Source organism: Alteromonas sp. NFXS44 (genome assembly GCF_040148705.1).
In the GTDB taxonomy this organism is placed as follows: domain Bacteria; phylum Pseudomonadota; class Gammaproteobacteria; order Enterobacterales; family Alteromonadaceae; genus Alteromonas.
Genome location: NZ_JAGDEA010000005.1, coordinates 1 through 57671 on the forward strand (window position 1 = coordinate 1; position 57671 = coordinate 57671).

The 57671-nt window shown below is 49.9% G+C and carries 35 protein-coding genes (1 of these 35 running past the window's edge); 23 read left to right on the forward strand and 12 right to left on the reverse strand.

Annotation, left to right across the window (positions count from 1 at the left end; all coding sequences use genetic code 11):
- The coding region (locus J3369_RS05275; protein WP_349584618.1) for an Ig-like domain-containing protein at nt 1–4738 on the reverse strand (4738 nt) is incomplete at its 3' end.
- A gap of 241 nt (nt 4739–4979) precedes the next feature.
- Here J3369_RS05275 and J3369_RS05280 point away from each other — a divergent pair.
- The 11 genes from J3369_RS05280 to J3369_RS05330 all read left to right on the forward strand — a co-directional run bounded on the left by J3369_RS05280 (nt 4980) and on the right by J3369_RS05330 (nt 23236).
- The gene (locus J3369_RS05280; protein WP_349584621.1) at nt 4980–6884 is read left to right on the forward strand and encodes a TolC family outer membrane protein; all 1905 of its coding nucleotides are present in this window, start codon (nt 4980–4982) and stop codon (nt 6882–6884) included.
- Nucleotides 6884–9049, forward strand: a complete 2166-nt coding sequence (locus tag J3369_RS05285) for a type I secretion system permease/ATPase (RefSeq protein ID WP_349584623.1) — start codon at nt 6884–6886, stop codon at nt 9047–9049. Before J3369_RS05280 ends, J3369_RS05285 begins: the two co-directional genes overlap by 1 nt.
- Before the next feature lie 9 nt (nt 9050–9058).
- A complete protein-coding gene (locus J3369_RS05290) occupies nt 9059–10390 on the forward strand; it encodes an HlyD family type I secretion periplasmic adaptor subunit (RefSeq protein WP_349584626.1) in 1332 nt (443 codons plus the stop codon).
- 2 nt (nt 10391–10392) lie between these two features.
- On the forward strand, nt 10393–10983 hold the full coding sequence (locus tag J3369_RS05295) for a helix-turn-helix transcriptional regulator (RefSeq protein WP_349584629.1): 591 nt from the start codon (nt 10393–10395) through the stop codon (nt 10981–10983).
- A gap of 27 nt (nt 10984–11010) precedes the next feature.
- Nucleotides 11011–12672, forward strand: a complete 1662-nt coding sequence (locus J3369_RS05300) for a sensor histidine kinase (RefSeq protein WP_349584632.1) — start codon at nt 11011–11013, stop codon at nt 12670–12672.
- A gap of 3 nt (nt 12673–12675) precedes the next feature.
- Nucleotides 12676–14223, forward strand: a complete 1548-nt coding sequence (locus J3369_RS05305; protein WP_349584634.1) for a DUF3369 domain-containing protein — start codon at nt 12676–12678, stop codon at nt 14221–14223.
- A 12-nt stretch (nt 14224–14235) separates the two neighbouring features.
- The gene (locus J3369_RS05310; protein WP_349584637.1) at nt 14236–15480 is read left to right on the forward strand and encodes a sensor histidine kinase; all 1245 of its coding nucleotides are present in this window, start codon (nt 14236–14238) and stop codon (nt 15478–15480) included.
- Nucleotides 15481–15491: 11 nt separating this feature from the next.
- A complete protein-coding gene (locus J3369_RS05315) occupies nt 15492–17426 on the forward strand; it encodes a bifunctional diguanylate cyclase/phosphodiesterase (protein ID WP_349584639.1) in 1935 nt (644 codons plus the stop codon).
- Between the two features lie 55 nt (nt 17427–17481).
- Nucleotides 17482–18210, forward strand: coding sequence for a transglutaminase-like cysteine peptidase (locus J3369_RS05320; protein ID WP_349584641.1), 729 nt, complete (start codon nt 17482–17484; stop codon nt 18208–18210).
- 113 nt (nt 18211–18323) lie between these two features.
- The gene (sbcD, locus tag J3369_RS05325) at nt 18324–19547 is read left to right on the forward strand and encodes an exonuclease subunit SbcD (protein ID WP_349584644.1); all 1224 of its coding nucleotides are present in this window, start codon (nt 18324–18326) and stop codon (nt 19545–19547) included.
- Nucleotides 19544–23236: an AAA family ATPase gene (locus tag J3369_RS05330; protein ID WP_349584647.1), complete on the forward strand. Its 3693-nt coding sequence runs from the start codon at nt 19544–19546 to the stop codon at nt 23234–23236. Before sbcD ends, J3369_RS05330 begins: the two co-directional genes overlap by 4 nt.
- Nucleotides 23237–23258: 22 nt before the next feature.
- Here J3369_RS05330 and J3369_RS05335 read toward each other — a convergent pair whose 3' ends face one another.
- Complete coding sequence (locus J3369_RS05335) at nt 23259–24320, reverse strand: ROK family protein (protein ID WP_303575126.1); 1062 nt, start codon at nt 24318–24320, stop codon at nt 23259–23261.
- A 972-nt stretch (nt 24321–25292) separates the two neighbouring features.
- Between J3369_RS05335 and J3369_RS05340 the strand changes: the two genes are divergently transcribed.
- The 5 genes from J3369_RS05340 to J3369_RS05360 all read left to right on the forward strand — a co-directional run bounded on the left by J3369_RS05340 (nt 25293) and on the right by J3369_RS05360 (nt 33397).
- A complete protein-coding gene (locus tag J3369_RS05340) occupies nt 25293–28307 on the forward strand; it encodes a TonB-dependent receptor (RefSeq protein WP_349584650.1) in 3015 nt (1004 codons plus the stop codon).
- A gap of 173 nt (nt 28308–28480) precedes the next feature.
- Nucleotides 28481–29200 (forward strand): SapC family protein, encoded by a 720-nt coding sequence (locus tag J3369_RS05345; RefSeq protein ID WP_303575124.1) that lies wholly within the window; start codon nt 28481–28483, stop codon nt 29198–29200.
- A gap of 75 nt (nt 29201–29275) precedes the next feature.
- Nucleotides 29276–30310 (forward strand): cupin-like domain-containing protein, encoded by a 1035-nt coding sequence (locus J3369_RS05350; protein WP_349584653.1) that lies wholly within the window; start codon nt 29276–29278, stop codon nt 30308–30310.
- Between the two features lie 9 nt (nt 30311–30319).
- Nucleotides 30320–31816 carry a tryptophan halogenase family protein gene (locus tag J3369_RS05355; RefSeq protein WP_349584656.1) on the forward strand — a complete coding sequence of 499 codons (1497 nt, stop codon included), beginning with the start codon at nt 30320–30322 and terminating at the stop codon, nt 31814–31816.
- An 18-nt stretch (nt 31817–31834) separates the two neighbouring features.
- On the forward strand, nt 31835–33397 hold the full coding sequence (locus J3369_RS05360; protein ID WP_349584659.1) for a tryptophan halogenase family protein: 1563 nt from the start codon (nt 31835–31837) through the stop codon (nt 33395–33397).
- Here the strand turns inward: J3369_RS05360 and J3369_RS05365 are convergent.
- The 6 genes from J3369_RS05365 to J3369_RS05390 all read right to left on the reverse strand — a co-directional run bounded on the left by J3369_RS05365 (nt 33387) and on the right by J3369_RS05390 (nt 39814).
- The gene (locus J3369_RS05365) at nt 33387–34886 is read right to left on the reverse strand and encodes a glycoside hydrolase family 30 protein (RefSeq protein ID WP_349584662.1); all 1500 of its coding nucleotides are present in this window, start codon (nt 34884–34886) and stop codon (nt 33387–33389) included. The genes J3369_RS05360 and J3369_RS05365 overlap by 11 nt on opposite strands.
- A 109-nt stretch (nt 34887–34995) precedes the next feature.
- On the reverse strand, nt 34996–35361 hold the full coding sequence (locus J3369_RS05370) for a DUF3703 domain-containing protein (protein WP_349584665.1): 366 nt from the start codon (nt 35359–35361) through the stop codon (nt 34996–34998).
- A gap of 23 nt (nt 35362–35384) precedes the next feature.
- On the reverse strand, nt 35385–36680 hold the full coding sequence (locus J3369_RS05375; protein ID WP_349584668.1) for an SO_0444 family Cu/Zn efflux transporter: 1296 nt from the start codon (nt 36678–36680) through the stop codon (nt 35385–35387).
- Nucleotides 36677–37102 (reverse strand): Zn(2+)-responsive transcriptional regulator, encoded by a 426-nt coding sequence (gene zntR, locus J3369_RS05380; protein ID WP_349584671.1) that lies wholly within the window; start codon nt 37100–37102, stop codon nt 36677–36679. Before zntR ends, J3369_RS05375 begins: the two co-directional genes overlap by 4 nt.
- 160 nt (nt 37103–37262) lie before the next feature.
- On the reverse strand, nt 37263–38120 hold the full coding sequence (locus J3369_RS05385) for a patatin-like phospholipase family protein (RefSeq protein ID WP_349584674.1): 858 nt from the start codon (nt 38118–38120) through the stop codon (nt 37263–37265).
- A gap of 101 nt (nt 38121–38221) precedes the next feature.
- A complete protein-coding gene (locus J3369_RS05390) occupies nt 38222–39814 on the reverse strand; it encodes an ABC-F family ATPase (protein ID WP_349584677.1) in 1593 nt (530 codons plus the stop codon).
- A 385-nt stretch (nt 39815–40199) separates the two neighbouring features.
- Between J3369_RS05390 and J3369_RS05395 the strand changes: the two genes are divergently transcribed.
- Both J3369_RS05395 and J3369_RS05400 read left to right on the forward strand, forming a co-directional pair.
- Nucleotides 40200–42866 carry a family 16 glycosylhydrolase gene (locus J3369_RS05395; protein WP_349584680.1) on the forward strand — a complete coding sequence of 889 codons (2667 nt, stop codon included), beginning with the start codon at nt 40200–40202 and terminating at the stop codon, nt 42864–42866.
- Between the two features lie 63 nt (nt 42867–42929).
- Entirely contained in the window at nt 42930–45872 is a 2943-nt protein-coding gene (locus tag J3369_RS05400; protein WP_349584683.1) for a TonB-dependent receptor, read from the forward strand.
- Nucleotides 45873–45947: 75 nt separating this feature from the next.
- Here J3369_RS05400 and J3369_RS05405 read toward each other — a convergent pair whose 3' ends face one another.
- Entirely contained in the window at nt 45948–46454 is a 507-nt protein-coding gene (locus J3369_RS05405; RefSeq protein ID WP_349584686.1) for a M48 metallopeptidase family protein, read from the reverse strand.
- A gap of 186 nt (nt 46455–46640) precedes the next feature.
- Between J3369_RS05405 and J3369_RS05410 the strand changes: the two genes are divergently transcribed.
- Nucleotides 46641–49010, forward strand: coding sequence for a fatty acid cis/trans isomerase (locus J3369_RS05410; protein WP_349584689.1), 2370 nt, complete (start codon nt 46641–46643; stop codon nt 49008–49010).
- Between the two features lie 16 nt (nt 49011–49026).
- Here the strand turns inward: J3369_RS05410 and J3369_RS05415 are convergent, their stop codons facing one another.
- On the reverse strand, nt 49027–49434 hold the full coding sequence (locus J3369_RS05415; protein WP_349584692.1) for a diacylglycerol kinase: 408 nt from the start codon (nt 49432–49434) through the stop codon (nt 49027–49029).
- A complete protein-coding gene (locus J3369_RS05420; protein WP_349584695.1) occupies nt 49425–51029 on the reverse strand; it encodes a phosphoethanolamine transferase in 1605 nt (534 codons plus the stop codon). The genes J3369_RS05415 and J3369_RS05420 overlap by 10 nt, the downstream gene beginning before the upstream one ends.
- Before the next feature lie 194 nt (nt 51030–51223).
- Between J3369_RS05420 and J3369_RS05425 the strand changes: the two genes are divergently transcribed.
- On the forward strand, nt 51224–51901 hold the full coding sequence (locus tag J3369_RS05425; protein WP_349584698.1) for a response regulator transcription factor: 678 nt from the start codon (nt 51224–51226) through the stop codon (nt 51899–51901).
- Nucleotides 51898–53313 carry a sensor histidine kinase gene (locus J3369_RS05430; protein ID WP_349584701.1) on the forward strand — a complete coding sequence of 472 codons (1416 nt, stop codon included), beginning with the start codon at nt 51898–51900 and terminating at the stop codon, nt 53311–53313. Before J3369_RS05425 ends, J3369_RS05430 begins: the two co-directional genes overlap by 4 nt.
- Before the next feature lie 87 nt (nt 53314–53400).
- Here the strand turns inward: J3369_RS05430 and J3369_RS05435 are convergent, their stop codons facing one another.
- Nucleotides 53401–55905 carry a glycoside hydrolase family 3 protein gene (locus J3369_RS05435; RefSeq protein ID WP_349584704.1) on the reverse strand — a complete coding sequence of 835 codons (2505 nt, stop codon included), beginning with the start codon at nt 55903–55905 and terminating at the stop codon, nt 53401–53403.
- A gap of 150 nt (nt 55906–56055) precedes the next feature.
- On the opposite strand from J3369_RS05435, the gene J3369_RS05440 reads away from it, so the two are divergent.
- Both J3369_RS05440 and J3369_RS05445 read left to right on the forward strand, forming a co-directional pair.
- Nucleotides 56056–57387 (forward strand): GH1 family beta-glucosidase, encoded by a 1332-nt coding sequence (locus tag J3369_RS05440; RefSeq protein ID WP_349584707.1) that lies wholly within the window; start codon nt 56056–56058, stop codon nt 57385–57387.
- Nucleotides 57388–57428: 41 nt separating this feature from the next.
- On the forward strand, nt 57429–57671 hold the 5' end (the start) of the coding sequence (locus J3369_RS05445) for a LacI family DNA-binding transcriptional regulator (RefSeq protein WP_349584709.1). 768 nt of this gene lie beyond the right edge of the window; only the first 243 of its 1011 coding nucleotides appear in the window; its start codon is at nt 57429–57431; its stop codon lies beyond the right edge, outside the window.

Genomic DNA, 57671 nt, shown 5'->3' on the forward strand with positions numbered 1-57671 from the left:
GTGCATCCAGCGTGACCGTTGGGGCAGTGGTATCCACTGTACCGGACGTAGAAGCAGTACCGGTGTTACCGGCTGCATCGGTAGCGGCAGCATCAACAGTGAAGTTACCTTCTGCCATTTCTGCAGGCATATCGGCGCTGAAGGTACCGTCGGGTTGTACGGTAGCCGTTACTGTTTGTGCATCACCGTTGGCATCTGTCACGGTTAACGTCACAGACTCACCTGCCGGCAGATCCGTGGTGCCTGAAATAGTCGGTGTGGTGTCGTTGCCTGTACCTTGTGCATCCAGTGTGACTGTCGGCGCAGTGGTGTCGATATTGCCACTAGTTGAAGCTGTGCCGGTGTTACCGGCGGCATCGGTAGCGGCAGCATCGACAGTGAAGTTACCTTCTGCCATTTCTGCAGGGACATCGGCACTGAACGTACCGTCGGGTTGTACGGTAGCCGTTACTGTTTGTGCATCGCCGTTGGCATCAGTGACCGTTAACGTCACTGATTCACCGGCTGGCAGATCGGTGGTGCCTGAAATGGTCGGTGTGGTGTCGTTACCGGTGCCTTGTGCATCCAGCGTGACCGTTGGGGCAGTGGTATCCACTGTACCGGACGTAGAAGCAGTACCGGTGTTACCGGCTGCATCGGTAGCGGCAGCATCAACAGTGAAGTTACCTTCTGCCATTTCTGCAGGGACATCGGCACTGAACGTACCGTCGGGTTGTACGGTAGCCGTTACTGTTTGTGCATCGCCGTTAGCATCAGTGACCGTCAATGTCACAGATTCGCCTGCCGGCAGATCCGTGGTACCTGAGATGGTTGGCGTGGTGTCGTTACCGGTACCTTGTGCATCCAGCGTGACTGTTGGAGCAGTGGTGTCCACGGTACCAGACGTGGAAGCAGTACCAGTGTTACCAGCCGCATCGACAGTGAAGTTACCTTCTGCCATTTCCGCTGGCACATCGGCGCTGAAGGTACCGTCAGGTTGCACGGTAGCCGTTACAGTCTGTGCATCACCGTTAGCATCTGTCACGGTTAATGTCACAGATTCACCGGCTGGCATATCCGTGGTACCGGAAATGGTAGGTGTGGTGTCGTTGCCTGTACCTTGTGCATCCAGAGTCACGGTCGGCGCAGTGGTATCCAGGTTGCCTGAAGTGGTTGCAGATGCTGTGTTTCCTGCTGTATCTGTTGCAGTGGCCTGGACTGTATAGCTGCCTTCAGCAAGCTCTGCGGGTACGTCCGCACTAAAAGTACCATCTGGTTGAACGGTGGCTGTGAAAGTTTGTACATCTCCGTTGCTGTCAGTGACGTTAATGTTCACTGTCTCGCCAGCTGGTAGATCAGTCGAGCCAGAAACCGTTGGCGTAGTATCGTTACCATCACCTTGAGGATTGATGCTCAGGCTTGGCACTGCAGTGTTGATTTCTCCACCGTTTTCCGTTGCTGTCGTGGAATTACCGGCTTCATCGGTGGCCGTCGCTTCAACGGTATAGCTACCTTCTGCCATTTCCGCAGGCACATCGGCACTAAACGTACCGTCTGGCTGCACGGTTGCGGTAACAGTTTGTGCATCGCCGTTAGCATCAGTGACCGTTAAGGTCACAGATTCACCGGCTGGCAGATCCGTGGTGCCGGAAATAGTCGGCGTGGTGTCGTTGCCTGTACCTTGTGCATCCAGTGTGACTGTTGGAGCTGTGGTATCCACCGTACCTGACGTAGAAGCAGTACCGGTGTTTCCGGCTGCATCAGCCGCCGCAGCATCAACCGTGAAGTTACCTTCTGCCATTTCTGCAGGGACATCGGCACTGAAGGTGCCATCTGGCTGAACGGTTGCGGTAACGGTTTGCGCATCGCCGTTAGCATCCGTCACGGTTAGGGTGACAGATTCACCGGCTGGCAGATCAGTGGTGCCTGAAATAGTCGGGGTAGTGTCGTTGCCTGTACCTTGTGCATCCAGTGTGACTGTTGGTGCAGTCGTATCAACTTCACCGCCAGTCGCTGTTGCTGTCGTGGAATTACCAGATGCATCGGTGGCTGTCGCTTCAACGGTAAAGCTACCTTCTGCCATTTCAGCAGGCACATCGGCGCTGAAGGTACCGTCGGGTTGTACGGTAGCCGTTACAGTCTGCGCATCACCATTCGCATCGGTCACTGTCAGGGTGACAGATTCACCGGCTGGCAGATCCGTGGTGCCTGAAATAGTTGGGGTGGTGTCGTTGCCTGTACCTTGTGCATCCAGTGTGACTGTTGGTGCAGTCGTATCAACTTCACCGCCAGTCGCTGTTACTGTCGTGGAATTACCAGCTGCATCGGTGGCCGTCGCTTCAACGGTAAAGCTACCTTCTGCCATTTCCGCAGGCACATCGGCACTAAACGTACCGTCTGGCTGTACGGTAGCCGTTACAGTTTGCGCATCACCATTCGCATCTGTCACGGTTAACGTCACAGATTCTCCCGCTGGCAAATCGGTGGTACCGGAAATAGTAGGTGTGGTGTCGTTGCCTGAACCTTGCGCATCCAACGTGACCGTTGGCGCAGTCGTATCAACTTCACCGCCTGTGGCGGTAGCCGTTGTTGTGTTACCTGCTTCGTCAGTGGCGGTGGCCTCAACAGTAAATCCGCCTTCTGCCAGCTCAGCAGGGACTTCCGCACTGAACGTGCCGTCAGGTTCAACGGTGGCTGTAATTGTTTGTTCATTACCGTCTGAACCAGTGACTGTCAGCGTAACGGTCTCTCCGGCTGGTAAGTCTGTTGTACCGGAAATGACAGGTGTAGTATCAGAATCTACATCAGGTGGATTAATAGTCAGTTCAGGCGCTGTAGTATCTGGTTCAACAGGATCTACTGGGTCTGATGGTTCTACGGGCTCAGAGGGATCGACATCTGTCGAGCCTTCTGAGGGAGGCGGGGTAGTGGTGCCACCTTCAGGCGACGTGGTGGTGTCGCCACCTTCAGGGGAAGTTGTTGTGTCGCCACCTTCAGGCGAAGTGGTAGTGTCGCCACCCTCAGGGGAAGTTGTTGTGTCGCCACCTTCAGGCGAAGTGGTAGTGTCGCCACCCTCAGGAGTAGTGGTTGTTTCGCCGGTTTCACCCGGTGTCGTTGTCTCGCCGGTTTCACCCGGTGTGGTTGTCTCGCCGGTTTCGCCCGGTGTGGTTGTCTCGCCGGTTTCGCCCGGTGTGGTTGTCTCGCCGGTTTCGCCCGGTGTGGTTGTCTCGCCGGTTTCGCCCGGAGTAGTTGTCTCGCCGGTTTCACCAGGTGTAGTTGTTTCGCCGGTTTCACCTGGTGTGGTTGTCTCGCCGGTTTCACCCGGAGTAGTTGTTTCGCCGGTTTCATCCGGTGCGTCAGGTGCTGTCTCTTCTGCCGGTGCTGGTTCTGACTCAGCCGCTGTTACAGAGAAGGTGTCGTTAGCCTGAGTCTGGTTGCCGGCTGCATCCGTTGCGGTTACACCTACTGTATAATCACCTTCAGCGAAGTTGTCCGGTAAAGTCAGATTAAAACTGCCGTCTGCAAGGACATCGGCAGTAAATGTTTGAGTGCTGCCATCTGCGCCGGTCACGGTAATTTCAACGACACTGCCCTGAGCCAAATCAGTCGTACCGCTTAGTACAGGCGCTTCTCCTTCACTAGCATTTACCTCAAAAGTAAGCTCTGGTGGAGTGAAATCTGTTTCACCGGTGGCATTTACTGACGTCGTATTACCCGCTTCATCGGTGGCGGTAACCGCTACATCAAAATCGCCTTCCGCAAGAGGGGCTACCGGTGTTGCAGAGAAGCTGCCATCTTCAAGAACGATAGCAGTGATCGTTTGCTCGTTCCCGTCTGCATCAGTAATTGTGATGGATATTTCGCTGCCTGCAGGCAAATCTGAAGTGCCGCTGATCTCAGGAAACTCATCATTGGTAACCTCGATGGGATTTACATCGATAGTAGGAGGCGTAGTATCAACCACAAATGTTTCTGATACCGTAACTGTGCCATTCTGAGGATCCGGTGCTTCAACTACAACATTGAAAGTACCGTCTTCCAGCGTATCCGGTAATGTAGCATTGAAACTGCCATCATCTGCAACGATAACGTCAATAACCGTTTCAGCGCCCGTCTCATCAATAACCGTAATTGTAATCGGGGTACCGGGCTCCAGGTTAGAATCACCGGCTACAACCGGCGGGAAATCACCGGAAATGGTGATGTTGTCTAGTGTAGTGGGTTCGTCCTGAGCTGCTGCTCCGTCAGGATCCTGCTCGATATTCTGTGGTTCAGTCGTCGCCGGCTCATAATCAAATGTCAGCGGATCCACATCTTCGGCGATACGGCTTAACTGCACAAATGACGCACCGCCGCCACCAGCACCACCGCCGCCACCGGCCGCAGTTTCTTCTAACGCATCAAGGATGTCTCCGTCGCCACTCAGTAAGGCGTCAATATCCGGAACACCCTGCGAACCGGTGGAGTCAAATCCCGTGTCACCACCGTCAACCATGGCAAGCATGTCATCAAGGGAATCGTCGTAAACCACGAATTCATCATTGATAGCAGATGCTTCGAATGATTCTACATCTGCCACCAGTTGCGGTGCACCCGGCGCAAGGTCAATGGCTCCCTGTTCCTGAGTGATGATCTGACCACCATTGTCTGAAACGATTTGCGCATCTGACGGAATCGTATCGCCGGCTGAGACCGGGAATTCATCCCCGTTGGGAAGGCGGATAAATACGTCACCGGATACATTAGTTACATTCAACATAATTCAATACCTTTTGCGTTTGATGCACTAAAAATTAGTCGCCGCAAAAAGTTTGACCCTGTACCAGAGAACAGTCTTAATCTAAACGCCTGTTTTTATAGCAATTAAAAATTAATTTTTTTTCCCTAATAAAAATTCATTCCTGCCGGTTTGCGGGCTTCAAAGTTCGTGACTACTTTTACAACTACAGGGAATTAATAGCGAAAATGGAAATTTGTCGGTAAACGGAAATGAGGTATTCATGCTGATTCGAATTTTGGCCGTGGGTTTGGCAGCAGGTTTTTCGCTGTGCGGTACACCTGTGAACGCTGCACCAGTGAGCCTGTCAGACGTCGTTAAAAAAGCCATTGACACAAATCCTGATGTGCAGGCTGCGTGGCGGGAATTTCTGGAAGCAGAACAAAATGTGAAGATTGCCAGATCCGGCTATCTCCCGAAAGTGGATGTCACTGCCAGCTCAAGTCTGGTGCGCCGGAACTACGGTCTTGACCAGAGTTATGTATCCAATGAAGCCCGTATTTCGGTTACCCAAATGCTTTACGACGGTTTCTTTACCTCATCGGAAGTAAAGCGTCTTGAGTCGGCGAAAAAAGTCAGGTTCCTGGAATTGTTAAATCAGGTAGAACAGATTTCATTAGAGGTTGCCACTGCTTACTCGGATGTATTGCTTTACCGCGAGTTGTTACTGGTGGCAGAAGACAACCTCAAAACCCACGTCGACGTTTACAAACAAATTGAAAAAAGTGCTGCTGCCGGTGTGGCCAGACGGGCAGATCTGGAACAGATCAGCGGGCGTCTGTATCTGGCTGAATCTAACGTAATGACCGAACAGTCGAATTTGCATGATGTCTCTTCCCGCTTCCTGCGATTAACCGGATTTCGCCCTCCGGCGGAACTTGATCCGGTAGACAATCTCATAAACGCTGAGATCCCGCTATCGATGGAAGAGAGCTTACTTGAAGCCTACAAGCGCAACCCCGGTTTTCTGGCGTCATGGTACAACGTAAATTCAACTAATTACGGTATTGATTCTGCCAGGAGCCGCTATCACCCCACATTAAATCTGGTGGGCAGTTATGGCTCCCAGTCCAGGGATGATGCGGGTCTGGATAACACTCAGACCGAAGGGCAAATCGGACTCCAGTTCTCATACAATCTTTACAACGGTGGTGCAGACCGTGCGTCAATCCGGGCTGCGCTGGCGGTAACTGATCAGGCTAAAGATCTGCGGGATAAATCCTGCCGTGATGTTCGTCAGACAGTACAGATAGCCTATAACGACATTCGCAACCTGGACAGACAGATCCCGGCACTGAATGAACACCGGCTATCCTCCAGCAGGGTGCGGACCGCTTACCTGGATCAATTCAAAATCGGTGACCGGACTTTATTGGATCTCCTGGACTCAGAGAACGAAGCCTATGAATCTGGCCGGGCATACACTGAAGCTGTTTTCACCCAATACAAAGCCATTTTACGTTTGATGGCCGGTGGCGGTGAACTGGCTGAATACCTTACGGTTACGCGGGATGAGTTTGATGTAACTGAAGCTATTCGTCTGTCGGAAGCCGTGTACGACCCCATGTATGTTTGTCCGGCTGAAACCATCGATGTGATGTCTCAGGAAACCAATATTCTGATCCGTGATACAGACGGCGATGGCATTACCGACTTGTGGGATGAATGTCCTGACACGCCTTTTGATACCGCAGTGGATGACTTTGGTTGCGCAACTCAGCAGCAAAACACCGGCGACATCATTGGAATAAAACATCAATCTGAAGTGGTTATACCTTTCGGCGCTGATTCCACTGAACTGGACCCTAAATACCTCATTAAGCTTGAGCCTATGCTGGATACGCTCGTCAAAGATCCCGCAGCAGGCGTTATTGTATACGGTCATGCCTCTCTGGAAGGAGAGTCTCACTACAATATGATGCTCTCTGTGCGACGTGCTAATGCCGTTGCCGACTGGCTGAAAGTCCGGTCCGGCAGTAATGAGCAACGCATTTCTGCTATCGGGCTGGGTGAAGATCAACCCCTTATCAATGAAATATCACCTGAAGCGAACCTGGCGAACCGGCGCGTGGAAGCCGTTGTTGTGGTACTTAATTCTTCATCCGATTCGCCGGAGTACATTAATTAATGGCGCAACCTAAGTTGTCTGACCCCGCAATCGAGAAGCTGGCTGAGTCCTCTGCAATCCAAGGCGGCTGCCTGATGGCCTGCCTGAAAGCAATTTGTGATTTCCACGGCATTACCCTTGTGCCTGATGCGGTTATGGCAGGATTGCCAATGGACAACGGTGAATTATCGCCATCGGTGATGCCCCGCGCTGCCAGCAGGGTTGGCCTTAATTGCAAGGTGGTCAAACGTGAGCTGGCTGAAATAAACCCCGCGTTATTGCCGGCAATTCTGGTGTTGTCAGAGCAGCGTTCCTGCGTGTTAGTTTCCTGTCAGATTGAATCCGGTCAGGCTGAAGTCGTATTTCCGGAAGCACCGGAAACCGTTGAAGTCGTCGATATAGAGGATATTGAGAAGGACTACACTCAGTTTGTTATGTTTTTGCGTCCGGACAGGCGTATTGGTAAACCGGCATCGGTATCCAATTCTCGAAAAGGTGTGCACTGGCTCTGGCATACCGTCGGTTCAGCGATTTCACTGTATAAAGATGTCTTGCTGGCCTCAATATTTATCGGGCTGCTGTCCCTTGCCATGCCACTGTTTGTGATGAATGTGTATGACAGGGTAGTGCCGAACGCGGCGACGGAAACGTTATGGGTGCTGGCTACCGGTGCTGCTATGGTGCTGTTTGCCGAATTTTCATTACGTATGCTGCGGCATTTCTTCGTTGAACTGGCAGCTAGCCGTATCGATATCACTCTGACGGCGAATTTAATGCAAAAAGTGCTCGGCTTTTCGTTTAGGGAAAAGCCGGCCTCCACCGGTGCCTTTGTCAACAACCTGCAATCTTTTGAGGCGATCCGCGGATTTACGAATTCACTGACCCTTGTGGCGCTGGTCGATCTGCCTTTCGCAGTATTCTTTATTGTCATTATTGCGCTGATCAATGGCTTTTTATCACTGCCAATTCTGGTGGGAGGACTTTTACTGATTTGTTTCGGGCTTTACGCCCAGCGCAACATGGCCAGGCTTGCCAGCAGTGCAAGTGAAGCTGGCTCAGCCAGAAACGGGCTGGTGACTGAATCAGTTAACATGTTCGATGACGTTAAGTTTTTCAATGCTGGTCATCATGTGCAGCATGAATGGGAACAGCATTCCATTTATCTGGCAAAACTCAATGCCAAATTACGTATCGCAGGAACATCGGTCAGCAGTGCTGCTCTCTGGATCCAGCAGACCGTAGGCGTGTCTATGATTGTCGTCGGCGTATTTCTGATCGTGGACGGCGAACTTACGCAAGGCGGGCTAATCGCGGCGTATTTGTTGTCTTCCCGGGCTATGGGGCCGCTGTCACAGGCTGCCAGCCTGCTGTCCCAATATCATCATGCTAAGACCGCTTACCAGACCCTGTCTGATTTGATGGCCAAAGAAGATGAGTCAAAAGCCGAACAAAAGTGGACGCAGCATACCCGCATTCATGGCCGGTTACACTTTGATAAAGTGTCTTTTGCTTATCCGGAGCAGCCTTCCCATGTGATTAGCAGAATGTCCCTGACCATCGAAGCCGGTGAGCGGGTAGCTATTCTTGGCAATAACGGTTCAGGTAAAACTACACTGCACAAACTGTTGCTACACGCCTATGCACCGACAAGCGGCCTTATCACTCTGGATAATATTGATTTACAGCAATACGAACCCAGTACGCTGCGTAATCAGATAGGTTATGTACCTCAGGATATTAATCTTTTTACCGGCAGCCTGCGGGACAACATTACGGTGTTTAAGGAAGACTACGACGAAGATTTTATCTGGGAGATACTCAATGCCTGCGGTTTAACCGACTTTGTTAACCATCATCCTGACGGTCTGAATCTCAGTGTGGGAGAAGGCGGAAAATTGCTGTCCGGGGGCAAGCGTCAGTCTGTCGCTCTGGCGCGGGCACTTATCCGTCGTCCCTCCCTGTTTTTAATGGATGAACCTACTTCGGCCATGGATGCCACTGCTGAACAACGTATAAAGGACCTGCTGGACAGAGAAACGAAAGGGAAAACCTTAATTCTGAATACCCACCGGCACTCTCTTCTCTCACTGGTCGACCGCATTATTGTTATCGACCAGGGTCACATTATTGTTGACGGTCCCCGTCAGGAAGTGCTTAAACGTCTCGCTGCTGCGGTTAAAGGCTAAGGATTCATTATGCTTATGTCATGGGCCCGTGAATGGCTGGCACCACCTCCGGAAAATGACTGGGTTTTGGAAGCCGAGTGGGCGCGTATCCAGCAGCGGCCACTGCGGGCCAAAGCGCTGCTTTATGTGGTTGTACTGACGATCACGGCATTAATTGTGTGGGCATGTTTTGCTCCCATCGCAGAAGTGGCGAGGGGGGAAGGTAAGGTTGTGCCATCCAGCCAGCTACAGATTCTGCAGTCCTATGACGGCGGTATTGTTCAGGACATTCAGGTGAGGGAAGGGCAGAAAGTCAACGCCGGTGACATTATTCTGAAAGTGGATCCTACCCGTTACTTGTCTTCACTGCAGGAAAACAATTCAAAAAGAAACGCTGTGGCTGCAAAAGTCCACCGGTTGACCGCACAGTCGCGGGCGCAGCCACTGAGTTTTCCCGAAGAGCTTAAACAGGCTGCGCCTGAAATTGTTGCCAATGAAACCGCATTATATTTTTCAAGTGTCAAAGAGCTGGAAGAAACCTTGTCGAGGTTTGAAAGCCGGATTGCCCAGCGCCGGCAGGATTTGCAATCCTACCGCGCCGAACTACAGCAATATCAGGACACTTTATCTATCGCTCAGCGGGAGCTTACCGTTACCCGTCCGCTGATGGCTTCAGGCGCTGTTTCTGAAATCGATATTCTGCGGCTGGAAAAGCAGGTCATCGAAAATCAGGGAGCCATTCAGCGTACACGGGCTGCAATAACCCGCAGTCAGGCAACCATTGATGAAGAACAGAACAATCTGAAAGAAGCCAGTCTGAAAATGCAGAACCGGTGGAATGAAGAACTCAACGAAGCGGTTGCCACCATGCAATCTTTGCAGGAGTCTCAAACCGGTCTGGAAGATGTGGTGAAACAATCTGAAATCCGCGCGCCGGTGGCCGGTACGGTTCAGCGACTGCTGGTAAATACTGTGGGTGGTGTGGTGACGCCGGGCAGTGCCGTTGTAGAAATTATCCCTGCTGACGACAGGTTAATCGTTGAAGCAAAAATCCCGCCCAAAGATATCGCGTTTCTGAAATTAGGGCAGCCCGCCATCTTGAAATTCAGTGCTTATGATTTCGCTATTTACGGTGGCATGGAAGCCAGTGTAGAGCACATCAGTGCTGATACCGTAACTGACGATCAGGACCGGACTTACTACCTCGTCAGGCTTTCCACCGAAGACAAAAATGCCCTCAATATGGACATCCTGCCGGGCATGATGGTGCAGGTAGATATCATCACCGGTAATCGTACCGTCATGCAGTACCTGCTAAACCCGCTCATCAGGGCCTCTGCATCAGCTTTAGGAGAACGTTAAGAATGAAATTTTTCGTGTTCGGAGAATCGCTTAAGGAGTATGCACCGCTATCTGATGCAATAGCGTGGCACGATGTTTCATTCTCTCTTGCTGCTGAGGGGGGAATTTGCTGGATTGATACCAGAGAAGCTGACTGGCTGCGCTTTGTGCGGGAAAGCAGCGTACTCGGCGTCAATCCTGTGGTGATAAGTCACGCACCTGACATTAAAGAAATGCAGCGAAGCCTGGTCGTCGGCGGACGGGGCTATTGTAACGGAACCGAGCTGATACGCCATTGCAACGAAATTGCCAGTGCCGTCATGGCTGGCGGATTGTGGATCCCCGGCGGACTCGTCACCGCGATGGTTCACCGCCTCAGCGAACATCCGGATTATGAATTTAAAGAAGCGCAGACCGAAGTGCTTACCGGACGGGAAAAGGAAGTTTTGCGGCTCTTGCTGGATGGTGATTCCAATCAGGATATGGCGGATAAGCTAAATATTACCGTCAGGACGGTAAAAGAACATATGTCGTCTATTCTTAAGAAATACAGAGTGAAAGACAGAGTGGCCTTGCTGCTTAAAATTGGCCAATTCAAGCGTACTGCCCTTTAACAGCGCTGAGAATCCGGAGAGGTAGGGGTGAATTTAATTCTTCAAAAAAACGTGATCACTTTTCTGAGCGTGCTTTTCAGCATTCTGTGTACCTTTGGCGGTTACAAGGTGTACATGCAACTGACAGAGCAGGAGCGCGCGGCATCTTTCGATGGACCGGTTAAAGAGTTCAATGACCATTTTAATGAGAATCTGGAGGATATGGAGTATACCCTGCACTCTGTGAATCAATTGTTTGACTCCTCCTCAAACGTAGATGAAATTGAGTTTGATTCTTTCAGTGGATTGATTCTGGAATACAACCTGTCCATTGCAGGAATCGGTGTCTTCAATTTTGACTCACGGGGAATGGGGGCTAAAACCACGTTACTGGAACCCCGGTACTGGCTGGCATCTGATTTATATCCTCAGTTTACCAAGCGGGAAGTGACGCTGGCAATGAAGCGGAACGTTGAGTTACGGGAAGCGACAAAACTGGACAATTTTGCATCCGATCTTTTCAGTGTTAATGACAGCCAGCAGCAATACGTATTACTTGTTCGGGCGATGCCTGAACACAAATTACTTTTGGCCATGGTGGTTGATCTACACCGCGCTGCCAAGCTTTCTGTAAGTAACCGGATTGTCAGTAATTTCATTGTTTACCGTGAGGGAGAGAACAGAAAGGAGCTGGCTTTCTCTGATGTGAAATATTCCTCTACGCTGGCCAAACCCTTCAATGGTGAAATCTTTCTGTTTAACCGCGTCTGGCCAATGGTGATTTATCCGCCGTCAAATTTATTCAACCAATATTACGTAGCCATCCCTGTCTTAGCCTTCCTGTTCAGTTTGATGGTGCTTTATCTGGTTTATTTTGCAATCAAATTACACAAGCTCAGCGATGACCGGCAACTGGCCCTGCAGGATTTGAAATTCGCCCAGAGCAAGATGGTTGAGGCTGAGAAGATAGGCGCAATGGGGGGACTGGTTGCCGGTATCGCCCATGAAGTGAATACGCCATTGGGGATCAGTATTACCAGTTGTTCCCACGTGAACGACTTGATGCGGGATCTGAAACAAGATTTCGATCGCGGCGAACTGGATCAGGAAAAATTTGAAGATTTTCTGTCCTCCGGTAAGGAAATGCTGGGCATGGCGCTGGAAAATATGGGCCGGGCATCTAAGCTGATTGCATCGTTCAAGAAAATTGACGTCATTAATGCAGACGATTCCACCAAAACAGAGTTGGTTGACGTGGCTGAAATCGTTGAAAACTTCGTTGAGCATTATCAGCAGAATGCCATGTCGACGAAGATTAAGTTTGATGTGGAAATTGGCAAGCGGGCACAAATCCAAACCTACCCGACTGTTATTACTCAGGTGCTCGCCAGCCTCGCATCGAACTCAGAGGTTCATGCGTTTGCGAAGAAGGATGAAGACTGTGTTATTTCAATCCGGGTGTCTTCCTTTGGTAACTCCGTGTTACTGAAGTTTGCTGATAACGGTAGCGGCGTGAAAAAGAAAAATCTCACACAAATTTTTGACCCCTTTTATACCACTAACCGTGGTGCCGGTAATGCCGGCCTCGGCTTAAGCGTGGTGTACAACCTGGTGAAAAGTAAGCTGAAAGGTGAACTGAACCATGGTGCAGTACCCGGAGGTGGTCTGTGGATATCACTACGAATTAAAGACTTAGAAGAGAAGGAGTAAACTATGGGGAATCCATTATTTGCCAAGCAGAAAGCTGCACCAGCTGAGTCTGTGGATGACGCGGCAGAGCAGAAAGATACCTCACCGTTGAAAGTGTTGATTATCGATGATGAAACCGAAGTTCACCGCGTAACCGACCTGACGTTAAAGCGCTTCCGTTTTGACGGCAAGAAAATTCAGTTTTTGCATGCGTATTCCGGAAAAGAAGCGAAAGAGATTTTCGATAAAGAGACCGACATCGCGCTGGCCCTTGTGGACGTAGTTATGGAAACGGATCATGCCGGCCTGGATGTAGTGCATTATGTGCGTAAAGAGCTGAACAACACAGCCTGCCGGCTGGTATTACGCACCGGTCAGCCAGGTCAGGCGCCTGAACATGAAGTGATCGAACGCTACGACATCAATGACTACAAAGAAAAAACGGAGTTAACCAGCCAGAAGCTGAAAACCCTGATGTACACAGGGCTGCGCTCATACCGCGATATCTCCACCATTGAGAGCCACCGGAAGGGGCTGCGTCAGGTCATTGAAAGTACCACTAAAATGTTGCAGACCCATGCGCTAAACGAGTTCGCCTCGGCGGTGCTGAAGGAAATTATGAACCTGCTGCAACTGGACTCCAGTGCCATTTATTGCTCTACCTTCCCGCAAAGCGCTGAAGCCACTAAAGGCCGCACGGTATTGGCAGCTACCGGAAGTTTGGCTGACATTAAGGAAAGTCACCAACCTGAAGTGCCTGACGAAGTGGAAAGTTGCTTTAAAGAGGTTTTGGCTTCTAAACAGTCTCAGCATTTCCCTTCTGGTTACGTGTTCTATAACTGTACTGACCTGGGATATGAAAATCTGCTGTTTATCGACACGAAAGGTACGCTTTCTGATGCACAGAAGGAGTTTCTGGAAATTTACTGTATAAACGTCTCGCTGGTTTACGAGAACCTGATGATTTCGGAGGAAATCTCTGAAACTCAGGAAGACATAATCCACATGTTGGGTAATGCCGTTGAATTGCGTAGTAAAGAAGTGGGCTCCCATGTAAAACGTGTAGCGGAAATCAGCTATAAACTCGCGGTTTTGGCAGGACTGAGTGATGATGAGGCGGAAAGCATCCGTCGATTTGCCCCGGTTCACAATCTGGGTAAAGTCGCCATCCCAGATTCTATTTTACATAAGCCCGGTGAACTTACTCCTGAGGAGTGGGGCGTTATGAAGTCTCATCCCAAAGTCGGTGCAGACATGCTGAGCCTTTCTAACAAACCCATGATTAAAAACGCAGCGAAAATTTGTTATGCACATCACGAGCAGTGGAACGGTGGTGGTTATCCAGAGGGCCTCAAGGGAGAAGACATTCCTGTGGCTGCGCGGATAACGGCACTGGCTGATGCCTTCGATTCCATGGGCTCAACACGCAGCTATAAAGAGGCGTGGCCGAAAGAAAACATTATTTCAGAGATAGAAGCGCAAAAAGGTGAACAGTTTGATCCCCAACTGGCGGAAATCTTGCTGGACAATTTTGATGACTTCTGGGCTCTGCGTACACGCTATCCGGATTAAGAGGAGAGTATCGTGTCCAAATCTGTAACTGAATCGATGGCGGCTTTGCTTAGCCCTGATTTGCTGCGGGCACTCCCGGTACAGTCTCAGTTTCCGCTGCTGGACCAGGCTTTGTACATTGGTGTTGAATGTTATCATGTCTCCAGCTGGCATGTGAGTGACGAGGCCAGTATTGCTGTGGACTGCACGGGGTGTATTCCCGGCCGTCAACTGGAAAACAGCACATTGAGCACTTTACTGGCCTGTAAGGGGAAAAATCACTGGGCAGATCACAGTGTTGTTGATGCCAGCTTCTCTGACTGGATGGCACAGGCTGGCATGGCAGACAAAGTTTGCTCTGTATATGTGATTGCCGATGAACACCACGTGGGGGGATTCATTGTTCTGGTAACGCAAGCTCCGGTAGATGAAAACGATGCAGGTCTGACTAAATTACTGGACGAATTCACACCGCTACTCATAGAAAGTGAGTATCTGAAGGAAAAGAAGGAAGCGGCCATCGAAATGGAGAAGCTATGCAACTTAGGTGGCATGGTGGCAACGGTGGCTCACGAGGTAAACAACCCTCTCGGGGTGGCGATCACATCTTTGTCGCACCTTAAAGAAAGTGTTGATGATCTTGATAAAAGTTTCAAAGACGGAACCCTGACAGAAGAGTACTTCTCAGACTTTATAGACGACAGTAATGAAGTGAGCGATTTGCTTTCGTTCAACTTAGGGCGTGCTGCAAAGCTCATCCGTGACTTTAAAACCAATGCGGTAAATCAAAGCGCTGATGTGCTGATGGCGTTTCCGCTGAAGAGCACCATCGAAAGTGTGCTGAGCAGCGTGAAGCCGCAGTTGAAAGCGAAGCAAATTGAAATTGTGCTTGATTGTCAGGTCGCCGATACCTTCATGATGAAGGGGTTTCCGGGGGCCCTGTCTCAGGTGCTGACAAACTTACTGTTCAATGCATCAATTCACGCTTTCGATAAATCCATTACATCGCCTAAAATTCATATCAGGGCAGAATCAGCGGATGGCAAGGCAACGATTACCTTTAATGATAACGGTAAAGGGATCCCTGAGGCGTTTCGTGAAGTAATGTTTGAGCCCTATTTTACTACCCGCCGTGAAGAAGGTGGCAGCGGTTTGGGGTTACATATCGTGAAGAACCTGACAGAAAACAAGATGCAGGGGCAGCTTACCCTGCAAAGTGAAGTGGGTAAGGGGACTGAGTTCGTTATGGTCCTTCCCGTTGAAATAGACGCTGAATAGAGTAGTTGTTAATGACCCTGAATAAGCAGCTGTGGATTGCCATACTCGCCATTATAGCCGTTAACAGTGTGGTGAGCTTTCTGGTGTTGTTTTTCTCTACGCAGAAAAACACTGAAGAACAGTTGTATCTTAAGAACATAGATGATGCGAATTCACTGGCTCTGGTGCTGACGCAGGCGGAGAAATCACCTGCCGGTATTCGACTCATGCTGTCTGCAAAATTTGATTCGGGACATTATTCACTTATCCGTCTTGAAGGTACGGACGGGAATGTTATCGACGAGATCTACTTTGAAGGGGAAGCATCAACCGCGCCGGACTGGTTTCAGGCCATGGCTGAACTGACCGTGCCGCCCGGCATTTCCCAGGTGAGTGACGGTTGGGATCAGTTTGGCACCCTTTATGTGGAAAGTCAGACTGCCTTTGCCATGGATACATTGTGGTCGAAGTTTAAAAGCTTTGTGATGAGTATCGTGATCCTCACTGTAGGGATCGGGATAATCGGCTCCCTCATTTTACGTGTCATCCTGAAACCGCTGGGGACTATTGTCGACCAGGCCAACAGTTTTTCAGAGAGGAAGTTTATAAAAATTGCGCTGCCCTGGACTGCCGACTTTGCCCGGGTGGTAAATGCCATGAACTCGCTGGCCGACCGCTTTAAAGCAAACCTCGTTGAGAACAACCGCCGGCTTGAACTTGCCAGGGAACGGGACCAGCATGACCCGGTGACTAATATTCCTAATATCAATGCCTTCTTTACACTACTGGAATCTCAACTGAGATTTCGTGATAAAGATGGTCAGAACGTGCTGCTCATGCACAGTCTGATGAAAGACAAAGGCGATATTCAGGCGTTTGCGCCGGAGATATTTAATCAGTTCGTAAAAGAGTTTGCTGACAGACTGGACGGCTTCTACCGTGAACACAGTGAGCTTTACACCGACTTCCGCATGGCCCGAATCAATGAAACAGATATTTGTGTATTGCTGACAGAGTGCCGTGATCTGGAAGGGATTCAGGAAGTGTTTATGGAAGACAATCCGCTGGAGCACAGTCCGGATTTTGCCGATCTGAATATTCACTGCGTCACCGCCGGCGTTTACATACGGGCCGATGAAGCGAGTTACGAATTGCTCGACCGGGTTGACGGATTACTGGAAGAAGTGCAGGAAAGTGAAACTGTGTTCGGTTTTAATCTGCAGCCGTTGCCGGAAACGCACTATCGCTGTGACAGCAAAGAAAAATGGCAAAAAGATTTCGACATCGCCAGTCAGTCTGCCGAACTGATGACGGTGAGTGTTCATACTCATAGCGGTAAAACCATGCATTATCAGGCTTTCATGCTGTATAAAGACGGCAATGAAATGCGCGGATTCGGACGTTTTACTGAAGCGGCCCGCCGCTTTGGTACGGTAGATAAAATCGACCTTCTGGCTCTGAAGAAAGCGCTGGCATGGCTGAAAGATAATCCTGAAAAATGCTGCGCGGTGCTGCTTTATCAGGAAACAATCCTGGATACGTTTAACAGATCACAACTGGAAGATTTATTAAAAGCGAATCAGGATGTGATCACCCGGTTATCGCTGGAGTTGCGGGAGCACACAGCTGCCAGCCATCCTAAATCCTTCCGTCAGTTCTGTGAGCTGGCTGATTATTTCAAAGTGGATACCGGGCTCAAAAGAGTGGGAGAAAGCTTTTCCAAGGTGGCCGATGTGCATGAATTTGGCCTTAAGTACCTGAAGATTGACAGTACTTACGTGTATGACGTGGTGAACAACCGCTCAAATCAGGTTTACCTGAATGGTCTTGCCGATCTTGCCCATTCATTGGGAATGGCGGTGATTGCTGATGGCGTAGTATCTGAAAAAGACGAAGAAGTTCTGCTGTCTATCGGTTTCGATGGTGTGGCGCGGCTTAACATTGATGAACAGATTGCAGCAAAGTGACAAACTCGCCTTACGTGTTACAGTACATGCTCAGTCTTTATCAGGGTAAGTAGTTGTGCTCCTGTTGAAACAGCCACTCTTTCAGGGTAACCCCGGGTCATTCAGTCAGCGCCGGCTGTGCATTATGGTGATTGCCTGTTTCCTGCTGACAAACGCATTTGTTACCCGCGCATTTGTCGATATTAACTTTGGCAAATTCTGGCAGGCCGTCGCCAGACATGGCGGTAAAGTTGATGCGGGCCGTCAGGCGGGTCTGGAAGGCATGTTCAATGAAGCGCAGAATCTGCCGGAGTCGAAGCAGCTTCTTCTGGTTAATGCTTACTTTCGCGATAACGTAACCTACAAAACCGATGATATCGTCTGGAAGCAAAGCGATTACTGGGCATCACCGGCAGAGTTTCTGGCTAAAGAACTGGGCGATTGTGAAGATTACGCTATCGCTAAATATATCTTCCTGCTCAAACTGGGGGTCGCCGAAGAAAAGCTGCGTCTTATCTACGTAAAAGCGAAGGTGGGGGGACGCCGGAGTACAGAAACTCAGGCCCACATGGTTTTAGGCTATTATGAAACTCCCACCAGTCAGCCTATGATCCTCGACAGTTTAATTTCAGAAGTGCTGCCCGCACGGCAGCGAACAGATCTTGTTCCTGTGTTCAGTTTTAACAGTATGGGGATCTGGTCTCCGGGCCAGAAACAATCATCCGGTTCTCCTTCGGCCAGATTATCACGGTGGCGTAATGTGCTGGACAAAATCAGCTCTGAAGGCATCACGGTAACATCCTGATCCCGCTTAAGCCTGTACGAATCATCGCCGGTGCCGCGGCGGATTGTTGACTCGCCGCGCCGGTGTGGTCAACATAAGGCATGACGTGTCTCTGACTTTATATTGTTGTTCTTATGAAAATCCTCCATTCCTCAGACTGGCATCTCGGTCAGAGCTTTTTTACCCAAAACCGCAAAGACGAACATCAGCAGTTTCTCGACTGGCTGTTGCAGGTTGTAGAAGCGCAACAAGTTGATGCCATCATCGTTGCCGGCGATGTGTTTGATACCGGCACGCCACCCAGTTATGCCAGAGAAATGTATAACCGTTTTGTGGTGGCCTTGCAGGCCCACCGCTGTACGCTGATTGTCCTGGGTGGAAACCATGACTCTGTGTCAGTGCTGAATGAAACGCGGGGGCTGCTGTCTTGTCTGAATACTCATGTTATTGCCTCGGTGCTGGAAAACCCCGCGGATCAGGTGGTAGAACTTAAAGATAAAAACGGCGAAACCGGCGCATTTGTTTGTGCGATCCCGTTCATCCGCCCCAGAGACGTGCTGGTCAGTGCCGCGGGCCAGTCCACAGATGAGAAGAAACAGCACCTGGGTGATGCAATCAAAGCCCACTACCGGAGTGTGTACGATGTTGCGGCTGAGCGCCGCGAAGCTTCAGGAAAGGCTGTCCCTGTTATTGCTACAGGCCATCTTACTGCGCTTGGCGTATCTGCCTCGTCCAGTGTGCGGGATATCTACATCGGTACACTGGAAGGCTTCGCCGCCGACGGTTTTCCACCGGCTGATTATATTGCGCTGGGACACATTCACCGGCCACAGAAAGTGGCTAAATCAGAGCATATCCGCTACAGCGGCTCTCCTGTTGCTCTCAGTTTTGATGAACTGGGTACACAAAAGCAGGTGGTGCTGGTGAGTTTTGAGGGCAGCACACGCCCTGTTATCGAAGCCCTTCCCGTTCCGGTTTTTCAGCCCATGGCGGTTATCCGTGGCGATCTGGATACCATTGAGCAGTCACTCAAAGCGTTCACTGATACGGCAGCAACCACCTGGCTGTGTATCGAAGTCACCACGCAGGGGTATCTGTCTGATTTGCACCAGCGTATTCAGGCAATGACAGAAGATCAGCCGGTGGAGGTACTGCAGCTCAGGCGGATTCATGAAAGGGCTGCGGCGTCGTTGACGGCAGAATATGAACAGGATTTGTCAGAACTGTCGCCGGAAGAGGTCTTTGAGCGGCGCTTGCTGTTAATGGATGATGCCACAGAGGAAGAGGTGAAAGCCGGGTTGCGTACACAGTTTCGTGAAGTGGTATCGGGCCTTGATGCAGGGGAAGCAGCACAATGAAAATATTGACCCTGCGGCTTAAAAACCTCAATGCGCTTAAAGGTGAGTGGAAGCTGGATTTCACCGGCACCCCGTTTACTGATAATGGACTTTTTGCCATCACCGGTGCTACCGGAGCAGGCAAAACCACCTTGCTGGATGCAATCTGTCTGGCGCTTTATCATCAGACGCCCAGGCTTGGGCAACTGTCTGCGTCATCCAATGAAATCATGACCCGTGGTACCGGTGACTGTCTGGCTGAAGTTGAGTTTTCTGTTAAGGGCACGGCCTACCGTGCTTTCTGGAGTATGCGGCGGGCCCGGGGTAATGCCGACGGAAATCTGCAACCGGCGGAAGTGGAACTGGCCGAAGTAGAAAGCGGCAAGGTACTGGCTACACAAATACGCCCGAAAGCGGACGAGATAGAGCGGATCACCGGTTTAAACTTTGCCCGTTTTACTAAATCCATGATGTTGTCGCAGGGGGACTTTGCAGCCTTCCTGAATGCGCAGGAAAACGAAAGAGCGGAGCTGCTTGAAGAACTGACCGGTACCGAAATATACGGTGAGATTTCCCGTCGCGTGCATGAAAAATATAAAGAAGCTGAACAGGAACTTGCATTGCTGCGGGGAAACCGCAATAACATTTCTGTGCTGAGTGATGAGGAAAGAGCGTCGCTGATTTCGGCACTGGCGCAGGCTGACAATACGCTGAAAGAAGCCCGCGAAGCGTGTGAACACTGGCAGAGCGGACTGAACTGGCAGGCCGGTTTTGCGCAGCGCTTGTCACAAAAGCAGCAGGCAGAAGCTACGCTGACTAAGGCTAAAGATGATCTCACTACATTTGCGCCGGAGGCAGAAAAACTGCGGCAGGGTGAACTGGCAGAGCAAATTAAACCGGAACGTGAACAACTGAATGCCGCTGAAGCCGGAGTGCTGACGTTACAACAGCGGACAACATCACTGAAAGAGCAGCAACAGCAAAGCGCGCAGCACGCAGAAAGCAGCCTTAAAGAGAAAGACCAGTGCGCCGCAGCCCTTGAAGTCGCGGAGCAGGAAGGAAGTGCCCGCATTGCACTTATCCATAACCGGGTTATTCCGTTGGATAACAATATCGCCAGGCTGACTCAGGAAAAGCGTGAACTTGAATCTGCGCTGGAGCAGCAAAAAGCAATCACCGGTAAACTTGCCGCTGATATAGCAGGTTATGAGCAGGCGGCGGTAAGCATGCATGAGCAACTGACTGCGCATAAAAACTACCTGGACGTACATAAGGCCGACAGTGTTTTGCTGATGAAGCTGTCAGGCTGGCGCGGACAAATTAATCAGCTTGGCGGGCTCACCGCCAGTGTGGCGACCTCAGAAGAACAAGCCGTAAAGGCCCGTGAGCAGGTTGACGGGCAGACACATCAGGTTGCACAGGCGGAAAAAGCCCGCAATGAGGCCCTCAGTCTGTATAACGAAAAGCAGTCTGCGGTGACAAAACAACAGCAGGCAGTTAATTCGCTGGCCGCTGAGCAAAACGGGCAACAAGCCGAACAGGAGTTGCTGGCCATAGAACAGTGCTGGGCGCCGCTTAACCGGGCGATGTCGTTACAACAGCAATACCTGAAGTTATGCGGGAAACAGTCTGAGCATAAAGCTGAACAGGCGAGGCTGCAAAGTGACTACGATGAAGCGGTAAAGCATCGCAGCATTATGCGCGAAGAATTTGTTGCCCTCAGGCAGTCATTAAAGGATGTCACGTTATTGCTGAAACAAGAGGAGCAACTGGCAGAGTACCGGATGCAACTGACAGACGGTGAGGCTTGTCCGCTATGCGGCTCATTGTCTCATCCGGCCTCCGGGGAGGTTGCACTGGACGTGTCTGCTACACTAACCCGCAAGCATGAACTGGAAGCTCAGCTCAAAGAGGCGGAAAGTCTTGGCATTGCGCAGAACGAGCGTTGTGAAAGATTTAGGCTCGGACTGGAACAAACCACGCAGGCGCTGGAAAAAGCTGTGCAAGATTCAGATGGCATTGCCTTACAGTGGGAAAGCATATCGCAGGAAGCCGGTATTTCTGTTTCTCTGAATAATGAAACCGGACTGACTCAATATGAACAGCAGCAAAAAAATCGTGGGGCAGCGCTGCGGGAACAGCGAAGCAGAGCAAATCTTGAGAAGGAGAAGCTTGCAGCACTCACCACAGAACTGAACGAACTGCAACGGCAGGTAAGTCATGGTGAAAATCAGGTAGCACTCGCCGCTGAACGGTTGGCCCAATATCAGAAGCAGGCTGGTGACACACAAAGTGCACTGGAAAGCGCACAACAACAATGCGCTGCGCTGCACAATGCCATAGCGAAAGAAACTGCTGACGCCGGACATCCGTTACCGCCATCGGATTTTTCAGCCTGGCTGGACGGGCTTGAGGAGAAAGCGCAGCAGTGGGCTGATACCAAAGAGCAGGTGACTGCACTTGAGCAGCAGGTATCACAGCAGGCGGTGTATCGTGAAAATGCACAGCAAAACTGGCAGGCAGCGAAAGCGCAGGCTGGTAAGCTGAGTACTGCATTTAACGCTTTATGTGACACCCTCACTCAGCATCAAACCGAACGCCATGCTCTGGCCGGTACAACCCTGTCGCAAACTGCCATCACGGAAGCGGAACAGCGCATCGCGCAGGCCAAGCAGTATGCACAAGAAGCACTGGAGCGGGTAACGGCCGCAAAAGAGCATCACACCGGCGTTACATCTTCATTAAACGCTGCTGTTGAAACGCTGGGAGCCGCGCAGCAAAAGACGGAAGAGTTATCTGAACGCTGGCATACGCAGCGGAACCGGGCCGGTTTTGACAGCGATATTGATTTTCAAAATGCGATACTCACACCCGGACTACGTGACCAGCTCAGCCGGGAGAAGCAAACCCTGGAAGCTGCAACTCAGCGTCATTTCGCGTTATTTGACAGTGCCTGTGCGCAGTACAATAGTTGGCTCAATGATGAACAGGCCGCACTGTGGCAACATGCAGACGGCGATGAACTGCAGAGTAAATATCAGCAGGCGAATGAAGAACGGGACCGCATTCTCACCCGGCGGGGAGAACTGGCTGCCAGATGTCAGGCTGATGATGAGCAGCGTGAGAAACTGCACAGTTTGTCAGAAGGCATAGCGGAAAAAGAACAGGCGTTTGAGATCACATCGGCCCTGCACGGTCTCATCGGTTCCGCCACCGGTGATAAATTCCGAAAATTTGCGCAAGGCCTGACACTGGACAATCTTATTGTGCTGGCGAACCGTCAGTTGCAACGTCTGCATGGCCGCTACAGATTACAGCGAAAGCAGGCGGACGGTCTGGCTATTCTGGTAGTGGATACCTGGCAGGGTGACATCGCCAGAGATACGCGAACTTTATCCGGAGGCGAGAGCTTTCTGGTCAGCTTGTCTCTGGCACTGGCGCTGTCTGATCTTGTCAGTCATAAAACCAGCATTGATTCGCTGTTTCTGGACGAGGGGTTTGGTACGCTTGATGCTCAAACACTTGATATTGCACTGGATGCGCTGGATAACTTAAACGCATCAGGGAAAATGATTGGTGTGATCAGCCATATTGAAGCGATGAAAGAACGGATCCCGGTACAGATCAGGGTGAATAAGCGAAGTGGCCTCGGGATCAGCGAACTGGATAAGAGCTTCCGCTTCTCCCCGGAAGCCCCTCTTGCCGGATAGCACAATGCGGTCTGAATCTGTGCTATTCCGGTTGCGGTATCAGCCCCAGCGAAGCCAGTGCCAGTTCATGAGCGCCGGCTGATGCGCCGCAAAGCGGGGCGGTATCCGGCATTGCACTGGCAATGACCCTGGTCGGCATCAGTGTTTTTTGTGGAATCGTGTCTTTCAGTGTTTTCATAAAGGCATCGTGACGGGAAAGCGGACCACCAATCACTATGAGATCCGGATTCACCAGAATTCCCGCGTTAGAAATCACGTGGATAATTTTATCCATAGCCGGATGATCGTATAAAGAACGGTTTTCCAGTAAGGCCTTACCCAGCTGGTTCTCTACCACGTAATCCTGAAGGTTCTTCGAACCGTCCACTTTAAAATAGCCCACTTCGCCGGCGATACCCGAACTTCCGCGGATTAGATGCCCGTTGATATAAATGCCGGCACCGATCCCCCGACCAAAATAAAAGAACATGAAGTTCTTCTCGCCGATAGCGTTACCCTGCGAACGTTCCGCCATGGTTGCCCAGTTCACATCGTTATCAATAGTAATGGGGCAATGGAACATACTGGCAAACAGGGAGGGAAAATTAATGTCGTGAGCGAGGGGGAAAGGGGCACCGTGCAGAGGCAATACCTGGCCCGTTTCAGAATTCACCGGGTCGGCAATCGATATGCCTATGGCGAGGACTGCGCTTTTCGTTCGTGCAACCATGTCTTCAGCCATGGTGGTCAGTTTCTGGAAGAAGGCTTCGCTGCTGTCAATTCGGGTAGACGGTACGTGTGCCGCTTCTACATCGTAATCGGGTATGGCGTGGCCGTTAAGCGTGGCTAATTTGAACTGCTCTTCTGCAACAATATTTTCAGCCAGGTCGGTCAGGCGCATCTGAATGTGCTGACTGTCCAGTGCCACTGATAAGGTAACCCCCCGGTTGGCATTAATCTCATAAAGTATGCCCGCACGGCCCTGTTTATTCTGGGTTTTCTTTTTCGTTTCGTTGACCAGAGACTGGCCCTGCAAACGTCCTGCTGCCTCTGAAATAGTGGGGCGGGAAATGCCGGTAAGCTGAGAAATAGCTGCTCTGCTCATGGGTCCATTTTCGCGAAGACAGCGAAAAAACTGTCTGTCTGTGTCCAGTGCCAGGCCTTGCTGTTGGAGACGCTGACTCGATTGCTTGTGTACGGGCATAGTATTTTTGTTATGGAACAGCTCGCGCTGTTTTATCCTGTTGTTGAATAATTGTTAACGGTAAAAGGACTTTAAAAAGTCGTTTTCGTGACACACATTGTTAAAACCAGATCGCTGTTAAAGAGTCTTCTGCACTAAAAAAGTTCAGGGTTTACAGTTGTTTGTTTTTTGTTCTTTTTGCGATAATTCAGGCTTTACGGAACTTTCTGGTTTCTTTACATTTGTGTGACAGCAAAGTCAGTTTTATTATTGTTTTTTGCTTTGCACCATTCCCTTTTCAGAGGCCTCTATCATCTTCCGGTTATATTCTCTATAACTAATGCTTATCTTTTTCCTTTATTTTTCATAGCGAATTTTCAGCCTTTCCAAACAGTGACTTATCATAAAAATTTAATATGACCAATCCTTGCACTCCGGACAGTTGTCACCTTTACTTAACCTGCATTTGTAAATAAAAAGTGCCTTACAGGCCATTTATTCTAATCAGATACAGATAGTAAAATCTGCATTTACCCGCTCATTTAAGACTAAAGAATACTTCAATTTCAAGAAAAAGGTTAATTTTGTTAGGCAACCTAACAAAATACTTGCAATTGCTTCACAAGGCGGGCTATAACTACACCGTTACAATTCGTTAACGTTAATTGGCGGCTTGTAACGCGTTACATTGTGAGAATGGGATCACAACGTAACGGTTTGCACAGCGAGTGCGTGATGGGGTTGAGTGAACTGATTGACCAGTGTTTTATGCGCGGTAGTCATCCTCCTCATAAGGGACACGCACTTTAATTCACGTGTGAAAACTCAACTGGAAACCAAACTATGTTTAATAAAACAAAGCTATCTTGCGCAGTGTCAGGGGCACTCTGCGTAATGGTCGCATCACCTGTATTTGCTCAGGACGCACCAGAACAAGTAGAACAGATTGAAGTACGCGGTGTTCGCGGAAGTTTGTCTCAATCTATGAACGTAAAACGTCAGTCTACCGGTGTTGTTGACGCCATCTCTGCTGAAGACATGGGTAAATTCCCGGACACCAACCTGGCAGAATCTCTTCAGCGTATCACTGGTGTTTCTATCAACCGTGTAAACGGTGAAGGTTCAGAAGTTACCGTTCGTGGTTTCGGTGGTAACTTCAACCTGATCACATTAAACGGCCGTCAGATGCCTGCTGCTAACGTAGCATCTATTACCGGTAACCCGCTTGACCAGGGTGCTTCCGGTACAACCCGTTCTTTTGACTTCTCTAACCTGGCATCTGAAGGTGTAAGTGGCATTGAAGTTTATAAGACTGGCCGTGCAGCCGTACCATCAGGTGGTATCGGTGCAACAATCAATATCAATACGTTAAAGCCACTGTCTCAAGGTGAAAACCGTGCCTCTATCGGCGCGAAAGCCATGAAAGACTACAGCGGTGACGGTGTAACACCAGAATTAAGTGGTGTTGCTAACTGGTCAAACGATGACAACACATTTGGTGTAGCTGTGTTCGGTTCTTACCAGGAGCGTGACTCCGGTAGCCGCCACATGAGTGTTGAGAACTACCAGCTGTACAACTGGGATTCAACGTCTCCGGGCACTTTCGGTCTGGTTGACGGCGCTAACGTAACTAACGCACCTGCGGAAGGTCAGTTGGTTGCCATGCCTTCTAACTTAGGTTTAGGTGTAAATGAAGATAACCGTGAACGTATGAACGGTATGGTTACTTTACAGTTCGCACCTTCAGAAACCCTGACACTGACCGCTGACGCAACTTACGCCAGCAACGAAATCAACTCTACCTCTGTTGTTGACGGTATCTGGTTTGCCCGTCAGTTTACAGATATGGAATTTGATGGTAACCCGGTTGTTGCCACGCCAATCCGTTTCACTGAAGACATCGACGGTGGTAAAGACTTTTTCTTCCAGAACCTGGTGATGGCCGCTAAAGATGAACTGACATCTTTCGGTTTCAATGCAAACTGGTGGGCAAACGATTCACTGAACCTGCGTTTCGACGCTAACATGGCGAATGCAAAATCTGGCGGTAACGGTCCTTACGGTAAAAACGTAATCCGTTTCAACGTTGCAGGTGCAACTGCCGGCTGGCAAACCATGGACTTCGGTCTGGATATGCCTCAGGCAAGCATCGTTGTTGATGACTCTGTTAAAGGTAACAACAACGGTATCTTCGACCTGGCCGATGTTGGTCCTCAGGTTACCCGTGCCATTTCTTCTGATCAGGAATCTGACGTTAAACAGTTCCGTTTCGACGGTACGTGGGACGAAGGTTCTGACGTAAAAGTTGACTTCGGTATCGGCTACATGGCGACTGAAATGAATCAGCTTCGTTATGAAACTGAAGCGCAGCTTGGTGGTTGGGGTGTTGCTGATGTAGGTAACATTCCTGAAGGTCTGTTGGAAGTGACTTGTACAGCCTGTGCATTTGAAGATCACAACATGAGTGGTGTTGCCGGTGCGGATTCAATTGCCCAACCTGCAGGTTCAACCACAATCCCTCTGGGTAGCGTATCTTTCCGCGGTAACGCAGTAGACCTGCTGAACGCTGTTGCGCCGGCTTATGGCTTCACCCCGGGTGATCTGCCTTCTGTTGGTGCTCAGAACAACACCGTTAAAGAAGATATCCTGTCTCTGTACGCAATGGCGACAATGGATGGCGAAATCGGTGGTTTCGAAGCTAACTTAGTGGTTGGTGCCCGTTATGAGAAGACAGACGTTGAGTCTATCTCTCTGCAGTCTGTACCAGAGCAAATCATCTGGTTGTCAGATAACGACTTCACTATCAGCTACGGCGATCAGACTGAAGCGCTGTCTCAGGACCACTCTTATGAAGCGTTCCTGCCAAACATCGACTTCTCGGTTAACCTGACTGACGATTTGAAAGCCCGTGCTTCTTACAGCATGACGCTTGCACGCCCTGCGTATAACCAGATGTACACTGCTACCAGCATTGGTGCGCCTGGCCGTCCTACTTACTTAGGCGGTGTAGCATCAGGTAGCCGCGGTAACGCAGCGCTGGATCCACTGGAGTCCAACAACTTCGACCTGTCACTTGAATACTACTACGGTGATTCAAGCATGGTGTCAGTAGGTTACTACCGTAAAGACGTAGACAACTTCGTTGGTACACAGCAGGTTTCTCAAACTCTGTTCGGTCTGCTTGATGCGACTTCAGGTGCTGCCGGCACTGTTTCAGGTGAAGCTATTGCAGAGCTTGAAGCACGTGGTATCGAAGTAACAGAACGTAACTTCTTCACTATGTCTGCATTGCTTGCAAACCCTGACGTGTTCCCCAGTGGCGCTGATGAGTTCGAAGAAGGTCAGGCATTTGCTGATGACGTATTCGCTAACAACAATGTTGAGCCAGTGGCAGGCGACCCTGAAATGGCCTTCGAAGTTACTCAGCCTGTAAACAACCAGAGTGCACGTATCTCCGGTTACGAGTTTGCATGGCAGCACTTCTTCGGTGACAGCGGTTTCGGTTACCAGGCTAACTTCACCATCGTTGACGGTGATATCGGTTACGATGTAGGTGCTGATCCGGCAATCGACCAGTTTGCACTGGAAGGCTTAAGTGACTCAGCTAACTTAGTACTGATTTACGAAAAAGACGGCCTGTCTACCCGTGTTGCTTACAACTGGCGTGATTCCTTCCTGGCGGAAGTAAACCGTGGCGTATCTTCTGTTCGTAACCCATTGTTCATCGATGAGTACAAGCAGGTAGACGTTAACGTAAGTTACGACTTCAGCGAAGACCTGACAGTAAGCATGGACGTAATCAACCTGTTCGAAGAAGGTTCACGTCAATACGGCCGTAGCTACAACAACACGTTCTTCATCCAGGAACTGGACAGACGTATTGTACTGAGTGCCCGCTACAACTTCTGATAGCTGTCAGCATCCGGTCACAATCCTCCCGGATTGTGACCTTTGATTCTCAGGCGGGTGTGCCCTCGCATGCCGGCCTTAATCCTTACAAACATGACATTGCGCCTGACGGGGTAGCGCGATAACATCCTGCGTATACCTTTCGCTCAACCCGCAGTAACGGGGACCAATCTATGTCTAAACCAGTTGTTCTGAATAACGTCGATCATAAAGATCTGAAAGTTAATACCCGTCCGGGTGCTTTTTCCGGCCATCAGGTAAACCGTACCCGCGTATTCGCGTCTGAAATCAGTGAGCTGCACAAAGAGTTTCCGCTGGTATTTTATAAAGATGCCGACAGTGGCGAGTTGCAGATCCACAGTATTCTGGGGCTAAGCAAGGACGAAAACCTGTTCCTGAGTGAAGACGGATGGACAACCCGTTATATTCCTGCCGTGCTGGGGCGCGGACCATTCAGCATTGCCTATCGCGAATCTGATGATTCTGCACCGGAACCGTTTATTTGTATTGATATGGACGATCCCCGTGTTGGCGATGAAGGTGAAGCGGTCTTCCTGCCAATGGGTGGCGAATCCGGTTATCTGAATTATGTAAAAAAGGCATTGCAGACCATTGAAGCCGGTGCCCAATACAACAAAACTTTGTTTACGCTGGTGGAAGAGATGGATCTTCTGGAGCCGGTGAACATTGAGATTAAGCTCAGCAATGTAGAGCAGGTGAATTTCTCTAATTACTATTCTGTCAACCAGGAAAAGCTTTCTCAGCTCGACGGTGACAGTCTGGCAAAGTTAAGTCAGTACGGTATGCTTGGCCCGCTTTACTTTATTTTATCTTCACTGGGTAATTTTCAGCGTTTAATTGATCTGAAGAACGCAAAATCTGCGCTGATTTAGGTACAGTGCTGGTCCGGATTGTCAGTGCCGGCTGGTACTGACATTTAAGCCGCTTTTTAATAACGGACGAAAACCATGGTTACACCTTCCCGACAAACAGTAACAGTGTGGGAAGGCATCACACCAGATGCCATCCCGTTTGATGATCTCTTCGCTCTTAACCAGCCGGTTATTCTTAAGGGGCTGGTAAACGACTGGCCAATGGTTAAAGCAGGGCGGAAATCCCCCCTTGATACCATGCAGATGCTGGAAGATAACTACAGCAATAAACCCATGCTGGTGTATCGCGCACCATCAGAAATTCAGTCCCGCTTCGGATACAACGATACCTGTACCGGATTTAATTTCTCTGCAGAACGGTCAACGATCCCCGATGTGTTTAACACAATCCGTAATGAGCTCAGTGAGCAGGAGCATGAATACCTGTACGTCAACTCTCTGGTGCTGAAAGAAGGATTCCCTGCACTGGCAGACAGTCATTCCCTGGCGTTTACTCATCCTGAATTTGAGCAAAATCCGGTGGTCGCCAAAATCTGGCTGGGAACAGAATCTGTAGCTGCTGCGCATTTTGATCAACCTAAAAATCTGGCCTGCTGTGTTGTGGGTAAACGACGGTTCATGCTGTTTCCGCCGGAACAGGTGGAGAACCTTTATCCCGGGCCGCTGCATCCCACGCCGGGCGGTCAGGTTGTTACGCTGGCGAATTTCGCTGAACCTGACTTCGATAAGTTCCCCCGCCTTAAAGAGGCGATGGACAATGCGTGGATTGCTGACCTGGAACCCGGTGACGGCCTTTATTACCCCAGTATGTGGTGGCATGAAGTTACGGCATACGACCGCTTTAACGTAATGGTTAATTTCTGGTGGATGACCACAGAGCGTCACAAAGGCAACCCCATGGATGTGCTGTTACATGGCATGATGAGTTTGCGGGAAAAACCTGAACAGGAAAAACAAGCATGGAAGGCGTTGTTTGATTATTACGTGTTTGGTGATGCGCAGCGTGTTCGTGAACATCTTCCGCCGGAGTGCCGCGGTGCGCTGGGGGAAATGGACGACATTAACGCCAGGCGTTTGCGTTCTATGTTAATCAGTAACCTGAACCGGTAAGGAGCAGGCGTGAGCGAAAATAAAAAAACAAAAGTTGTCATTGCCGGTGGTGGTACAGCCGGATGGCTGAGTGCATTCAGTTTGGCAACCAGGCTGGGGAATTTACTCGACATTACGCTGGTCGAATCCGACCAGATCGGCACCGTGGGTGTGGGGGAAGCCACTATTCCTACCATGCGCAGTTTCCATCTGTTGATGGGCATAAACGAACAGGAATTTATGTCTGCCACCCAGGCCACATTTAAACTGGGCATTCAGTTTGAAAACTGGGGGGCTAAAGATGAAAACTATCTGCATTCCTTTGGCGAAATTGGTCAGCGTGCCTGGATGGCAGAGTTTCACGCCTTCTGGATGGCGGCAAAAGAAAGTGGCTACAGTGCCGGACTGGACGACTTCTGTCTTGAACTGAAAGCCGCCAGAGAAGGTAAGTTTGCCCTTGCGGCGGGTAAGAAGCCACTGAATTATGCCTTTCATCTGGATGCCACGGCCTATGCCGCCTGGCTGCGTAAAAAGAGTGAAGCCGCCGGTGTGAAACGCATTGAAGGCAAAATTGCTGCAGTGGATCTTCACAGTGACAGTGGCAACATTACGGCATTAAAGCTGGAGACGGGCCAGGTCATAGCCGGTGATGTGTTTATTGACTGCACTGGCTTTCGCGGACTGCTTATTGGTGAATACCTGGGTGTTGAGTACGAAGACTGGAGTCATTATCTCGCAGCCGACAGCGCTATTGCTGTGCAAACTGAGTCCGTTGAACCACCTTTACCTTACACCCGTGCTATTGCTCACGAGGCCGGCTGGCAGTGGCGTATACCGCTGCAGACGCGCACCGGTAATGGCATTGTCTATTCCAGTCGTTTTCTCAGCGATGAAGAGGCTGAAAAGACACTGCTGGCAAACCTTGACGGCAAGCCCCTGACTCAACCCCGGAAACTGAAGTTTAAAACCGGAAGACGGGTAAAGGCATGGCATAAGAATTGTGTATCCATCGGTTTATCCGGCGGCTTTCTGGAGCCTCTTGAATCAACCAGCATTCACCTGGTCACCACGGCACTTATCCGTCTTATGAAGTTATTTCCGTTTTCGGATAATTTTGGAATATTAGCCGAAAGGTTTAACCAGGAAACGGCGGTTGAACTTGAAACTATCCGGGACTTTATTATCCTTCATTATCATCAGACTACACGTGATGACGGTCCGTTCTGGAACCACTACAGGACAATGGATGTGCCCGGTTCGCTGAAACACAGACTGTCGATTTTTCGTGAAAATGGTTATGTGTGGCCTGATGATGTATCGCTGTTCAGAGTGGACTCATGGGTACAGGTTATGATGGGGCAGGGACTGATGCCCGGAAGCTATCATCAGGCCGGTAAATTGCTCGCTCCTGAAGGACTGAAACAACAGTTAACAGCATTAAAGAATCAAATTGATAACCAGTTGGCGCAATTGCCGCCACACGCACAATTCATAGAGAAATATTGCCCGGCAGGGAAGGTGGGTTAATTTTCAGGAGACTGGAAAATGACGAACCGTGTTGTAATTGTTGGTGGTGGTGCCGCCGGATGGCTGACAGCAGGCATCCTGGCCGCGAAAAATGGCGAAAAATCCGGATGTACCCATCCGGTTCGCATTGAACTGGTTGAATCTCCCAACGTTAAAAACCTCATGGTAGGCGAAGGCACCTGGCCTACCATGCGGGATACTCTCCGCCAGATTGGCATTTCTGAAAAAGACTTCATGCAGTTCTGCAATGCCGGGTTTAAACAGGCGTCCAAGTTTGTGGGCTGGCAATATGGTAACGGAGAGCATTACTATCATCCGTTCACTGCACCGGCTGGCTACGGCGCGGTGAATCTGTCGCAATATTTTCTTAAAAATCGTCCCGGTTCTGATTTTGAAACATTAGTCTGTGCCCAGGGGGCTGTGTGTGAGCAGTCACTTGCACCGAAGAAGCTGACAACGCCGGAATTTGCCTTTGCTCTGAATTACGGTTATCACCTCAACGCCGGTAAATTTACAGAAATGCTGCGTTCGCACTGCACGCAGAAACTGGGTGTGGAGCATACCACCGGACATGTGGAACAGGTGAATGGTGCGCCGGACGGTGATATCGCTTCAGTGACATTGTCGGATGGCCGTGTCATTGAAGGTGATCTGTTTATCGATTGTAGTGGTTTTAAAGCACTATTGCTGAGCGGGTTTTATAACGTTCCCATGGTGTGCAGGCGTGATCAGTTGTTCAATGATGCTGCGCTGGCACTTCAGGTGCCTTATCGTGATGAAAATGCGCCGGTAGCTTCTGCAACCGTAGCAACGGCACAAAAGCACGGTTGGATTTGGGATATTGCCTTGTCCGGCCGCCGGGGTATTGGCCATGTGTTCTCCCGCCAGTACTGCTCTGCAGATCAGGCTCAGGATGCACTGATGCAGTATGTGAAAAATGACCCGCATCTGGATGCATCAAAAGCAGAGCCCCGGTTAATCACCTTTGAACCCGGTCACCGTTCTGTGTTCTGGCACCGCAACTGTGTAGCCATTGGCGTGTCAGCCGGATTCGTTGAGCCTCTTGAAGCAACGGCACTGGTGCTGGTAGAAAAATCCGTTGAATGGATAAGCCACCAGTTTCCCCGTTGCCGCAATGCCATGACGGTACTGGCTAAACGGTATAACGAAATCACCCACAGCCGGTGGGAAGAGATCATCGACTTTATCAAGCTGCATTATGTGCTGTCGTCCCGGGAAGACAGTGAATACTGGCGTGCTCACCGCGATGCATCCTCCGTGCCGCAAAGCCTGAAAGATTCTCTGGCATTGTGGCAAACCCAGCCGCCCTGGCTCTACGAGAGCGATCGCCGTCTGGAGCTGTTTTCTTCAGCCAGTAAACAATACGTATTGATGGGCATGCAATCTACATTCGGGGAGGCATGTACAGGCTTGTCGCAACATGAAATGCGGGTGGCGGATAAGGCTTTAAATGATGTGCGACGCTCGACAGAGCAATTGCTGAATGGCTTACCCACCAACCGCGAGTTTTTGTCACGGCTGGCAGGTGCGGTTAAAAAGGACTGCAGGGCTACAGCATAGCGCTGTCGACAACGATGGTGTTGAATGAATCCGCCGGCATGGGAATGGTCATTAATTTTTCGCCCAGGGAAACTTTTACCGTCAGTGGCTCCGCCATCTCGTTTTGGATAACCAGAACCAGGCTGCCATCGGGGTTTTTGAATGCGAGCTGATTTTCATAGCCGGTGAAGCTGGTTGCGGGAATATACGTCGCGCCGGGTTTCACGAAGCTGCTGAGATGTCGCATTAAATAGTATTCAGGATTGATGCGGTATCCTCCGGGCTGGATGGTTAACAATGAGTTTTGCGGCCAGCCCCAGGTGCTGTGTGGATCTTCCCCAAGGATCATGTTCCAGTATTCGTAAACACCGGCTCCATTTTGAATATACTTCTTGAGCAGTCCCCAGGCATATCTTGCATAGTGCCAGTCATTAGTACCCGTTCCGCACTCCTGTTCAGTTCCCCAGATAGCCAGTTCAGGATGAGACTTATTAATGTAAGGAAGAGCACCTTTGCCGGCCCACTGAACACCGACGCCTTTTATCACGTCTGCAGCCACATCGTTTGCAAGAACACGGTTAACCATTTCCGGAGAAGGCCGCTCCAGTGTACCCAATAAAACATCAACGCCGAGGGGATCCATTTCTTTGCCCAGATAGGGGATAAACCTGGCAAGACCTTCCGGCGTCCAGCAACAACTGGGGAATGGCTGAGCTGAATTCCATTCGTTTTGTGGCATTACTGCGCTTATCTCAATATTGTGTTCAGCGTAAGATTCAACATATTTGCGGAAATAAAGTGCATAAGCTTTCAGATATTTATCTTCTAATCTGAAATAGTCATTCCCTTCACTGCCTGTTTGCGAAGGCTTAATCCCATTGTCGGCAGCGCCGGGCCATGAAGGTGACATGGCATAGTGTCCGTTAGTTTTCATCCAGACAGGAGGACTCCAGGGGGATCCCCACACAGTAAGTTCGCTGCGGATGGCTTGCGCACTGTTAATAAAAGGAATTAACGTCGATTCGTCATTTTTTACGCTGAACGATTTCATTGCGAAATCGCCGTCCCGGTCGTTGTAGCTATACCATTTTAAGGCGAAATCATTCGCGGCAACCGGCGTACGGCAAATCGTAAAATTTGCGCCCTGTTGCTCATCGAACAGCAACTCAAGAATGTCCTGTTGTTTTTCTTCCGTTAACGCAGACAGGGCTTGCCAGCCAAGTTCACTGAAAGCACCCCCAAAACCTTTTATGGTTTGTTGTGGATTATTAAACTCAACGTACACGTTTACATCGACAATGCTCAATGCGCCTGGCACAGACACATCTATTCCGTGACGCTCTTGCCAGGGGCGGGCCTGAGTTGAGGATACCCACGTCACCCCCTTCTGTGTGTTCAGAGAAGGGGTTTTCAGAGCATTAAGGTTAACAGTTGCTTGAGCTGATGAAAGGGTAGCCGCGGCAGCAAGGCCACCACTTCCTGCCAGAAATTGTCTTCTGTTAATTGGCATATTTATTCTCCGTTTTTCAGTTAAATTACCAAAAACGGAAAAGGCCAAAGTTATCATTTATATTGTCATTATTACGTTTTCTTTCGCCACCGGTGGCAGCGTCGGGGAACTACTTTTTTGAACGGGCAGACATAATTGCCCGCCTGTGAGCTTCAGAAACAGGCATCGGCTTAAACGCACTGACGTTTCCGCCGCCGGTGTTTCCCGCCGGGACCAGACCGGCAAAGGTCTTCGTGGCGGCGCCGGTGATACGGATGATCTGAGCAATCACTTCGCGGATGTCGGTTCGCTGCCAGGCCCACAGCAACATCAGAATATGAACACGGGTATGCCAGTACGTTGAAAGCTGCCCCAGCACATGTGCATTTTCCAGATGCTTAAATGCGCTTTGCCAGTGCCCGTTAATTTGTAAAGACCGGGCCATGACCAGTTCGCGGCGAACAGACATCGCGATGTTTTTTGTAAAATTACCCATGTGATGGCTTCCTGTTCAGTTTCTTAATGACAGCTGCTTTGCATATTATTGCCGGAAAACCACTTGTCCTTCGCTGCCTGCCAGCTGTTACGTACCATCAGTGCGCCGAGCACTACCGCACACAATGCGTAAAAGGCATTTACTGTCTCGCCGTGATGGTGGGCTCCCTCACCGGTGGGGATAAAAGATTGCCAGTTAAATGCCTCAACCGCCGCATTCAGCAGGTAACCCAAACCGATGCTGGCTGTGAGTATGCAGAACAAATAGATGATAAGAGAGCGGCGACCGAGTTCGCGGCCAATCATGCCCATGGTAGAAATATTGGTTGCCGGACCTGCTAGCAGGAACACCAGGATCGCACCGGGTGACAGGCCGGCAGACAGAAAGCCTACGGCAAGCGGTGTTGATGCCGTTGCACAGATATACATAGGGATCCCAATCAGCGCCATAACCAGCATAGCCAGAAAACCATCGCCCCATTGGGTCAGAAAAGATACCGGTACCCAGGTCTGAATAGCTGCAGCCAGCGTAAGGCCAATGAGTAACCACATAGTGATATCTTCCAGAAGTTTACCTGTAGCGAACTGCCAGATTTGAACGACTTTATTCTCTTTTTCTGATTCGGCCTGAGTTGAACTGCAACAGGAAGAAGTTTCTGCAGGTGCCGGTGTAGTGACTTTCGTGTCGCAGCAACTACTTTGCGCTGCAGGCTTTTCACTGCTGCAACAGGTTGATTCCGGCTTTTCATGTGCCGTTTCGCTGCAACAGGATTTAACTGGCGCAACCACTTCAGCTTTTGAAGCACAGCAAGACGATACGGGTTCCTGTACAGACGCTTTGCTGCTGCGGCAACTGTCCTGCTCAACCTTTTCCGGGGTAGCAGATGAAGAAGAAATGTCCTGTTCGTCTTTCACAAACCACTTCACCATTAAACCGGTATAAATGGCGCTGAAGATGGCAGCAACAGGACGAACCACAGCGAATACGGGGCCGAGCAGGGCGTAGGAAACCGATATTGAATCTACCCCTGTTTCCGGTGTGGAAACGAGAAAGGATGCTGTGGCCGGCTTCGAAGCTCCGCTTCTTCTTAATCCCAGTGCAGCGGGAATGACTCCGCATGAGCACAGTGGTAATGGTGCACCAATGAAGGCAGATTTTATCACCGCCCCCACACTGTTCTTACCCATATGTTTCTGCAACAAGCTCACAGGGACGAGTTCGTGCATAATACCGGCAACCAGTAAGCCCATGAGTAACCACGGCGCTGATTCCATAAACAGACCAAAGAAATTGGTGAGTAATAGCGTGATATCGTTCATAGCGGTTTTTCTGAGTCCAGGAGTTGTAGAATTGTGCAATGCTGAGCACTTTCAGGGCCGCCATCGCACAGATTATTCATTTGAAGCAGCGACTGACGGATACGCTCCAGTTCATTAATTTTGGCTGTTACTTGCTGCAGCTTTTGTTCGGTGACTTTCTTCACTTCACCGCACGTGTGGGTATCAGGATGCAGTTTCAGCTCCATGAGTTCGCTGATTTCATTCAACGTGAAACCCACCGTTTTGGTGCGCTGAATAAATAAGAGCTTTTCCACGTCATCTTCAGAATACAGGCGATAACCTGCATCAGAGCGCTCGGAAGGCGTAAGCAATCCCTTGCTCTCGTAAAAGCGGATGGTGTCGTTACTCAGGTCAGTCAGGCGGGCCAGTTCGCCTATTTTCAGTAAGTCTGATTTTTTCATAGTGCTTACTATAAACCCTGGAGTTAACTCCAGAGTCAAATGTTTTTAAAAAAATATAGTGGCCGGGGATTAATAGATATCAGCGATGATATAAAGGGCGCCGGGGTATTGCACCTTAACGTCCTGAATGAACCTTAGATTTATTTGAACAAGCCGGAACTCAGCTAATTCTGGAATACTGCTTTTTTAACTTTTCCGGCAGGTAAGCCATTGTCGTGTTGTAGCCGGTTTCGAATAGCGCTTCTTTGTCAGCGCCGTTGGCATCAAAGTCCACGGCGGAGACCTCTCCGGTATCAATTAAAATGGTGCGCTGCCAGAATTCAGCGTGTACGTATTCCCTTGCCAGTGCCGACATAAAAGTACGGATTAACAGCATGACATAAGTGGGCAGGGCGAAACGGGCTTTCTTCTTGCCCAGGTTCTCTTTTTTCTGACGGCTTTGCAGGCGGAAGCAGACTGACGGTGTTCCGTCCTGCTGCCAGTCACGGAACAGTGCGTCCTCAGACAGCACCGCGCCGTCCACCAGTAATTTATCTTCGAATTGTTTGAAGGCAAAAATGAGGGGGATCGACATGGAAGCCCGTACTGCAGCGGAGACTTTTACATCCGGTGTTTCTGTTGCATTAAACAGCGCCGGACCGCCGCCGTTCACATCGGTGGCCAGAATATGTAGAGGATAGTTGATGGTTGAAAAGGTAACGCCGTCGAGCTGTTCATCCAGCCACTGCTCGAAAATATCTCCTGATGCCAGACCGCCTTCACGTAGCAGTCGCCACAAAGAAAAATCAGCAAACTGACGGAAGTCAGTATTCAGTGCCAGATGCTTCATTTCGGTTACTGTGAAGCCCCGTGCGTACATTGCCGCAATGATAGAGCCGCCGGATACGCCCACAATGGTATTGTGTTTTACGTTAAGGTCGTCGAGTGCCTGTAATATACCTATATGAGCAGGCAGCCGTGTGCCGCCGCCGGATAGAATGGGAACGATTTGCTTGGGGAATATTCTGGATACAGACATACACCATCACCTTTTTCACCTTATACAAAGCATAGTTCAAGGTTGAAAAAGGCGACAGTTTCCGCCGTGTAATAAGCGCTTTTCAGTTATTAAATTTAATACTAAACAGCAGCGCTGTGCGCAAGGAACTCTTCGTAGGTACCTTCAAAATAATTGATTTTCTGATCTTTAATTTCGATAACCCGGGTGGCCAGTGAGGAGACAAATTCACGGTCGTGGCTGACAAAAATCACAGTGCCGTCGTAGTTTGCCAGAGCATTATTCAGTGCCTCAATAGATTCCATATCAAGGTGGTTAGTAGGCTCGTCCATCACCAGCACATTGATGTCCTGTAGCATTAACTTACCAAACAACAGACGGTTTTTCTCACCACCGGAGCAGACACTCACTTTCTTATTGAAATCATCGGAGGTGAACAGCAAACGACCCAGCATGGCTTTGACCTGCAGATCATCATGCTTCGGTCCGCGCCACTGGCTCATCCATTCAAATAAAGTCAGTTCGTTGGTAAAATCACGGTTGCTGTCCTGAGGAACGTAACCTACTTCGGCGTTTTCAGCCCACTTTACCATGCCCTCATTGGCGTCCAGTTCGTTGATCAGACATTTCAGCAGGGTGGTTTTACCCGCACCGTTTTCACCGATAATGGCAAGACGGGCTCCCGCTTCTAAAAGCAAATTACCGTTACTGAAAAGTGGCAGTTCCGGGAAGCCGTGCCCCAGATCTTCAAGAGTAATAGCCAGACGGTGCAGCTTCTTATGTTGTTTAAAAATGATGTATGGCTTACGGCGGCTGGACGCTTTAATCTCGTTCAGTTCAATTTTCTCAAGACGCTTTGCCCGTGAAGTTGCCTGCTTGGCTTTTGAGGCGTTAGCTGAGAAGCGGGCTACGAAACTTTGCAGCTCTTCAATCTCTGCCTTTTTCTTATCATTTTCATGATGGAGCTGTTCCAGCGCAGCGGCAGCGGCTTCTGAGAAATCGTCATAGTTACCAGGATAAATACGCAATTCACCGTAATCAATATCGGCCATGTGAGTGCATACGGAATTTAAGAAGTGACGATCGTGAGAAATAATGATCATGGTAGACTTGCGCTTGTTCAGCTCTTCAGCCAGCCAGTTGATGGTGTAGATATCCAGGTTGTTAGTCGGTTCGTCCAGCAGCAGAATATCCGGATCGGCAAATAACGCCTGCGCCAGTAACACACGGACTTTTTTACCCGGCGCCACTTCCTTCATCAGACCAAAGTGATAGTCTTCTTCAATGCCGGCAGCAATTAAGATATCTCCTGCACGGGCTTCGGCGGTATAACCGTCCATTTCAGCAAAGCGGGTTTCCAGATCGGCAACACGCATACCGTCTTCTTCACTCATGTCTGCTTTGCTGTAAATCTCGTCACGCTCCTTCTTCACTTCCCACAGTTCGTTATCGCCCATGATCACAGCATCAACCACCGACATTTCTTCAAAGGCGAATTGATCCTGATTCAGGATCCCAAGCCTGGTGCCCGGGGCGAGAGATACGTTTCCGGCGGAAGGGGTGAGCTTGCCGCTTAAAATTTTCATGAAGGTTGACTTACCACAGCCATTCGCGCCAATCAGGCCGTAGCGATTGCCGTTACCGAACTTAGCGGAGATATTTTCGAACAAAGGCGCAGAGCCAAACTGCATGGTGATATTGGCGGTGGTGATCACAACAAATTCCCGGAAAACAAAAAAGAGGTACACGTGAGTGCGTTCAAGGCCGCGCAATATAAAGAATCCTGCCGGCTGTGTCGAGGTTAAACTGGCTAAAAGTCGCGCAATAGCGCACCGGTGAGTCAATCTGTCACGAAGGTGACTGAAATGTTAAAAAAATGAGAATGGCGTTGACCTTTATTTGACCGTGTCGTAATGTAATGAAAGCGCTTTCATAATCAGCGGGAATGGAATTCAATCGCGCTCAACTGAACAGTGCTTTCTTTTTGAGAAAATTTGTAAGCGCTTACAAAATTAATTCGACCACACAGACGGGACGAAAACTAAAAACAAATTTCCGGCAACGCCTGCTTGCCGGAAGTTGAAAACAGGGCTGAACACAATGACTAAAACATTTTTACAATTGTCGCGGCTGGCGGCCGCGATATCGGTCACAACCCTTGTGGGATGTGGCGGTGGCGCCACCACAAATACGGACGTGAATATTGTTGAGCCAACGGTACCGGTAACAGACTGGGAGTTGGTATGGAGTGATGATTTTGACGGGTCTTCTATTGACGGAAATAACTGGACTCATGAAGTCAATTGCGCCGGTGGTGGCAACAACGAATCCCAGTGCTACACCGACAGTCCTGAAAATGCATTTGTCTCTGACGGCACGCTAAAAATTGTCGCGTTACCCGCCGGAGAAGGGGCGGAGAAGCCTTACACATCAGCCCGACTCGTTACACAGTACAAAGCAGACTTTAAATATGGCCGTTTTGAAATGCGCGCAAAGCTGCCCTCTGGTCAGGGAAGCTGGCCGGCATTCTGGATGATGCCTACCGATTCTGTTTATGGTGGCTGGCCGCGAAGTGGTGAAATCGACATCATGGAAGCGGTTAATCTGAAAGCCATGGACGCCGACGGTAACCCGGAAGCAAACATTCACGGTACCCTGCATTACGGCAGTGAGTGGCCGAATAACAAATACAGTGGTAAGGCCTATAAGTTACCGGACGGCGCTAATCCAGCTGACGATTTCCATACTTATGCGGTGGAATGGCAGGAAGGCGAAATTCGCTGGTATATGGATGATTACCTGTACGCCACACAGCGAAAGTCAACGGTGCGTTACAACAGCAAAGGCGAAGCGACCGGTCTGGCGCATCGTGGCTGGTACACCGAATATTTCGATCAGACCAGCGGCGAATTGCAGAACTACTATACCAATGCCCCTTTCGATCAGGAATTCTTCATGATCCTGAATTTGGCGGTAGGCGGCGACTGGCCATCCAACGTGAATGAGCTGGGTATCGACCCGGAAGCCTTCGCGGAAGGACAAACTTACGAAATCGATTATGTGCATGTTTATCAATGTTCAGCCAATCCGGATACCGGTAAAGGCTGTGAAACTGTGCGCCCCGGCTATGACTCTACAGATGATGCTCTGGTAGAAGGTGAAGCGCCCATTCCTTCACCACCTTCCAGCGGTGTGGCACAGAACCTGACCATCTTTGGTGGTACCGATAACCCGAACTGGCCAGCCTGGGACTGCTGTGGTGGCTCAACGCCTGCCATCGTCGATGATGCCGAAAAGGGCAACGTTTACGAGTTTTCAATCGGCGCAACACCAACTGTAATGGGGTTCGTCAGTCGCAGTACCTTTATTACCGATCCAAACGGTCAGGCAACCCCTTTTGACGGTGCGCCTATGGTGGAAACCGGCAGTGTAAAGTTTGATTTGAAAGTCACTTCGCTGCCTTCTGATGCCAGTGCTGCCTGGCTGTTCAAAATTGAAAGCTCAGAAGGAGCAACCGCTGTAGAGTTTCCACTGGCAACCGGCTACACGGGCCCGAATGAATCTGCCGGCGATACGCCGGAAGAGGGCGTGTGGGAAACTTATGAATTTCCGCTTTCCATGCTCGATGAAGCCGGCCTGGATGTGAGCGCCATTGACGTCATTATGGTGTTCCCTGCCTGGGGCGCGGGTGACGGAGCAACTTACCGCCTGACCAACGTGGAAATTTCTGCAGAATCCAGCTACCCGGAACTGGTGATTTTTGAAGATGCTACAAACCCTAACTGGCCTATGTGGGACTGCTGCGGCGGCTCAACGCCCACAGAAGAAATGGATGATGATGCCCACGGCCTGACCGCTGAATTTCGTATTGGTGCCGATCCAACGGTAATGGGCTTCACTAGCCGCTCTGCCGACGGTGGCGGTGACACACCATTTGATGCCACAGCACTGGCAGATGGTGGTCTGCTGCAATTCGATATGCGTGTGGTAAGTATGCCCAACGACGCTTCGGCGGCCTGGCTGTTCAAGGTGGAATCCAACGGTGCCGCTACGGCGATTGAGCTGCCACTGACTGCCAGTGTTGAAGGTGAAGCGCCGGTTGCAGGTGAGTGGCAAACCTATACGTTCCCGATTGCTGATCTGCAGGCCGGTGGCCTGGATATCAGCGCCATTGACGTGATCATGGTGTTCCCGGCCTGGGGTGCCGGTGAAGGTGCGGCATATCGTATCGACAACATGAAACTGTACCACCCGGATGCCGGTGCGGCTGCAGGTTTAACCCTGTTCGCTGATACCGCTGCGGACATGTGGAGCGTGTGGGATTGCTGTGGCGGTTCTACTCCGACAATCGAAGCCGATGATGACGCCCACGAAGACGTAGCCGAGTTCCGCATTGGCGGTACCCCAACGGTAATGGGCTTCCTGGCAGACGAAGATGTGTCTTTCGATGCCTCAGCACTTCTTACCACGGGTGCTGTCCGCTTTGAAATGAAAGTGACTTCTATGCCTGCTGACAGCACAGCGCCCTGGCTGTTTAAGATTGAATCTACCGGCGCTGCCACCGCCGTTGAGTTACCGCTGTCGGAAAGCCTGGAAGGCGCCGATCCGGTAGCCGGCGAATGGCAAACCTATACCTTCCCACTGCAAACGCTGTCTGACCTCGGCTTAGATGTTTCAGACATCAACGTGGTGATGGTGTTCCCGGCATGGGGACAGGGTGACGGCGCGGTTTACCGCATCGATAACGCAGAAATTGCAGCGCAATAACAAAGCCTCCGGCGAAGCCATACCGGCTCGCCGGAACAATTGATTATGATGAGTAGGTCAACTATGAAAAACAATACATTTAAAAAGACCCGGGTCGCCACATCAATGGCTTTGTTACTGGGTACAACAAGCATGTTCAGCGCGCAGGCACAGGAAGCTGAAGCCGCTGCTGACGAAAGCATGGAAGTCATTCAGGTTAAGGGGATCCGCGGCTCACTGATGCGCTCTCAGGACCTGAAGCGCAATTCAAGCGGTGTCGTAGATGCCATTTCTGCTGAAGAACTGGGTAAATTCCCGGATACTAACCTGGCGGAAGCGTTACAGCGTATCACCGGCGTAACTATCAGCCGGGCAAACGGTGAAGGTAGTCAGATCACGGTACGTGGTTTTGGCCCTGAATTTAACCTTATCACCCTGAACGGCCGTCAGATGCCGGGCACCGGTTTTACCCGTTCTTATGATTTGCAGAACCTGTCTTCGGAAGGGGTAAAAACCCTGGAGTTGCAGAAAACTGCACGGGCGGAAAACCCCAGTGGTGGCTTAGGTGCTACGGTGAATATTCTGACCATGCGTCCTATGGATAATCCCGGTCAGCAGTTCTCGGTGTCGGCTAAAGGCATCATGGATACCTCTAATGAGGAAGGCAGCGACATTACGCCGGAAGTGGCCGGCGTGTTTACAAACACCTTTGCTGACGATATGTTCGGTATTGGCATTTCGGTTTCGCACCAGGAACGGGATTTCCGCCAGCAATCTGCCAGCATCCAGGGTTGGGTGCTTGTGCCTGACGAGGATTTACCCGAACTGGACCCGTCCATGGTGGTGGATAACCGTTCCGTCATTACCGATGCGGCATTCTTTCCTAAGGATCTGAACTTTGGCTTTGCCGATGTTCAGCGTGAACGTACCAATGCACAGGTCACGTTCCAGTTTCGTCCTACCGATAATTTCACCGCAACCTTGGATTACACCGCATCAGACGCCGTCACCGGCACTAACAGCTTTGGCTGGGGGATCTGGAATAACTTCGGGCCTAATATTAATGCTTATGAACTCGACGAAAATGGTACCGCGTTGTATGCCGATATTGCCGGTGACGACGGTTCTGCTACAGCCAGCCGTAACACCACTGAAGTCAATGCCCGGTCGCTGGGCGTGAATCTGGAGTGGCAAATCACCGGTGACTGGGAAGTATCAGTGGATTATCACGACTCCTACAATCAGATTGATAACGGAAAGGACAAAGGGTTAGGCGGCAGTGGCCAGGTCATTCTTGGCTCCGATCAGCTGATCTCCAAAGTGTATGATTATCGTGAAGGTGATATTCCCAGTTATTACATCAATTGGAATAACGGCACCAACGAGCTGATGCCCGGTGAAATTGATTCTAACTTTAGTCAGTTTACCCGCAATCAGGGCCGTTCGGATATTGAGCAGCTACAAATCGACAGTACCTGGTATAACTCGGTTTTTGACAGCATTCCGCTGGTGAAAGTCGACTTCGGTTATGCCCGTACCGAACAGTCGTTGGGGGCAACGGACGCATGGGGTGGTTTACGTGGCGGACCCGGCTTCAGCCCGTCCTATACCGAAATTTTCCCGGACAGCATGTTTACCCGCCATGATACCGGTGATTTCCTGGATGCATTCAGTGGCGGCGGTGATGCGCTGAATCCGAATTACTTTTACACCTACAGCTTTGACGAAGCGATCACCCGGCAGCTGGCTTACCTTACGGCAGACGTGACCGGTGACAGCAATGTTTACTCCATCGACCCTTTCTTTAATGCGCCAACGGTGAATTTTGTTGAAGAGATCACCGATTCTGTTTACGTACAAACCGAGTGGGATTTTGATATTGGTGATTTCTATGTGCAGGTGAATGCCGGTGTGCGCTATGAAGAAACTGAAGTGCCCAGTTCCGCGCAGGTGCGTGTGCCCACGCAGGTAAATTGGGTCGCACCCTCTGAGTGGATCACTGAATATCAGTCGGAACTTATCCTGCAGGACTTCACCGGTGAATATGACATTCTGCTGCCCATGTTCGACATTAAAGTGGACGTGACAGAAGACGTGGTTGCCCGTTTCTCCTGGGGTAAATCGATAACCCGTGCGCCTATTGGCTTGCTGCAAGGTGGCCGTGCATTTAGCGGCAGCCCCAAAATTGGTGCCCGCACCGCGTCTGAAGGTAACACCAGCCTGAAACCTTACGAATCGCAAAACCTCGATTTGTCAGTGGAATGGTATTACAGCGAAGACAGCTATGCCTCCGTCGGCTTATTCCGCAAGAAGGTGAGTGAGTATATCGAAACCACCGGGGGCGATCAGACCTTCGAAGGGCTGCGTGATATTTACCAGGGACCGCGCTGGAACGAAGCCGTTGCGGCTCTTGAAGCTGATGGTGTGCAGGCCACAGACAGTGCCATCTTCCAGTATTTCCAGGATAACGGCTACGCTAACGCAGAAGGTGTTGTTGAGCCAAATGTTGATGATCCACTCATCACATGGCGTGTGACCAAGCCGCGTAATTTGCCGGATTCCCGCACTGTGGATGGTATTGAACTGGCCGTTCAGCATACTTTCGGTGACACCGGTTTCGGTGTGGGCGTGAACGGTACGCTGGTCGACGGTGATGTGAAGTATGACCCCTATATTCTCGAAAGCGGTCAGAACCCGCTGGTGGGTATCGGTGATTCTGCTAACTTCCAGATGTTCTACGAAAAAGAAGCGTTGTCGGTAAAAGTGACTTATGCATGGCGTGCAGGCTATCTGCAGGGCATGGGGCAGGCACAGGGTTCATCTGATGTACCGCCAACACAGGCAGACTCCTTCGGTCAGTGGGACTTCAGCATCAACTACGATTTCAACGAACATTTCACCGTGTTTGTTGAAGGCGTGAATGTAAATAACGAGACTGAACGTGGCTACGGCCGCTTTGAGGAACAATTCCTTTACGCCCGTCAATATGGTCCGCGTTATACCCTCGGTGCCCGGTATACGTTCTGATAACAATAACAGGACCACATGAGTTCAGGCCGCATTGCATTTTGCTTTGCGGCCTTTTTTATATGGAAAGCCTTATCAGAATACTTTTCCGTTAGTGTCCATTTCGGTGAGATAAACCCTTACATCAAACTCTAACTGGTGGTAGTCAGGCTGCATATGGCGGCAAAGCTGATAGAACGCCTTGTTATGATCTTTTTCTTTAAGGTGAGCCAGTTCGTGCACCACAATCATGTTCAAAAAGGGCTCAGGCGTATTTTTAAATAAATCGCTGACCCGCAGTTCGTTCTTACTTTTCAGCTTCCCGCCCTGATTTCTCGCTACATAGGAGTGCAACCCCAGCGCGTGATTCACGATATGAATTTTACCGTCGTAAACGACTTTACTTAAAGGCTGGGTTTTCTTCATGTACCGGTTTTTTATGTCCATGGCGTACTCACGCAAATCACGATCATTGTTGATGTTGTGCACGGACGGGTAACGGGAGCGGAGCCAGTCCCCCAACTGATTGTTGTCGATGAGGTGGCGGATCTGATCCTGAAGATGTTGAGGGTAATGAGATAAATAGGTCAGTGGCCGGGACATGATGAATGCATAAAATAATAGTGTTGCAGCCAGTATACAGCATGATTAACCGCTCACCATGCATCCGGCTTTGAGTTTGCGGGTCTGCGGCTGAATATTAAACCTTTGACAGGATTTCACTATGGATAGATGGAGCAGGAGTAAATGGGTGGTAGACTGTGCGCCGGGCATTACGGGAAGCGAAGTATGAATTGGTTTAGTAAGGGGAAGGCGGCATTGGTGCTGGCTGTTTTAATCGCCGGGGTGGCAATCTGGCAATGGTCTGCAGCAGAAGCGCCACTATTTGATAACCCTGATACGGTTGTGGCGACAGAACCCTTACCTGCACAATTCTTTGAACATGAGGTCAGCCCGGTTTTGACGAAGCGTTGTGTGGTATGTCACGCCTGTTATGACGCTCCCTGCCAGCTGAAAATGACAGCGCCGGAAGGTATTGCCCGCGGAGCGAATAAAGAGAAGGTTTACGAAGGTACCCGCTTAACTGCCGCCCAGCCGAACCGGTTATTTATCGATGCGCATTCTGAAGACGCCTGGCGCAAGCGTGGTTTCTTTTCTGTTTTGCCTGATGAAGACAGCGACGTTGTGCAGGAAACGCAAACCTCTGTGCTGGCACAGATGCTGTTATTAAAGCGGGCCAATCCGCAACCTGATACCACCCATCTGGGAGACGGTTTCGATATCAGCTTAAACAGAGAGCAGCAATGTCCGACACTTGATGAAATGGGGCGTTATATTGCAGACCAGCCTCTTTGGGGCATGCCTTATGCGTTGCCGAACCTGAATGCTGAAGAAGAACTCATACTGCTAAGATGGCTGCAGCACAATGCACCTTTACCTGAATCTCCTTCGTTAGACGAAAAGACTGTCGCTAAAGTATCGGAGCTGGAAACGTGGCTGAATGCAGATAACAACAAAGCGAAATTATCTGCGCGTTATATTTATGAGCATCTGTTCACCACCCATTTGTATTTTGACGGCCTGAGTCCCGAAGGCGAAACGCCGCAGTTCTTTAATCTGGTGCGGTCAGCCACGCCGCCGGGCAAACCGCTTGCGGTCATCGCAACCCGCCGGCCCTTCGATGATCCCGGCGTTGATAGGGTGTGGTACAGGCTCCAGCCTGTGTTCTCAACCATTGTCAGCAAAACCCATCAGCCTTATGTGATTGATGATGATTTACGGGCTAAATGGCAGGCCTGGTTCGTGGACGCGGAATTTGATGTGCCGGCATTACCCTCTTATAAACCGGATGTGGCGGCAAACCCTCTCACGTCCTTTACTTTGTTACCGGTCAAAAGCCGGTACCGTTTCATGCTGGAGCGGGCACAAAATACCATCATGGGATATATCAAAGGGCCGGTCTGCCGTGGTCAGGTAGCATTGAATGTCATTAATGATCGTTTCTGGGTGTTCTTTGTCGATCCGGAAGTGGCGGCTTCAGAAGAGCTTAATGAATTCTATGCCTCCCAACGGGAAAATCTGCATCTGCCGGCAGAAAAAGACAGTACTGCGTTAGCGGTAAGCTGGGTGAAATACGCCCGTCGCCAGGGCGAATACATGCGCGCCAGAACGGCATTTCTTAATGAAGCATTTAAGCAGGGTGAACACCTGGGTTTACAAAGTGTGTGGGCCGGCGACGGCAAAAATACTAACGCCAGTCTGACCGTATTTCGTCATTTCGACAACGCCACCGTGGTGAAAGGCATGGTGGGTAACCCCCCGAAAACAGCATGGGTGATTGATTACGCACTGCTTGAGCGCATCCATTATTTGCTGGTGGCCGGATTTGATGTGTATGGCAATTATGGTCATCAGTTGATGACAAGGCTCTATATGGATTTCCTGCGAATGGAAGGAGAATCGAATTTCCTGACATTACTGCCGCCTGAAACCCGCCGTACCCAGTTAGCTGACTGGTATCAGCATGCCGGGCCGGAACTGACGGATTACATCGAGGGCGATATCAACAGCTTTGAGCAGGACACCGGGATTGAATACGATACCGGCAAGCCAAAAGGGGAGTTGTACCGCCTTCTGGACTCTTATCTCAAGCACGTTCAGCCGGAGAATACCGGATTACACAGTGATGTACTTAACGAAGAGCAGCTTGCCGCGCTGGCTACCATAGACGAATTACCTGCTCAGCAAGCCACAATTATGCCGGAGATCACCATGATCATGGTGCGAAGTGACGAGAAACCGGAAGACTTCGAGGTGTTTACTGTACTGAGAAATAGCGCACACTTTAACGTAAGCAGCTTGTTTGAAGAAGATAAGAACCGTGACCACGCTAACGATTCATTAACCCTCGTTCAGGGCTTTCTGGGCAGCTACCCGGATGTATTCTGGCTGATTAATGCCTCAGATATTCCACAGGTCGTAAAGCAGTTGAGTGAAGTGAAAAACGAAAGTGACTATCAGCATTTGTTAGATAAGGTGGGGGTACGCCGCACTAACCCTGAGTTCTGGTCATTCAGTGATGAGCTTATCAGATGGTCAGAAGCCCGTTATCCCGTTGACGGCGGACTACTGGATTATAACCGGTTGGAAGACAGGTAAAGCGATTGGCTGAATATTATATCCAGCCAATAAACGTTGCACCCCACGCAACAATAGCTATCGTAATTGCCACCATGACAGCTGCAGAAGCGAGATCCTTTGCGAGTCCTGACATAGGGTGTACTTCCAGTCCAATTCGGTCAATGGTGACCTCAATGGCCGTATTAATGATCTCCGCAAACATAACGAACAGGACTGAAATCAGTAATAACCCTTTTTGCTGAATCGGAATATCCCATGCTACCAATACAATAAGCGCGCCTGCCAGAAGCAGTAGCTCTTGTCTGAATGCCGCTTCATTCGTGGCTAGCCATTTGAGCGCTCGCCAGGAGTGACCGGCAGCAAGTATGATGCGTCGCATCCCGCCGGGCTTTTTCGTGTTATTGAAGTAAACAACATTGCTGGTAGATTTATTTACTGGCATGAGGCGAATATATCCTGTTCAGGTTGATAGGTAGTGCTGACCACGCCGGTTAAGCCCAGAAGCGTGTCATATAAATTATCCTGAGAATACGGTCGATCTTTCAGTGATTTTGCGCAACTTAACTTAGCCGTCATATCATCGCCGTTTCGCCAGTAAAGCATAGGGACGTGGGTTTGCTCTTCCGGCGCCAGACTGTAAGGAAAACCGTGAAGATATAAGCCTTTTTCTCCCAACGATTCACCATGATCAGACAGGTAAAGCAACTGTGCGTTTTCCACGGTTTTAAGCTGTTCGATAATGTGGCTTAAAACGAAGTCGGTATATAAAATGGTATTGTCGTAGGTATTCGATAACTGCGTCATGTCGCAATTTTGAATATCGCTCCTCGCACAGTCAGGCGCGAAGCCGCTGAAGTCCCCGGGATACCGGCGATAGTAAGTTGGCCCGTGGGACCCGATCATATGCAAGACTATCAAACGCTTCTTCTGTGTGTTTTGTTTAAGCGTTGCCTCCAGCTGGTTAAGCAATATTGCATCCAGACAATAATCGCCGTCGCAGAAACGTTCATCCCGCGCCGGGTCGTAAGGGATTGTTTCAATGCGGCTGCATACCCCTTTGCAGGTGCTGTTATTGTCAATCCAGGTCACGGAGTAACCCGCGCGATGAATAATATCCAATACGTTGTCCTGGCTGTGGGCAATGCGACTGTCATAGTCGTCGCGGTTTAAACGGGAAAACATACAGGGAACGCTTACGGCAGTTGCTGTGCCGCAGGAAGTGACCTGAGTAAAACTGACCACCTTCTCATCTGACAACAGTGGGTTAGTATTTTTACTGTAGCCATTCAGACTAAAACGATCGGCTCTGGCCGTTTCGCCCACCACCATGACGATGGTGTCCGGTAAGTCCCGGGTGCTTTCAGTGAGGGTGGGGTGGCTGTCTAAAATACGATATGGCAAAGGGGGAGATAAATAATTATCGCGCAGGTATTTATAGCCAGCATCGTAGAAAGCGAGGGGCGTAATTTGTTTGATGATGTTCCGGTTGTTTCTGCCTACTGCCGCATAATCTTTATAAAAAAGAGCTGCGATCAGCGCAATCGCCACAATGGCAATGCCGTTAATCATCAGAATATGTTTAATACTTTTACTGAACGCCGTTTTGATTTCCATATTACACAGTGCGAATACAGGCAAAATGCCCAGTACGCAGAAGAACAAAACAAAGCTTGCGTTGAGATAAGAAAATGCTTCTCCTGAATTCGTTTCTATCAGGTTTTGAATCATGCTTTTATCGAACAGCAGGCCGTATGCTGTCATGCCGTAAAATATCAGTGACGCAATAATAATGTGTAATGCGGAAATCATCCGCGGAAAAATTAATCCCCCGCTCAGAGTAGTAAAAAGTATCAGCAGGCTGAACAGCAATACAGGAACCGTGGCCAGAAAGGCATAATCTTTCACGCTGTCAGGCGATACGGCTTGCCATACAGTGCTCAAAAAGGGAGCATTAAAAAGCAGGGTAATGAGCAAGCAGGAAGACACAAGCGTTTGTGCCGGGGTCAGCCTGAATTTTAGTAAAGCGAAAATACGCATCCTGTCGGGACCGGGTTAATCTTATTTCGCTGCATCTTAGGACTGGATCCTTAAGAATGTCTTAAGACAAACTGATTGTTCCGGGGGCGTTATACAAATAAATATGTGCATAAAAAGCAAAGAGTTACATCTTCAGCTAATCTTAAGTTTTCTGGTATACACTTCGACGATTTAGTTTTTAAAAGAGGTTGGCGATGAGAGTATTGCTGATTGAAGATTCCGATGCGCTCAGACGAAATATCACCATCGGACTTAAAAAATTAGGCTATGCCGTGGACAACGCTGCTACCGGTACGGGTGGTCTGAATATGGCGCTGCTGGGTGAATACGACATTGTGATCCTTGATCTTATGTTGCCTCACCTTGATGGTATGGAAATTCTGACAGTATTAAGGAAGAAAAACATCGATACCCGGGTAATAATCTTGTCGGCCCGCTCTGAACCTGACGATAAAGTTAACGGTATCATTGCCGGTGCAGATGATTATCTGGCAAAGCCGTTTTCCTTCGATGAATTATGTGCCCGTATGGTTAACCTGATGCGTCGGGGAAAGCTGGTTCACAGTGATGACAAAGTGGTGGTGGGAGACTTTACGTTAGATCTGCAAAGTAAGCTTTTACTGCTGAATCAAACGCCGGTAGACCTGACCCCCAACGAATACCGGATTGTGGAGTGCTTGTTTCACAATAAAAACCGCATAGTGACATCAGAGCGCCTGAGTGAGTCTATTGCCGGGAGCTATGACATGGTGTCTAAAAATGCCATTGAAGCCCATTTGTCTGCGGTAAGAAAGAAAGTGCGTAAACTGGGCGGCGAATTACCGGTTAAAAATAAGCGGGGGTTCGGCTATATGGTCGCAGAGGAACTATGATCTCTATTCGTAAAACACTCACCCGACGCTTATCTATTGCTATTTCTTTACTCATTGTAGCCGCTCTGTTAATTACAGATATTGCCGTGGATGGTTGGGTAGAACGTCAGTTCAATCATGCGGTACATGACAAAATTGGCCTGTTAGAAACGCTGGTCGATGAAGACACGACCGGCGTCGAATTTGAGTTCGCCGGTGAATACTATCCGGAATTTACCGGCACCAATGATCCTGAGTATTTTCAATTATGGTACGACGGAGAAACGTTCGAGAAGTCAGCCACACTGCACATGCACAGTATGAATGCCTTGCCATTTAAGGCTGTTAAGGAAGGCGAAACGGTATTGGAAGATATCGTTTTGCCAGATGGCAGGAACGGGCGTATAGCTTACACCCGATTCATTCCTCAAATAGATACCGAAAACAGAGAGGCTTATTTCGCCACAAAGCAAAAAGGCGAGCGTAAACCGATGACACTGGCCTACGCAGTATCTATAGAGCACTTGCAGTACTCACTCTGGCTAATCGACGCCGCTTTCATTCTGGCACTCATCATTGTTCCATTAACGGTGCGCTTTACCGTGAAAAACACAGTGGCTTATGCATTAACACCTTTGGATGCCTTCATAGGTCAAATTCGTAATACGCGGTTAATCGATAAACCTGAACCGATGCAAATGAAAGTACCGGTTGAGGAATTACTTCCCGTGGTGGAGAGCCTTAATTACTTTATTGCAGAAAACAGTAAGCATTATCAACGGGAAAGAAGGTTAACGTCTGATATTGCTCATGAGCTGAAAACTCCCGTGACTGAACTTATCACCATGGCTGAAATAGCGACCCGGTTCCCGGGCGATGAAGAGTTAGAAGCTCACTTTAAACCCGATGTCTTAACGATTGGTCTAAGGATGAAAAGTATCATTTCAGGGCTAATGCTTCTGCACAAATACTCTAATCAGAAATTGGCTTGTGCAGACATCATCGATGTTTGCGATCTGCTTACAAAAGTGATTGATTCTGAGGGAAGTGGAAGGGTACATCTGGTCATTGACGAAACTACTGACGCAACCGTGAAAAGCAATTTATTTGCGCTGGAGTCCGTATTTACCAACCTGATAGCCAACGCATTACAGTACAGTCCGACTGACTCGAAAGTGACTTGTAATATTGAAAAGCTTACCGGTGATACTCTGGATATTGTGGTAAGCAATACCATGCAAAAACCGGTGAGCGACGATGAGTTGCAGTTGATGTTCGAGCCTTTATGGCAACACGATCCCGCCCGTACATCGACAGAAAACTTCGGCCTCGGACTGGCTATCGTCAAAACACTCCTGAAAGCGGTGGATGCCGGCGTTCGGGTGAGTGCTGATAAGGGCGACATTGCCTTTCGGGTTAGTTTGCCGGTGTAGTGTCAAAGCCCGTCATACCAACTCGTTGTAACGGGCTTTTAACTAGTCATCCTACATGTTCAGGAGCGACAGTTTTGGGTTGCTAAATTACTCACATGCCAGCACCGTTGAGTGCTCTGGTGTTTGCTGAATAAACACATCGGCAAGGCTTAACGTTCCGCTACCTGATGTGCGCAGGGCGAAGGCAGTTGTCAGTGTGTTTATGTCAGGGGAGGCGAAACATTTAAGGGGCAATGCCATTGATTGCCAAGTGTCAGCTTCAAAGCCCGACAGCGCCGGTGCGATATTGACGCCGGACGGGCAGGCTTCATCGCCGTCTTGCTGTTCAGAACACAAAGTAACGAAAACGTCATCTGAAAAAGGTTGCGAGACATTGACACTGAAAACCAGCGCACGGTTTTCTGCATGCGCATTCGATGCAACTAATTCAGCTTTTTCAGTGCGCGTGAAAGCAATACCTGCCGGCGCCTTTCCATCGAAGGTGACGGTGATCGCATCTTCCTGTACCACTTTGTCGCTGGTGCGGTAAGTAATGCTGCCGAAGGATTCAGCGCTTGCGGCAACAGTTTTGTACTCATTCTCTGAGGTAAGCTGTAACGACCATGGCGCGCGGACGCCGCCCTGTAAAATGGCAACAGACTCTGCAGATTGTTGCTTCAGGCTTTCATCTTTTTCGTTCAGGTTGTCCGGCAGTACATTCTTGTCGCTGAAGGTTAAACCAAAACCATAAGGAAGGAGAGGGGCGTAATCTTTGTCACCCACATTGGCTATTTGCAGGGGCGATGCCGGCCATGAGAAAGGCAGTTTGCCTTTAAAATCAGCATCGCCGAATAAAACCTCTGCCACAGCCGCACCTTCAGAGCCGGGAAGCCAGGCGGCGACAAATGCATCCGAAGCATTCAGTTCTGCATTTATCCACATTGGCCTGCCAGAAATGAATACCGAAACCACAGGGATCCCGTCTGCTTTCAGTTTCTTCAGTAAGGCTAAATCCTTCTGGTTACCTGGCTGGTAGGCGAGTGTTTCTCTGTCGCCCACACCTTCTGCATAGGGCTCTTCACCAAATACGACAATGGCCACATCGGGTTTGCTGCTATAGCTGCCATCAACCGATAAAGTGGCATTGCCGCCAGCTTGCTTTGCGTACTGTGAAATACCATCAAAAATAGAGCTGCCACCCGGGAAATCGTCATTGGTATTGTTCGTCCCCTGCCAGGTAATTGTCCAGCCGCCGGATTGCTTGCCAATGTTGTCAGCCGCATCACCGGCCACCAGAATGTTCGCGCTTGCAGACAGTGGTAACAGGTTTTGTTTGTTTTTCAGTAAAACCAGAGATTCCTTAACGGCCTGACGGGCGACTTTTCTGTGTTCTTCACTGCCAATCAGAGACTGTTTACCGGAAAGCGGGCGCTGAGCAGGACTGGCTTTATCAAAAAGTCCTGCCCGCATTTTTACCCGCAGAATGCGTCTTACCGCATCGTCTAAACGGGCGCTGCTGATGGTGCCGTCTTTCACCTGCGCCACTGTATTGTGGTAAAGCGCTTTCCAGTCGGAAGGTACCATATAAATATCGAGGCCAGCGTTAATCGCCTGCGCGCAATTGTCGTTAGTACAGCCTTTAATCTGACCATGTCCGTTCCAGTCGCCCACCACAAAGCCGTCGAACCCCATGCGGTTTTTCAGCACGTCTGTCAGTAAGTATTTATGACCATGTAGTTTTTTGCCGTGCCAGCTGTTAAATGACGCCATTACCGATTGCGCGCCCGCAGTAAGACCGCCCACATAACCCTGAGCGTGAATATCAAACAGGGTCTGCTCAGAAGCAATGTTGTCGCCCTGATCGTCACCTTTTACTGTACCGCCGTCACCAACGAAGTGTTTTACAGTGCTGATCACCCTCTCGTCACCCAGGAAATCACCGGCATCAGCATGGCCTTGCAGGCCTTTAACCACAGACGCAGCATACGCTTTTACGATGTCTGGATCTTCCGAGTAACTCTCATAGGTTCGGCCCCAGCGATCATCACGGACTACGGCGACCGTTGGTGCAAATACCCAGTCGATACCAGTGGCCATGACTTCCTGCGCCGTGATGTTAGCTATTTTTTCCATCAATGCAGGGTTGTTTGCCGCACCCAAACCAATGTTGTGGGGAAACAGCGTGGCACCAATCACATTGTTGTGACCGTGTACCGCATCTGTTCCCCACATGGTTGGAATCGTTGAGCCGTCTTTACTGTCGTCCACAGAAGCCTGATACATGGCTTCAGCCAAATCTATCCATTCCTGCGGCGTTGCATGTTTGTTACTGCCGGGAAATGAGCCTCCGCCGTTAAGATAAGAGCCAAAGCCGTATTGACGCATATCTTCTGGGGTAATACTGCCGATTTCAGGCTGGATAACCTGTGCGACTTTCTGCTCAACAGTCATTGACGCTAACAAAGCAGACACTCTGTCTTCCGTCGCATGGTCCGGTTTAACGGCTATATCCAGATGAGGCCAGACTGACGAATTGTCTGCGTTATCTGTGGAAGAAGCACAGGCTGTCAGAAAAACGGAGGCAACGACCGTTGAGAGCAAAGTCTTTCGCATGATGTAAGAACCTTAATAGTTAAATTTGAAAGCGCTTACATTTTGTAATAATGTTATTTGAAAGCGCTTACATTTTTCAAGATAATTACACGAAGCGTTAACAAGTTCAATCCTGAATAACGAAAACTGGTTTGCCTGCCGGGAACAGATATGAAAAAAATTGAGTTACCTGATGACAGCCCGATGTGGCATCGCGATTTCCTGTTTGGCGTTGCTACGTCCAGCTATCAAATTGAAGGTGGCAGGCATCAGCGGGATGATTGCATATGGGATCTTTTTTGCAAAAAGCACGGTGCAATCAGCGATGGATCTGACGGCGATATTGCCTGCAGGCACATTGAAAAGTGGCGGGATGATGCTGAGCTTATTGCATCCCTTGGCGTGGATGCCTACCGGTTGTCTGTGTGCTGGCCCAGAGTTATCAATGATGAGGGAACAGTGAATGAAGAGGGGCTGGCTTTTTACGTTGAATTGGTAACCTGGCTGCACAGCAGAGGGATAAAAGTCTTTGTTACCCTTTATCACTGGGATCTTCCGCAATGCCTTGAGGACAAAGGCGGGTGGTTAAATCGCGATACTGTCCGGGCGTTTGCCCGGTATGTTGACGTTGTTGCCAGCGCTCTGGGCGATAAGGTCCATGCCTGGGCTACCATCAACGAGCCTTTTTGTTCAGCTTATCTGGGATACGAAACCGGTGTGCATGCGCCGGGTATTAGCGGTGTTAAAAATGGCAGACAGGCAGCACACCATATATTAATGGCCCATGGTACAGGCATGAAAACCTTGCGCGCCTGCTGTCCCGACGGCATTCATGGCATTGTGTTGAATTTTTCTACCTGTATTGCTGCGTCACCGTCTGCTGATGACATAAGAGCTGCCGTTCTGGCTGATGCCTATCACAACCAGTGGTATTTGCAGCCGGTGTTAACCGGTGAATATCCGGATATCATGCTGTCACTGGCACCGGAAGAACGGCCTGAAATCCTGCCGGATGACATGGCGTTAATCCGTCAACCGCTGGATTACCTGGGCGTCAATTATTATTCGCCGACAGTATATCGTGATAATGGCAAAGGCAGCTTTATTGCGCAGCCACCCCGTGATGTACCGGTTACTGATATAGGATGGGAAATCCGGCCGGAAGCGTTCACTGAATTGCTGGTGTCACTGCATCAGCGTTATCAGTTGCCGCCGGTGTACATCACCGAAAACGGGGCCGCGATGCATGACATTCTGGTCAACGATCAGGTGTACGACGACGACCGCGTAGCCTATTTTCACACTCACTTAAATGCGGTGGATGAAGCCATGCGTCAGGGCGTGGATATACGCGGCTATTTTGCCTGGTCACTGATGGACAATTTTGAATGGGCATTTGGCTACAGTAAACGTTTCGGGCTGGTCTATACAGACTATGAATCCGGACGACGCATCATCAAGCAAAGCGGATTTGCTTATAAAGAGTTGATAACCCGCAAATAACCGGTAAATTGGTGACATGATGAAGGCGCAGTATTTTTATTATGGCAACCATTTACGAAGTTTCTAAAGCAGCAGGTGTTTCGCTGGCTACCGTGTCCCGGGTGATGAATGGCAATGCCAAAGTCAGTGACCGGACGCGACAAAAAGTCGTGGACGCCATGGAGGCGTTAGGTTACAAGCCTAATGCTATCGCCCAGTCTTTAGCTTCAAACCGCACAAACAGTGTGGGTTTACTGGTGTCTGAACTGCACGGCTCCTATTTTGGTGATCTGATGAGCACCATA

Coding starts and splice junctions, on each gene's coding strand:
- J3369_RS05280 (WP_349584621.1), top strand. CDS start 4,980: ATGCTGATTCGAATTTTGGCCGTGGGTTTGGCAGCAGGTTTTTCGCTG.
- J3369_RS05285 (WP_349584623.1), top strand. CDS start 6,884: ATGGCGCAACCTAAGTTGTCTGACCCCGCAATCGAGAAGCTGGCTGAG.
- J3369_RS05290 (WP_349584626.1), top strand. CDS start 9,059: ATGCTTATGTCATGGGCCCGTGAATGGCTGGCACCACCTCCGGAAAAT.
- J3369_RS05295 (WP_349584629.1), top strand. CDS start 10,393: ATGAAATTTTTCGTGTTCGGAGAATCGCTTAAGGAGTATGCACCGCTA.
- J3369_RS05305 (WP_349584634.1), top strand. CDS start 12,676: ATGGGGAATCCATTATTTGCCAAGCAGAAAGCTGCACCAGCTGAGTCT.
- J3369_RS05315 (WP_349584639.1), top strand. CDS start 15,492: ATGACCCTGAATAAGCAGCTGTGGATTGCCATACTCGCCATTATAGCC.
- sbcD (WP_349584644.1), top strand. CDS start 18,324: ATGAAAATCCTCCATTCCTCAGACTGGCATCTCGGTCAGAGCTTTTTT.
- J3369_RS05330 (WP_349584647.1), top strand. CDS start 19,544: ATGAAAATATTGACCCTGCGGCTTAAAAACCTCAATGCGCTTAAAGGT.
- J3369_RS05335 (WP_303575126.1), bottom strand. CDS start 24,320: ATGAGCAGAGCAGCTATTTCTCAGCTTACCGGCATTTCCCGCCCCACT.
- J3369_RS05340 (WP_349584650.1), top strand. CDS start 25,293: ATGGTCGCATCACCTGTATTTGCTCAGGACGCACCAGAACAAGTAGAA.
- J3369_RS05345 (WP_303575124.1), top strand. CDS start 28,481: ATGTCTAAACCAGTTGTTCTGAATAACGTCGATCATAAAGATCTGAAA.
- J3369_RS05350 (WP_349584653.1), top strand. CDS start 29,276: ATGGTTACACCTTCCCGACAAACAGTAACAGTGTGGGAAGGCATCACA.
- J3369_RS05360 (WP_349584659.1), top strand. CDS start 31,835: ATGACGAACCGTGTTGTAATTGTTGGTGGTGGTGCCGCCGGATGGCTG.
- J3369_RS05365 (WP_349584662.1), bottom strand. CDS start 34,886: ATGCCAATTAACAGAAGACAATTTCTGGCAGGAAGTGGTGGCCTTGCT.
- J3369_RS05370 (WP_349584665.1), bottom strand. CDS start 35,361: ATGGGTAATTTTACAAAAAACATCGCGATGTCTGTTCGCCGCGAACTG.
- J3369_RS05375 (WP_349584668.1), bottom strand. CDS start 36,680: ATGAACGATATCACGCTATTACTCACCAATTTCTTTGGTCTGTTTATG.
- zntR (WP_349584671.1), bottom strand. CDS start 37,102: ATGAAAAAATCAGACTTACTGAAAATAGGCGAACTGGCCCGCCTGACT.
- J3369_RS05385 (WP_349584674.1), bottom strand. CDS start 38,120: ATGTCTGTATCCAGAATATTCCCCAAGCAAATCGTTCCCATTCTATCC.
- J3369_RS05395 (WP_349584680.1), top strand. CDS start 40,200: ATGACTAAAACATTTTTACAATTGTCGCGGCTGGCGGCCGCGATATCG.
- J3369_RS05400 (WP_349584683.1), top strand. CDS start 42,930: ATGAAAAACAATACATTTAAAAAGACCCGGGTCGCCACATCAATGGCT.
- J3369_RS05405 (WP_349584686.1), bottom strand. CDS start 46,454: ATGTCCCGGCCACTGACCTATTTATCTCATTACCCTCAACATCTTCAG.
- J3369_RS05410 (WP_349584689.1), top strand. CDS start 46,641: ATGAATTGGTTTAGTAAGGGGAAGGCGGCATTGGTGCTGGCTGTTTTA.
- J3369_RS05415 (WP_349584692.1), bottom strand. CDS start 49,434: ATGCCAGTAAATAAATCTACCAGCAATGTTGTTTACTTCAATAACACG.
- J3369_RS05420 (WP_349584695.1), bottom strand. CDS start 51,029: ATGCGTATTTTCGCTTTACTAAAATTCAGGCTGACCCCGGCACAAACG.
- J3369_RS05425 (WP_349584698.1), top strand. CDS start 51,224: ATGAGAGTATTGCTGATTGAAGATTCCGATGCGCTCAGACGAAATATC.
- J3369_RS05430 (WP_349584701.1), top strand. CDS start 51,898: ATGATCTCTATTCGTAAAACACTCACCCGACGCTTATCTATTGCTATT.
- J3369_RS05435 (WP_349584704.1), bottom strand. CDS start 55,905: ATGCGAAAGACTTTGCTCTCAACGGTCGTTGCCTCCGTTTTTCTGACA.
- J3369_RS05440 (WP_349584707.1), top strand. CDS start 56,056: ATGAAAAAAATTGAGTTACCTGATGACAGCCCGATGTGGCATCGCGAT.